Genomic DNA, 56,549 nt, shown 5'->3' on the forward strand with positions numbered 1-56,549 from the left:
TTTTTACTCTTACATAAATTCTGCCAATTTGAAACACTTTTGATTTCAAGACATTGTTTTAAATTTTAAATGGAGTAAAAATAAATGGAAAGAATATTGTTTTTAAAAGGTTCAGCTTTAGGTTCTGTGGTGGCTTTTTTTAAGTTCAAATTTAAGTGCTGCTATGCTTAAGGATAAGGATTTTCTAGGTTTTAAAGTTGTTGATGCAAGCACACAAGATAAAGTTATAGCACCACAAGGTTATGAAGCAAGGGTTTTAATTTCTTGAGATGATCCACTTTTTAGCAAAGCAAAACCTTATGATAAAAATAAAATCATCGATATGAATGCGGTTAAAAATGCTCATTTGGTTTTTTGGAGATAATGATGATGGTATGAATTTTTTCCACTTTCAAAAAACAGAGGAATTTTAGCCGTTAATAATGAATATATAAATCCTGAAATCATATTTAATCATCATGGTAAAAATTAAGCAAAGAAGATATTTTTTTATATGAGCAAGCTAGTGTGGGTGTGAGTATCTTAGAAATCGAAAAAAAGATGATGATTGGACTGTTTTTAGACTCTAAGTATAACCACAGAATCGATGTAAACACTAAAATGCAAGTAAGTGAGCAGCTAAAAAAGAAGTTTTAAAAAATGAAAAATTTATTCATGGAACTTTTGCAAATTATGCAAATGGACAAATACCTTAGGGAGCTTATATCACCTGTGAAGAAAATTTTGACGATTTTTTGGAAGTTCAGATGAAAATCTAGAATTTAATGATGCCTTTAAGCGCTATGGATTTAACAAAACTAGTCTTTATGGATGGGAAAAATTTGATGAAAGATTCGATTGAGCTAAAAATATCGATGAAGCCAATCGTTTTGGTTGGATAGTGGAAATCAATCCTTTTGATGCAAAAAGCACACCTGTTAAAAGAACTTCTTTAGGGCGTTTTAAACATGAAAATGCAGAAATTATCGTAGAAAAAGATGGTTCTGTTATAGTTTATATGGGTGATGATGAGATGAATGAATTTATTTATAAATTTGTTAGCAAACATAAATACAAAAAAGGTGCTGATACAAGTAAAATTTTAGATGAAGGCACTTTGTATGTAGGACAGTTTAACGGCAATGTGGGAGATTTTAAAGGACAGAGAAAATGGATAGCCTTAGAATATGGCAAAAACGACCTAGATGAAAAAAATGGTTTTAAGTCTCAAGCTCAAGTACTCATCAATACGCGTCTTGCCGCAAGCATTGTAGGTGCAACTCCCATGGATAGATGTGAATGGATAGCAAGCCATAGACAAAGTGGTTCTAAAGAGGTATTTGCAACACTAACGAACAACAAAAATCGCCAAAAACCTAATGCAGCAAATCCAAGAACTAAAAATGTTTATGGACAAATTTTAAAATGGATGCCAAGAAATTCTCATAAAGACGATGATTTTACTTGGGAAATTTTTGCTCTTGCTGGAAATCCTGATAACCAACAAGGCTTATATAAAGGCTCAAATAATATTACAAGTGAAAATAAATTTAATTCTCCTGATGGACTTAAATTTGATAGAGATGGAAGACTTTGGATACAAATAGATGGATCTTATTCTAATAAAGATGAATACGAAGGCATGGGAAATCAGACGCTTTTTAACAGGACCTATTGCTTGTGAATTAACAGGGATTGCTTTTAGTGAGGATTATACTACAATGTTTGTAGGCATACAACATCCAGGAGAAGGTTTAAAAGGTAGTACTTTTCCTTATGGAAAAACGCCAAGATCGAGTGTAATGATGATAAGAAAACTTGATGGTGGAGTGATAGGAAGCTAAATAAAAATAAAGTTGCTTTTAGCAACTTTATAAAATCTTAATGCAAGCTTTCTATATAAGCCATAGCACTTAATGCAGCTACAGCTCCATCACCTGCAGCACAAATCACTTGCTTAGGTGCATCTTTTCTAAGATCTCCTGCGGCAAAAAGTCCAGCAACACTAGTTTGCATTTTAAGATCAACACTTACTTGCCCACCTTCTTCCATATTGCATAAAAACTTACCATCGTCTTGTTTTAAAATTTCATTTCTTACATTAAGACCAACAAAAGTAAAAATTCCTGGAACATTTAAATCTCTAATACTACCATCTTTTAATTTTACTTTTATACCAGTAACACCCATTTTATCACCATATACTTCATCTACACTTGCACTAGTAATGAGTTCTATTTTTTCATTTTTCTTAACTTTTTCTACTGTAGATGGAGCTGCTCTAAACTCATCTCTGCGGTGGATAAGATAAACCTTAGAACAAATATTTGCTAGATACAAAGCTTCTTCTAAAGCCGTATCTCCACCACCTAAAACTGCAACTTCTTTATTTTTATAAAAAAATCCATCACAAGTTGCACAAGTGCTTACACCTTTTCCAAAAAATTCATCTTCGCCTTTAAAACCTGCTCTTTTTGGAGCTGAACCTGTACAAACTATCACAGCTTTAGTAAGTTCTGTTTTACCACCTTCTAATTTGATGGTAAAACTTCCATCACTATTTTTTAAAATTTGTTCTACTCCAACCATTTCATGTTTTAAACCAAAGCGCATACATTGTTCATTCCAAGGAGCCATAAAAGAAATTCCATCCATAACTTGGGCTACACCTGGATAATTTTCTATTTCAGAACTTGAGGTAATTTGTCCGCCAGGCATACCTTTTTCAAACATTACTACATTCTTAAGACCACCTCTAGTTGCATAAAGTCCGGCACTAAGTCCAGCAGGACCTCCACCTATGATTGCTACATCTAACATTTACATTTCCTTTATATTGAATTTTATTATTAATAATGATATAAAAATTATTCTTAATAGTAGTTAATAAAAATTATTATTTAGTATAAATTTGAAATTTTTAAGAAGAAGGCTAGTTATACTAGCCTTTAGTTTATAGTAAAGAGTTTAGTTTATCACTAATTGCTTGTTTAGATTGTGCACCAACGAGTTGATCTACAACTTCACCATTTTTAAAGAAAATAAGCGTAGGAATAGAGCGAACACCAAATTCAGCTGCTAAATCACCTTGTTCATCTGTGTTTACTTTGCAAATTTTAGCTTTACCATCAAAGTCATTTGCAAGTTCATCAATAACTGGAGCAAGCATTCTACAAGGTCCGCACCATGGAGCCCAAAAATCAACTAAAGCTACACCTTCTTTTGCTTGAGCAAAATTATCACTTGTTAATTCAATATATTTTCCCATAATTTTTCCTTTCTTTAATTTTTGTCTAATTGTATTTTATTTTTTTAAATATCAGCTTAAAAACTTATATTTTCGCAAAATTGTATCATATCATTTTTAATGCAAATCAGATCAATCTGAAAATCCGATGAAATTCCATTTTTAAGATGATAAAATTCTATAGTTTTTAAAATTTTTTCAAGTTTTTTTCTATCCAAACGCTCGGAAACTTCATAATTATTTTGAGTAAATTTAACCTCTATAAAATGTAAAATTTCATCTTTTTGGGCTATTATATCAATTTCCCCAAATTTAGAATGGAAATTTCTTTTTAAAATTTCAAAGCCTTGTTTTTTTAAAAATTTACAAGCCTTATCTTCACCTAAAATTCCATCTAAATAAGCTTTTACACCCATTATTCTATACGCATCATAAAAGGCTTGGTTTTTATAAAATCTTGTTTGCGTAAAATTTCAAGCAAATTTTGTATGCTTTTTTCATAAGTTAAATGCGTAGTAAAAAATAAAGTACTGTAATTTTCATCATTTTTTTTAGGTTTTTGTAAAAAACTATCGATAGAAATATTATTTTCACTCATCAATTGTGTGATTTTAGATAAAATCCCTATTTTATCTTCAACTTTCACCCTTAAATAATATTTTGTATAAATTTCATCTTTGCTTAAAAGCTCGTATTCTAAAGTATTCACAAAACCAAGCATTGGTGCTTTTACCTGATCTCTTGCTATATCCATAAGATCTGAAATCACAGCACTTGCAGTAGCCTCTCCTCCTGCTCCTGCCCCATAATACAAACTTTCACCCAATAAATCTCCATTAATACTTATAGCATTCATCACTCCATCGACTTTTGCAAGCATTTTTTCTTTATCTATCATAGTAGGATGCACTCTTAATTCTACTTTATCTTCACGCACCTTGGCTATACCTAAAAGTTTTATGGTAAATTCAAACTCATTAGCAAAATACATGTCTTCAGGCGCAATTTCGCTAATACCCTCGATCAAAATATCTTCAGGTTTAGCTTTAAGATTATAAGCGATACTTGATAAAACAAGCAGTTTATGAGCTGCATCTTGTCCTTCTATGTCAAAAGTTGGATCAGCTTCTGCATAGCCTAAATTTTGAGCTATTTGTAAGGCTTGTTTAAAACTCATATTTTTTTGACTCATAGAACTTAAAATATAATTACTTGTACCATTTAAAATCCCTTTTATAGCCAAAATATTATTTGCACTTAAACCTTCTTTTAAAACCTTTATAATAGGAATTCCTCCAGCCACACTTGCTTCATAACCAAAGGCTAAATTTTTAGCCAAATTTTCAAGTTCATAACGATGATAAGCAAGCATAGCTTTATTTGCAGTAACAACGGCTTTTTTCTTTTTTAAAATTTCACTCACTATTTTAAAAGCTTCATCCACTCCACCCATTAACTCCACAAAAACATCTACATCAGCATTTAAAATTTCTTCAACGCTATGAGTAATTGGAATTAAAGCGTTTTTTTTAGGACTTCTAGCAAGAGCGATCACAGGAGTTATGCTTTGCCCACATCTCGCACGAATAAGTTTATTGTTTTCTAAAAGAAATTTAACCACTGCACTTCCAACAGTGCCATAACCAAGAATTGCTACTTTCATAACTTACTCTTTTAAATATTTTTTGATATTGCGTGCAGCTTGGCGTATGCGATTTTCATTTTCAATTAAAGCAATTCTTACATACTCATCACCTGCTTCGCTAAAACCTACCCCAGGACTTACTGCAACACTAGCACGCTGTAAAAGTTGCTTTGAAAATTCTAAACTTTTTAAATGTCTTTTGCTTTCAGGGAGTTTTGCCCAAACAAACATACTTGCTCTTGGTTTTTGAAGTTTCCAGCCTGCATTTTCAAAAGCTTCAAGTAAAATGTGCATTCTTTTATCATAAGTTGCACGGATTTCATCCACGCAAGTTTGATCTCCATCTAAAGCTATGGTAGCTGCTACTTGAATAGGTGTATACATACCATAATCAAACCAAGATTTTATTTTTTTAAGCGCGCTGACTAAGCGTTTATTTCCCGCTACAAAACCCACACGCCAGCCTGCCATATTATAAGATTTTGAAAGAGTGTAAGTTTCTACCGCTACATCTTTTGCACCTTCAATTTGCAAAATAGAAGGAGTTTTATAGTCATCATAAGTTAAATCTGCATAAGCAATATCTGAAATAATATAAAATCTTTCTTTTTTTGCCATTGTTATTAATCTTTCATAAAAACTTTTCTCACAAGTTACTGTTGTTGGATTATGCGGGAAATTAACAACGACATATTTTGGACGCGGGATGCTTTCATTTAAAGTTTTATGTAAATTTTCAAAAAATTGATTTTCATCAAGCTCAAATTTTTCATTATAAGCTAAAGGCATTTTTGCTACATTGCCTCCTGCTATAATAAAAGCTTGAGTATGTATAGGATAAGCAGGAGTTGGCACAATAGCAACATCTCCAGGATTTATAATCGCTCTTGCAAGATTTACAAAACCCTCTTTTGAACCCATGGTAGCTACAACTTCATTTTCAGGATCTAAATTGACATTATATTTTCTTTTATACCAATTACAAATTGCTAAGCGAAGTTTATAAATCCCCATGGATGTAGAATATCCCGAGGTTTTATCTTTGTTAGCGCTTTCACAAAGTTTATCTATAATGTGTTGTGGAGTTTTACCATCGGGATTTCCCATTGAAAAGTCGATGATATCCTCTCCAGCACGTCTTGCTGCCATTTTTATCGCATTTACTTCTGCGAAAACATAATTTGGAAGTCTTTCTATGGTATTAAAACGGATTTCATCAAACATTTCTTAATCCTTTATTTTTTAAGTGTGATTTTTAAACCCCTGCGTATATTATCTAAACTATACATATCGCTTACAATAGCATATATAGCACCATTTGGAATAAGTTCTGAAAAATGATTATTTTTATTTTCGCTTTTTACTGCTTTAATTAGATTTAGATTTTTATCTAAAAAGAAGATTTTAGGAAACCAATTGTCTAAATCATTTGCATCAATAATCAAATTTGTAGCATTTTTTAAATCAAGCACATAGTCTTTAAGGGGTTTTTCTAATGATTTTGGAGTATTTAAATTAACATTTGTATTGGTTTTTAATACAGCATTGGAAAAATTTAAATCATATTCATAGTCATATGCCCCAATACGTTTAATATTATTTATATAGACAGAATTTTCTTTTAAGAGATTGTAAAGCGTTCCAGGATCTAAAACATATTGGGATTCTACTTGTATGGTATAGTCAATATTTCCTTCTCTTAAAATCAAATCTGTAGGGATAAAATATATATATCCAGCATCTGTTAAAACATCGGATAAAATTTTAAAAAACATAACTTCATCAGCTTTTGCTTTAAAATTTAGTCTTAGACTTTGAGGATTTGATAGTGTTAAGGCAATTAAAGAATTGGTTTTTAATATTTGAGATATTTTTGCAATATCACAATTTCCATTATTATCTATGTAAGAATTATTTGAAAATAATAATTCTAGTTGAGAATTTTTACTAGGATTGTTTACTAAATTTTTTGCCAAATCAAGACTTGAGATTGCAAAAGATATATTAACATAAAGAGTAAGAATAATAATTTTTTTTACCATTCTTTACCTTTATTTAATTTTGCAAATTCAGCAGCTGAAATACTTGTAATTTTTCCATCTTTAATCAAGAAACGTTTTGAAATTCCTGCAGGAAATTTTTGTTCTTTATTTTCTTGATCAAACATTGTTAAAGCTGCAGCTCCTGTTAAAATTAACTGATCTTTATCTAAAGAAATATTAAAATCTTTTTCTTTAACAAAGCTTGTTTTTTTAAGGCTTTTTAAATCTATCAAACCTATCCAAATCTTGGTAGAGGTTTTAAAATGTGCTTCTTTTAAAGAATCAGTTTTTGGTGTATTTATGTCTTCTTGGATTTGGGTATTTTTTTCTTCATCGAGTAAGGTTGTGTTATTTTCACTGATATTATTTTCTATGCTTATGTTTTTATCATTTTCTTGTAACGAGATGTTTTGGCTTGGTAAAACGCTCTCTGTTTGATTTGTTTCTTGTGCTTTATTGTTGTCTATAACAACAACATTATTTCCACCTAAAGATTTTAAATTTTCTTGTGCTTGTCCTATGATATCTATAACTGTTGTGCTAGTATTATTTTGTTCATCTTTGAAAAAAGTTTTAAGTGTATCAAAATAATAAATTCCACTTCCTATAATCACTAAAACAATAAGAACAATCAAAAAAGGCCAAGCATTAGAGGATTTTTGACTATAAGCATCTAGTTTTGGGGTTATCATTTTTGATTTTGTTTGTGGAGTAGGATTGTTTTCGTTAAGATAAGCTTCATACTCTTCATTAAAATCACTAAAGTCGAGTTCGTATTCTCTGCTTAAAATTTTAACAAAACCTTTAACATTAAAACGACTTAAAACAGCAAAATTCTTTTCTGCTAAAGCTTCAAGAAAATCAAGTTCAATTTGCGTTTTTGCTGCAACTTCTTTTAAATTTAATTCTTGTATTTTTTTCCAATTAAGCATTTAACATCCTATCACAAAGTATTGCAAAAGCAGCGCTGACATTAAGACTATCAAAATTATTTTTCATCGCAATGCCCACACATTCATCGCATTTTTTTACAATTTTAGAGCTTAAACCAAAACCCTCACTACCCAAAACTAAAACTTTTTTACCATTGCTTATTTTTACACTGTGAATTTCTTTTCCCGAGCCATCGCTCGCATAAAAATAAAAACCCACTTGTTTTAGTTCATTTATTACACTTAAAGCATCGTTGCTTATCACAATAGGTAAATCAAGAGCCGCTCCGCTGCTTGTGCGAATTACTCCTTCCATGGCTAATTTTTCACCAATAAAAATTAAAGCCCCAACCCCTAAAGCATAAGCTGTACGCGTGATAGCCCCTATATTTCCTACATCGCTAATTCCATAAAGCATAACAATAAAATCATTTTTTTTAATCTCATTTAAATTCGCAAAAGAACTTTCTTTAATATCTAGCAAAAAACCTTGATGATTTCCACCTTTCGCATAAGCTTGAGCAGTTTTAAAATCAAGTTTTTTGATTTTAAAACCTGATTTTGCGATTTTGGAAAAAGTAGTTTTATCACATTCTTTTGCTAAATAAAGCTCATTGATATAGTCTTTATGATATTCTAAAATATAAAAAAATATTTGCTTCCCATAAACTATCATATTAAAATTTTACCTAATCTTGACTTAAAAGCAGTTTTTGATAAATTTCTTTTGCATTTTTTCCATTGAACTTTGATAATAATTTTGCTTTTGCTTTTAAAGGCAGCTCTAAATCCATAATATCTTTTTCACAAAGAGTATTTTGCAAAAAATTTTGTTCTTTTGATTGCAGTACTACAACCCATTCGCCGTTTAAATTAGACTTTTTTAAAATTTCAAAAAGCTCTTTGGCATTGCCTTTAAATTTATTTTCAAATTTTTTACTGATTTCTTTAATCAAAAAAATTTCTCTTTGGCTGTCTAGAATCATAATTTGTTCTATCAAAGATAAAATACGCTTGGGGGATTCGTAAATAATACTTGGATAAGGAAAGTTTAAAATTTTTTCTATATCTTTTTGTCTTTCTTTGCCTTTATTTGCTAAAAAACCAATAAAGATAAATTCTTTTTGACAAAATGCTGAGCTTGCAAGAGCAACTAAGGCTGCATTTGCACCTGGTAAAATTTCATAGGTGATATTATTTTCTTGTGCAAATTCTACCAAAGCCTTTCCAGGGTCGCTAATCCCTGGCATTCCTGCATCGCTTAAATAAGCTACATTTTTTTCAAATATCTTTAAATCAATACTTGCTAAAACTTCTTTTTCATTATGGGAGTGTAAGGCTATAAATTTAGAAATATGTATATCAGTGTGAAATTTGGTATTTAATAACGAAATCAAAGACTTACTTACTCTTGTATCTTCGCAAAACACAAGATCGCAAGTCTTTAAAAGTTCTAAGGCTCTAAAAGAAATATCGCTTAAATTTCCTATGGGAGTAGGAATAAAATAAAGCATAATTATTGCATTGCGTATTTTTTCTTAAATTTCTCTACACGACCTGCAGCATCTACAATTTTTTCACTACCTGTAAAAAAAGGATGGCAATTTGAACAAATATCTACTCTTAATTCTGCTTTGTTTGACTTTGTTGTAAAAGTATTTCCACAAGCACAACTTACTTTGCATTCTATATATTCTGGGTGAATTTCTTTTTTCATTAGTTTTCCTTAAAAATTAAAACAATAAGCCGTGATTATAAATTATTTAACATAAAAAAGAGATTAATTTAAGAAAAGTTAAAGCAAAATTTTTGAAGCTATAGCTATAATAGCTGTTTGACTTTTTAGAATATTAGAGCTTTTAAGAGAGATTTTCCGGTTAAACAATAATCTCTCATCATTGTTAAATCCACCTTCAGGACCTATAAAATATAATTCTTTTTCATCGAAATGACTTTGTTGTTCTCCTTGAAAATCAACCATAATTGCATTTGGAAATTTTTGAACAAATTCTTGAGTGCTTTGGTGGATAATTAAATCCATTTTAGTATTTCTACCGCATTGTTCACAAGAAGAAATAATGATTTTTTCAAATCTTTCTAAATCGATTTTAAAATTTCTTTGTGAAAAATTTGTAAAAACCAAATGTAACTTTTTTACTCCAAGTTCATTTAAGAAAGGTAGAGTTTTTTCTAAAATTTTAATATCTATAATGGCTAAGGCTAAGTTTAATTCACTTTGTTTTATATTTTGTGATTTTTTGTTTAAAAATTTTAAAGTGCAAGAATTTCTTGTTAAATTTGTGATTGTATAGTTGTAAAGAAAATTATCTTGTAAATTTCTAAGATTTAGCTCCGAATTTTCCTTTACTCTTCTTACTTTTAAATGGTTAAAGTTTTCACCTTGAAGTTGTATAAACTCTTCTCCAGCTTGCTTGTTATACAAAAATTGCATTTTATAGATATCTTTCTATTAAAAAAGGCAAAAACAATAAAAAAATTTCAAAAGGTAAAATCAAACAACTAATCCATCTAAAAGTGGCATATTTTCTAAATCTTCTTGCTTTTTTAAAACAAACAAAGTGAAAAATTGCTAAGGCAAAAATTAAGATCCAAGAAAAAATCATTACCCAGATATTGACATTCATTTGAAATTGTTTCATTGCTGATAACAAACAACCTGTAAAAATAATCAAAGCTAAAAATAAATAATAAATTGGTAAAAATAATCGTATTCTGCGAATAAAAATGAATTCGGTTTTAAAATTTCCTTGTGTTAGTATAAGATAAAAAAGCATTAAAAAACCGCTCGCATAAAGACTATAAAGATGTAAAGCTAAAAAGAATTCGTAACTTTGATCCATTATTTTCCTTTGTTTATAAAATCAGCTAAATTTTGAATTTGTTCATCACTTAAAAAACTATGGTTTTTATCTTTTATCGTTTTTATTTTTTGTATAAAAATTTTATTGCTCAAGGTTTTAATGGCCGTGCTGTTTTTAGGTTTTAATTCCCCTTTTTCTCCATGACAAGTGGCGCATTTTTGTTTATATAAAGAGTTGATAATACTAGGATTGACTTCATGTTCATCATTTGAACTTTGTGCTTCATCATCTACAGGTAAAGGCAGGTTGGAGTCACTTAATTCTGTTTTTTCATCGTTTTGTTCTATTTGGACTACTTCTTGATCTGTATTTTGAGTCTTGGAAATATTTTTTTCATCATTAGAACAGGCAGATAAAACTAATAAAAAAAAACTTAAGGCAATTAAAATTTTAGCTTTTTGCATTAAATCTCCTTTGGATTTATAAAAATTTCTTCATTTTTTAATTTGTTATAAAAATCTATATCATTCCATTCTACTTTAATGCCATTGGAAAATTCTATGTCTTGAAGTGAAATTTTTGGCATTAGCTCACTATAGGCATCTTCTCTAAAACCTTGTGCATAGCCTGTTCTTGTTTCATGAACAATGATGCTTTGTAAAGTCACTCCTTGTTCTCCATTTACCATTTTTGTTTGTTTTAATAAAGCATCTATAAGTATGAAAAATACACGACAAAAATTTTCAGCACTTACATTAACAGGCAGGCAAATCCAACGACTTGAATATTTTTTCATTTCTTCTAAATATTTTGCGTCATCATATTTAAAAAGAGTGATAGCATGATCAAAACTATCAATAATTTGGCGTATATAGGTTTTTAAAAGTCCAAAATCATAGACCATTCCAGCATTATCTAAATATTTGCTTTCAAGTAAAACTTCAACTTTGTAAGAATGTCCATGAATGCTACTTTTGCAACGCTTAGAAGAACAAAATCTAACAATGTGTGCGTTTTCAAATTCAAATAATTTTCTTATAATCATACACCCTCTTTATCGTTCCAAAGACGAATATGAATTCTATCAGAATAATTATAACCATTCTTAATACAAAATTCAGCAATTTTTTGAGCATTTTTTTTAAGATTTTGCTCATTTTCACCCATAGGCATACAAAAAATTTGATTTGGAGCTTCTTTTAGAATTTCATTGATTTCTAAAAATGAATTATCAAGGGTATTGGCATTTAAAACAAATTTATAAAAACTATCTTTTGCGTAATTTTTAAATGCTTTTAAAGCTTTAAAATTTAATCGTTTATCTTTTTTTATCCCGCTATTTTGGAGTTTAACGCTTAAAGCAAAAATACATTCTTTGTAAAAAGGATATCTATCAAAATCAATTTCTATGCTTCCATTGCTTTCAAAGTGTATTTCGAATTTATTTTTTAATAACATTTGGATAAATTCTATAAATTCAGGATTTTCATAATGGATTAATGGCTCTCCACCTGTGATAACAACTATAGGATTAAAACCTTGTTTTAATTTTATCACTCTTTTTAAAAGTTCATTAGCATTTAAAGTTTCATAACTTTCTTTAAAATCTTTTGTGAAAACAGCTCTTATCGTGTCACATCCGATGAGAGTTTTATTGTTTTTTGATATTTTTACATTAAAACCTAAACAGTTGAAATTACAACCAGCAAAACGCATAAAAATAGCTAATTTTCCATTATATTTGCCTTCTCCTTGAATGCTTAAGAAACTTTCAACAAGTTGCAAAATTAACCTCCAGTTTGATAAAAAGCACGAGATGAGGTTTCATTATCAACAACACTCCATTTATTTTTTTCTGGTTTATTTCTTAATACTTCTTGTAATATTTCTACAGCGGCTTTAATATCACCTTTTCGAACCGCTTCTTTTATGCTTAATGCTTCATCAAAATAAAGGCAAGGTATTAACAAGCCTTCAGCACTTAAGCGTATGCGATTGCAAGAATCGCAAAATTCATGGCTATGAGGATCTATAATTCCAAATTCATAATCATCTGCCTTGTAAATACTCACAGGTGCTTTTTCATCTTTTTTTATAAGTTGAATTTGATATTTTTGACTCAAAATTTGTATAATTTCATCTCTTTTTAATCCTTGTAATTTACCATAAGCATGAGTATTTTCCATAAATTCTATAAAGCGAATTTGAGCTTTTTTTGATTTTGCAAATTCCAAAAGAGATATCAGTTCATCATCGTTTAAATTTTTAAGAGCTACAGTATTAAGTTTTACTTTCAAATCTAGATTTAAAGCTTCATCAATTCCAGATAAAACACTATCTAATACATCTTTTTGCGCAAGAGTTTTTGCTTTTTTGTGATCTAGGGTATCAAGTGAAATATTAAGTCGTTTAAGTCCAGCATTTTTTAGGTCTTTAGCAAAGTCTTTTAGTAAAAATCCATTTGTAGTTATAGCAAGGTCAATATCGCTTTTATAATCGCTAATCATTTTTATAAAAATACTTAAATCTTTTCTTAATAAAGGTTCTCCACCTGTTATACGGATTTTTTCAATTCCTTCGTCTATAGCTGCTTTAACAAATAAAAAAAGTTCTTCGAAGCTTAATAAATTTTCTTTTGGCTGATAATCGAAAGGAATTTTTGGCATACAATAAAGGCAGCGAAAGTTACATCTTTGTGTAACTGAAATTCTAAGATAATTTATCTTTCTACCGAATTGATCTATAAGCATTTATTTTCCATTCTATTTTATTAATTTCTTAAATTTTAAGACAAGTTCTACATTTCCAATGCCAATGCGTAAATCTTTAGCGATTTGTTCTATGCTTTTTCCTTCTTTGAAAAGATTTTCTATTTTTTGTTCTTCTGTATCGTAATTTGGAGTAAGTTTAGCCATGCTTTGTGCTTTTTGTTCCAAATTTAAAAGACGATTTTGTTGTTCATTTTGAAAATCTTCTATGATATGTTCCATAGTTTTTAGTGTTCTTAAAACAGGAGTGATTTTTGAACTGATTTGTTTATCAAGTTCAATCATAATTTCTTCTTTTAAAAGAGAGGTTTTATAGTCTTCATCCTCTTCGCTATCATCTTTAACTCCTAATTCTTTACGAAAATAATGAAGTTCTTTGGTAATATCTTCTATCACATTTTGAAGTTTTGCTATTTTTGCATTATTTTCTCTTTCTTTGATATTCATATAGGCTAGCATTGCAATTAAAAGCACAATTATAAAAACTAAATAAAGTACATCATCACTCATTCTTGGCCTTTCTTATTTCTTATCATATTTCTTTGAATTTCAACAACAAAAGCATCAAAAGCCATTTTGTCTTCAGGCTTAATTTTGATAATTTTTGCCAATGTTTGACTTTGAGCTTTGATAAAAATAGCTATTTTTTGATTATTTAAATCAAATCTTAAATAATATTCTTTATCTTCTTCTAAAATAGTATCCAAAAAATTTAGATATTCAAAATTTAAAGATTCTATTACCCCTTTTTGCTTAAGTGGTATAAGTTCTTTATTTTTATCTAAAGAATTTTCAAGCCTTAAAATATCTTCTTTTAGACTTAAAAGAAGATCAAAAATAATTTTTTCACCCTCATCAAAATCAATGCGTAAAGCAAGTTTTTTCCATTTTAAAATTTGAGAAATTGCTCCAAGTTTTAGGTATTCTCCAAGAAAACGGTTATTTTCTATTTCACAACATTCTAAATGAGCTTCAAATCCTGCTTTAAAAAGTGTTAATTCCATAATAAATCAATCCAAATAAAAATAAAAAAGATAATACTTAAATAACCATTTAGAGTAAAAAATGCTCTATCAATATGAGCAAAATTCTTGTGAACAATTTTATGTTCCAAGGCTAAAATAATACCGCTTATAATTACCCCAATAAGTGCTATTTTTCCAAGTGCTATACCCCAAACTTCCCATACAAAAAGAAGCCAAAATAATACCGCTAAAATATGACAAAAAGCTGATATAAATAAAGTAGCCTTTGAGCCAAATTTAGCAGGAATAGAGTGAAGTCCTACTTTTTTATCATACTCCATATCTTGCAAAGAATAAAGCAGATCAAACCCAGCTGTCCAAAAAGTTACACCTAAACATAAAATAACGCTATAAATGTGAATTTCACCCATAATTATAACACTTCCTGCAATAGGCGCAAGTCCTAAACAAAATCCTAAAACTAAATGCGCTAAAGAACTAAAGCGCTTAAAAGCTGAATAAATAGCCAATACAAAAAGCACAGGAAAAGACAAATAAAAGGCCAAGGTATTAATAAAATAAGAACATGATATAAAAATAAGTGCATTAATAATAATAAAAATCCATACACTTTTTCTACCTATTTTTCCACTGACATTAGGGCGATTTGCACAACGAGGATTATCCTTATCTATATCTTCATCCATTAAACGATTTGTAGCCATGGCAAAATTTCTTGCACTTACCACACAAATAATACCTAAAATCAATGCCTTAAAACCAAACCAAGCAGTGTCATTTGCAAGTTTTGATGCTACAATCATAGAGGAAAATAAAAAAGGCAAAGCAAAAATAGAATGTTTAAATACTACAAGTTCTAAAATATCTTTAAATTTTATCCAGAATGTGTTCATTTTTCTACTTTAAAATATTTTTTGCTATGATTTTACTAAAATTTTTATAAATTTTAGGATAAATATTAAAATGTTTTTTGAAATAGCATTAATAGGAACAACCGCGAGTGGAAAAACATACATAGCTAATACTTTAGCAAGAGAATTTGATGCTGTTGTTTTAAGTCTTGATAGTCTTTGTGTTTATAAAGAAATTAATATAGCAAGTGCCAAGCCTTCGCAAGATGATCTTGCGAGTATAAAATACTTTGGGGTAAATTTATTGAGTGTGAATGAACATTTTAATGTTGAGCTATTCATAAGAGAATATCAAAAAGCAAAAGAATTTGCTTTAGCTAGAAATTTACCTCTAATTATAGTAGGTGGAACTGGATTTTATTTAAAAACTATGATAGATGGTTTGAGTGAAAAAACCTTAGAGTCAAAGAGTTCTTTAAATAATGATGAAATTTATGCTCTTTTATTAAATATTGATCCAAACTATAAAATAGAAAAAAATGATACTTATAGATTAAAAAAATGGCTGGGTATTTATGAGCAAACAAGAGAAATTCCTAGTGAATTTTTAAAAAGAACACAAAAAACTGGGGTGCTTAAAGATATAGAAATTTATGAGCTTGAGTGGGATAAAGAAATTTTAAAAAAACGTATTCAAACTAGAACAAAAGAAATGCTTGATAATGGACTTTTAGATGAAGCAAAAATTCTTTTTTCTAAATTTGATCATAAGCTTAAAGCATTAAATTCTATAGGTTTGAAAGAGTGTAAAGAATATTTAGATGGAGAAATTTCCTTTAAAGAGCTTGAAAATTTAATCTCGATACATACTACGCAACTTGCCAAAAGACAAAGAACTTTTAATAAAAAATTTCAAAGTAAAGCCTTGGAATTTGATAAAGCTTTAGCTACTTTAAGAATGAAATTTTCAATCGAAAAATAAATGTTCTACTAGAATTTTTACTCCTAATATAATTAAAACCAATCCGCCTAAAAGTTCAGCTTTATTTTTAAGATAAATTCCAAATTTATTTCCTATTTTTAGAGCAATGATACATAAAATGAAGGTAATAATACCTATTAAAAATATGGCTAATAATAAATTTACATTTAAAAATGCAAAACTCACACCAACTGCTAGTGCATCGATACTCGTAGCAATTGCTAAAGCTAGCATGGTTTTAAAGCCAAATTGGTTGGCATTACTATCGCAATTTTCATTTTCCAATGACTCTTTGATCATTTTTAATCCTATTAAAGAAAGTAAAATAAAAGCTATCCAATGATCAATACTCGCAATAAAAGATGCAAAAGTTATACCTATAAAATAACCAATAGTTGGCATCAAGGCTTGAAATCCACCAAAATAAATTCCAACAATAAGATAATGTTTTAAATGTAGTTTTTTAACACTAAAACCTTTGCATAGTGATACAGCAAAAGCATCCATTCCTAAAGCACAGGATAAAAAAATAAGACTATAAAAATCCATAATAAATCCTAAAATTTTATAAAAAATTGAAGATGAAATTATAATCAAACAAAGATAAAAATCACATAATTTTGATATATTTAATTAAATTTTAAGAAATAAATATATATAATTCAATTTCATTTTTATTTTTTACTCCTTAAAAGTGGCCCATTCGTCTAGCGGTTAGGACATCGCCCTTTCACGGCGGTAACACGAGTTCGAGTCTCGTATGGGTCACCACTTTTTAATTTTTCTTTTAAAATAACTATTTTTTCATTTTTCTATTAAAATTTAATAAATATTAATAATTTATTTTGTAGAATACGGATAGCTTTTGATATAAGTCTATTATAGACTTATATCAAGGCTGGGCATTATTGAGCTGGTGTTTGCTCTTTTGTTTTTTTGTGAGTTTTAGCTTCATGTTTTTTATCAGCTTTAGCTTTTGAATGATGAGCTTTTGTATGTGTTTGATTCACATCGCTTGGAGTATTAGCTGCAAAAACATTAGCTACGAGAGCACCTAGTAATGCTGAGATTAGTACAACTTTTTTCATATTTTCCTCCTTATGAATAATTTTTAGTTGCAAATTAATTGTAATTATTAAAAACCAACAAATAGATATTTTTTGTAAAAATATTTCAAAAAAATATAATTTTTTATATACATTTAAATTATTATTAAAATATATTATAAATATATCTTATTTTATTTAGATTAAATAAATAGAAATTTTACCCACTAAGCTTTTAAGATATTTTTACTCTTTTTAATATTATTATGGTAATATTTTCAATATCAAACTAAAAATAAAGGAGAAATTATGTTTGAATTAAGAAAATTACCTTATGATACCAATGCTTTTGGTGATTTTTTGAGTGCTGAAACTTTTAGCTATCATCATGGAAAACATCACAATACTTATGTTACAAATCTAAATAATCTTATTAAAGATACTGAATTTGCAGGTAAAGATCTTGTAAGTATTATCAAAACTTCAAATGGGGGCGTATTTAATAACGCAGCTCAAGTTTATAATCATGATTTTTATTTTGATTGCATTAAGCCAAGTACAGGCTGTGGTTGTGGCGGTTCATGTCAAAGTATAGATGCTAATTTACAAGCGGCACTAGAAAAAGAATTTGGATCTTTAGAAAATTTCAAAGCTGAATTCATCAAAGGTGCTACAGGAGTTTTTGGTTCAGGATGGTTTTGGTTAGTTTATAATACTAAAAATCAAAAACTAGAATTTGTAGGCACTTCAAACGCAGCTACACCGATTACTGAAGATAAAGTTCCTTTACTTGTTGTAGATGTTTGGGAACATGCTTATTATGTAGATCATCGTAATGCACGCCCTGCTTATTTAGAGAAATTCTATGCTCATATCAATTGGGAATTTGTTGCAAAAGCTTATGAATGGGCTTTAAAAGAAGGTATGGGATCAGTTAGTTTTTATGCAAATGAACTTCACCCTTTAAAATAATTTTAATCCTTTTTGTGTTAGAATGAATTTTGGCTTAATGTCAAAATTCTATACGAAAAGGAGCAAAAAATGGATAATTCCTTATCTGCATATACTCAAAAATATGACAAAGAAGGTTATGGACTTCAATATCCTGATGGTCATGTTATAAGATTTTACGAGAGAATCTTAAAATACAAACTAAGTAAAACAAGTGGAAAATTACTTGATTTTGGTTGTGGAAATGGAGTGCATTCTAAGTATTTTAAAAATATAACGGGGGGGGTATAGAGCCTTATGGTATTGATATAGTTCCTAGTTTAAAAAAGTTTTGGGAAAAAGATCCTTGCTTAGATTCTAAAAATTTTCACATCATATCTCCTAATTCTAGCTTTAAAAAACTCTTCAATACAAAAATGGATTTTATATTTGCAAATCAAAGCTTATATTATCTTACAAAGCAAGCTTTTAAAGAAGCTGTGCAAGAATTTTATGAATTATGCAATGAAGGAGCTATTATATTTGCAACTATGATGAGTGATAAAGGCTATAGTATGTATGAAAGAGGAGAACTTATGGATAATGGATTACGTGAAGTAAAAGGATGTCCAAGTGGTAGATTGAGCGGTTCTTCATATATACGCTTTACTAAAGACATAGAAGAATTAAAAGAAGATTTTAAGCCTTTTAAACCTTTATTTTGGGGAGATTATGAATTAATTAATCTGTATAATTTTGAAGGCAGTGTGGAGCACTTTATTTATATAGGACAAAAGTAAGTGCTAAAGCACTTACTCTCCTAAACTTGGAGTCATTTCGATAATCTTCCAAGGAAGTCCTTGAGAATTCAGCTCTTCCATAAAAGGCTTAGAGTCAAATTCTTCCATATTAAATACGCCTTTTCCTTGCCAAATTCCTTTAGCGACTAATTTCGTGCCTATCATAGCAGGAACACCTGTAGTATAGCTTACAGCTTGTGCGCCAGTTTCTTTGTAGCATTCTTCATGATTACAAACATTATAAATATAAACTTGCTTATCTTTTCCATCTTTTTTACCACGAATTACGCAACCTATATTGGTATAACCTTTAGTACGTGGCCCCAAACTCGCAGGATCGGGAAGCAAGGTTTTTAAAAATTCTATAGGAATGATTTCTTTTCCTTGGTGCATCACAGGTTTAATCCCTAGCATTCCAACATTTTCGAGACATTTCATGTGAGTTAAATAACTTTGTCCAAAGGTCATAAAAAAGCGTATTCTTTTTAAACCTTTGATATTTTTTACCAAGCTTTCAAGTTCTTCATGATAAAGCAAATAGCTATCTTTCACACCTACTTCTGGATAATCCCACTGTATTTTTATTTCCATCGGCTCTGTTTCTATCCACTTGCCATTTTCCCAATAACGCCCTTTAGCAGAAACCTCACGCAGATTGATTTCAGGGTTAAAATTCGTCGCAAAAGCATAGCCATGATCACCTGCATTGCAATCTAAAATATCTATATAAGAAATTTCATCAAATAAATTTTGCTGTGCATAAGCACAAAAAACATTAGTTACACCAGGATCAAATCCACTTCCTAAAAGTCCTAAAATTTCTGCTTGTTTAAACTCATCATTTCTTGCCCATTGCTCTTTGTATTCAAATTTAGCTAAATCAGGATGTTCATAATTTGCCGTATCTACATAATCAATCCTTGCTTTTATACAAGCATCCATTAAACTCAAATCTTGATAAGGCAAAGCAACATTGAGTAAAATTTGTGCTCCTGTTTTCTTGATAAGTTCTACAACCGCATTGCTATCATCAGCATCAATTTGCGCTGTTTCGATTTGAACCCCTAAACGCTCTTTGATAAAAGCAGCGATTTCATCACATTTGCTTTTTGTTCTACTAGCTAAAGTGATTTTGCTAAAAGTATCAGAATTCATTGCGCATTTTACAGTAGCCACACGACTTACTCCACCTGCGCCTATGATTAAAAGATTTTTCATGAAATTTGTCCTTAAAAGATTTTTAGGAATTTTAACTAAAAATTGATAATATCAAAATTTATTTTTTCTTCTAAGTTATAATTTGAGCTTAATAACATAAAAAATTCTATATTTTTATATCTTAACTTAATTCTATAAAAAGCCCCTAAAAATTCTTTTTGTAAAATTTTAGCCTCAAAGCGATTTCCTATTTTAAGCTCTGCATAACCAAAAATATAATTTTTTGAAGCTATCCAAGCAAAAAATTCATCTTCTAAATCAAGTTTTTCTTCTATGATATTTAAATCAGGTAAAATTTGCGCACTTTTAAAATCAGGCTTAAAATAAAGCTCTTTAGGATTTGCATGAGCTAAAATTTTTCCTTTTTCTAAAAAAGCGATTTGATCAGATATACAATAAGCATCTTCAATATCATGAGTTACCATAATAGCCGTAATGCCTTGATTTTCTATCATTTTTTTTAATTCTCTTCTTAAATCCTGTTTTAAATTTTGATCCAAATTAGAAAAAGGTTCATCTAAGAGCAAAAGCTTACATCCTCTTGCTATAGCTCTAGCAAAAGCCACTCTTTGCGCTTGCCCTCCTGAAATTTCATCGATTTTTTTATATCGTAAATCTTCAATTTCAAAAGTTTTAAGCAAATGATTTAAAATTTGATTTTTATCTTTTTTATCATAAAGTGCAAAAAGTATGTTTTTCTCAACATTTAAATGAGGAAATAAAGCATAATTTTGAAACATCAAAGCCACTTCACCTTTGCAAGAAAACAAATCATAAGAACTAGCTTGTTCAAGCTTAGCAACAATCCTTAAAAGTGTGCTTTTTCCACTTCCACTACCTCCTAAAATACTCAAAAATTCTCCTTCTTTGACATGAAGATTGATATTTTCTAAAGCTTGTATTTTTCCAAAATTTTTAGATAAATTTTTAATTTCTAACATCATCTTTCCTTGTGATTTTATCCATCCAAACAACAACCATTAAAGAAAGAAAAACGATAAACAAGGAAGGCAAAGCTGCATCATAAATTCTTTCATCACTTGCGAACCAGAAAGCTTTAACACTTAAAGTTTCAAAACCAAAAGGTGCTAAAATTCTACTTAAAGGAAGTTCTTTAATCGTATCAATAAAAACAATAATAAAAGCTAAAAATAAAAAATGTTTCATTAAAGGTGTGTGAATTTTAAAAAATAAAATAAAATAACTCGCTCTTAAATTTAAACTTGCCTCATCAATATTTAGATGAATTTTATTATATCCTCCCTCTAAAGAATAAATTGCACTCGCTAAAAAACGAATTATATAAGCAAAAACAAGAACAAGTAAAGAATTTCCCAATAAACTCATGTGAAAAAATTTATCCAAAAATACAAAAAGCACTATAATGCTAATCCCTAAAGCAGCAGCAGGTATAGAATAACCCAAAGAACTTATTTTTAAAATAAATAAATTAAAAAAATGATTCTTAACTATCCTAGAACTAAACATCAAAAAATAAGCTAAAAAAGTGGTAATTAAAGCAGTGATTAAAGCTAAGATTATAGTTTGAAAACTGATAATATAAAATTGCGATTCAAAAAGCTTATGATCTTTTAGTCCCCAATAAACTAGCCAAATAAAAGGTAAAATAAAACCTACAAAAGCAATCATAAAACAATAAATACAGGATAGAATTTGTTTAATAGGATTTAATTTTCTTTTTTTGATAAAAAGAGTTAAATTTTGATTAAAACTATAATGATGTTTATTTTTATAATAATAATCCACATACATAATCAAAAATACAAAAAGCATTAAAATACCCGATAAAACACTAGAAGAATAAGAATCATTCAAATCATACCAGAGTTTAAAAATTCCAGCCGAAAAAGTATCCACTCCCAAATAAGCACTTGCACCATAATCACTCAAAGTTTCCATTAAAACCAATAAAGCTCCAGAAAAAATGGCAGGTCTTGCACTCAAAAGTGCCACGCGTGTAAAAAATCTAAATTCAGAATATTTCATGATTTTAGCTACTTCATAAGCCTCTTTAGCTTCACTTTTAAAAGCTGTTTTAGCAAATAAATAAATATAAGGATATAAAGAAATAGCCAAAACAAAAATAACACCATAATGATTGAAAAAATCTATCCTAAAGCCAAAATTTTCGTGAAAAAATCCTTGAAAATCCATAATTCCCACATAAACAAAGGCTAAAATATAAGCAGGTATGGCTAAGGGTAAAATGAGTAATTTTTGTAAAATTTTACAGAAATAAAAATCATAATTTGCGATCAAATAAGCAGAACTCACACCCAAAATCAAGCTTACACACAATACTCCCACGCTAATTATAAAAGTATCTTTGATGAATTTTAAAAATAAATAATCAAAAAAATGACTCAAATTTTCTTTAATAGATGAAAATTGGGTTAAATTACTTGTATTAAAATTTTGAAATAAAATATAAAAAAGTTCAGCAAAAATACCAAAAATAGGTAAAGCAAGAAAAAGGGCAAGTAAAATTGCCCCGAGTTTATAGTATTTTAGGGTTTTATACATTATCTAAAACCGACTTCATCGTAAATTTTAACCGCTTCTTTAATATTTTCTGCTATCTTACTCACAGGGATTTGATCTTCTTTGAAAGTTCCAAAATCTTTTACCGTTTGGCTTAATTCTACATCATTTCTTATAGGAAATTCATAATTACTATCAGTAAGAATTTTTTGAATTTCAGGACTTAACATAAATTCCATAAATTTTTTAGCCGCATCTTGATTTTTACTTGATTTTGTCATAGCAATACCGCTAATGTTAATATGCGTTCCTCTATTGTCTTGATTAGGAAAAATAATACCCAAAGAATTCCCCACTTCTACATCTTTTGGATTTTTAGAATTCTTTAAAAGCCCTATATAATAAGTATTCATAACTGCAAATTTAGCTTCACCTGCAAATACTTGTCTGGCTTGATCTCTATCTCCACCCTTTGGATTTGTCGCAAGATTATCAAGCACACCTTTAGCCCATGCTTTAGCCTCTTTATTTCCATCATTAGCTATAATAGATGCTAAAAGAGTTTTGCTATAAGGAGCTGTAGCACTTCTCATAACAATTTCTCCTTTAAATTCAGCTCTTGCTAAATCTTCATAATTTTTCATTTTGCTAATATCGATATTTGCGTTTTTGTTGTAAGCAATAATTCTTGCTCTTTTTGTGATCGCAAACCATTCTTTATCCTTATCTCTTAAATGAGCAGGTATAAATTCTTCTAAATATTTTGATGAAACAGGAGATAAAAGTCCTAAATTTTTAGCTTCTGTAAGATTTGAAATATCAGCTGTGATGAAAATATCAGCAGGGGAATTACTTCCTTCAAGAGAAAGCCTTTTAATAAGTTCTGAAGCTTTAGCTTGAGTATGATTGACCTTAATACCTGTTTTTTCTTCGAATTTTTTGATGATTTCAAAATCAGCATCATAATGTCTTGCTGAGTAAATATTAAGCTCACTAGCACCTAAAAATGAAACAGCTGTTAAAAACATAAAGAAGATTTTTTTCATATTTTATCCCTTATTGAGAATTATACTCGGTTTTATTAAGATCTTTAAAATCGGTATGAGAATGTTCAGAGCAAGCAAAAGCAAAGCCAACGCATAATAAAAATAAAATTATTTTTTTCATAGACATTAATTCCTTTTTTAGATATTTTGATAAGAAATATTAATATTAAAAAGTAAATATGACGTAATATTTATATTTTTATATTTCTTTAAAGAATAAAGAGGTTTATTTTTGACACATATATTGATAAATTTATGATTTTTAATAAACTCTTGATTAAATAAAGTTGATTAAAATTTTTCTTTTAAAAGGTGGTAGCATGTTTTCTTCATTTTTTGCAAGTAAAAAATGGGCTTTATGGGCTTATTTAGGACTTTTTTTACTCTTATTTTTTCTTTTTATTCAAACAAGTCTTAATGTTGCTATAAATTCATGGTATAGTGATTTTTATAATGTCTTGCAAAAACCTAAAATAGAAATTTTAGATTCAAATTTAACACAAAAAATAGACACTAGTTTCGAAAATAATGCCACTTTAATCCAAGAGGCTAATCAAAGAGCTGAGCAAAATTTCCAAAAAGCTAATTTTATCAATAAAGGCGCATTGTATTATTATCAAAATTTATTAGAATATTTTTTCAACTCTAGGGCTATGATTGAAAAGCCAAATTATTCAGCAAATGATTTTTATGCTTTGATTTTAGTTTTTTTGGCTATTGCTATTCCTTATGTTTTAATCGCTACGATTAATATCTATTTTGCTAGCGTCTATGCTTTTAAGTGGCGTGAGGCTATGACTTTTTCTTATTTGAAATTTTGGAAAAATAAAGATGACAATATAGAAGGAAGTTCGCAAAGAATTCAAGAAGATACTTATAATTTTTCCAAAATCGTAGAGAGTTTAGGACTTAGTTTTATAAAAGCTTTGATGACCCTTGTAGCATTTATTCCGATTTTATGGAGTTTAAGTGATGTTGTGAGTAAAGCTTTATTTGCAAATTTAAGCGAAAATTCTTCTTTTTATTTTTTAAAAAACATTGATGGTTTGCTTGTTTATATTGCACTTTTGATTTCTTTAGGAGGCTTGGTTGTGTCATGGTTTGTAGGTATTAAGCTTCCTGGACTTGAATATAACAATCAAAAAGCTGAAGCAGCTTTTAGAAAAGAGCTTGTTTATGCTGAGGATAATCGCAAAGAATACGCTAAAAATGAGACTATGATAGAGCTTTTTACAGGGCTTAAATTTAACTATAAAAGACTTTTTTTACATTATGGATATTTTAATATTTGGCTCATTTTATTTGAGCAAATGATAGTTATAGTGCCATTTTTAATCATGGCACCAGGGCTTTTTGCTGGAGCTATAGGACTTGGTATTGTAATGCAGATTAACAATGCTTTTGATCAAGTACGAAGCTCTTTTAGTGTTTTTATCACAAACTGGACAACTATCACTCAACTTAGGAGCATATATAAGCGTTTAAAAGAATTTGAGAAAAATATTTCTTATAAGTCTTAGTTTTTTCTTATAAAATACAAGAAAAAATTCAAATATTAAATTTACTTTTAATTGTGTATAATAAGGTTTAATAATATTTTATTTCTTAAGGAGCTTCATTGGACCCCAGTCAGGTTTTGGATTTAAACCAAACTTCTACAGCATCTTTTGATGCAGGATATTCTATACTTATGGTTATTGTTGCACTTGCTCTAGTGTTTTTAAATGGTTTTTTTGTTTTGTCTGAATTTAGTATTGTTAAAGTACGTCGTTCCAAGCTTGAAGAAATGGTAAAAGAAAAAAAAGCTGGTGCCAAGAAAGCTTTGGAGGTTACTTCAAGACTCGATACTTATCTTAGTGCTTGTCAATTAGGAATCACTTTAAGTTCTCTAGCTCTTGGTTGGATAGGTGAACCTGCTATTGCAAAAATGCTAGAAATTCCGCTTATTAATCTTGGTTTTAGCACTGTTATTATCCATACTATAGCTTTTATTATTGCTTTTAGTATTATTACTCTTTTACATGTGGTTTTAGGAGAACTTGTGCCAAAAAGTATAGCTATTGCAGTTGCAGATAAAGCGGTTTTATTTATAGCTAGACCTCTTCATTGGTTTTGGATACTCTTTTTGCCTTGTATTAAAATTTTCGATTTTTTAGCAGCTATAAGTTTGAAACTTTTTGGAATAAAACCTGCTAAAGAAAGCGAGCTAACTCATAGCGAAGAAGAAATTAAAATCATAGCAAGTGAGAGTCAAAAAGGTGGAGTTTTAGATGAATTTGAAACAGAGATCATACGCAATGCTGTTGATTTTTCAGATACTGTTGCTAAAGAGATTATGACTCCTAGAAAAGATATGATTTGTCTAAATAAACAAAAAAGTTACGAAGAAAATATGCAAATCATTTGTGAATATAAACATACTCGCTTTCCTTATATTGACGGTTCTAAAGATACTATTTTAGGGATGATACACATACGAGATATAATACAAAATGAATTAAACCATAAAAGTCAAAATTTAGATACTTTTGTTAAACCTTTGATTTTGGTTCCTGAAAATATCAGCATTTCAAAAGTACTTGTAATGATGAATAAAGAACGCTCTCATACTGCATTAGTAGTTGATGAGTATGGTGGAACTGCTGGAATTTTAACCATGGAAGATATCATGGAAGAAATTATTGGTGAAATTAAAAGCGAGCATGAAGAAGACAGCTATAAAAAACTTGCTGAAAATATCTATGAATTTCAAGGACGATGCGATATAGAAACTGTTGAAGAAATGCTTGTAATAAACTATGATGAGGATTTAGAACAAGTTACTATAGGTGGATATGTATTTAATCTTTTAGGACGCTTACCTATGGTAGGAGATCGCATTGAAGATGAACTTTGTTACTATGAAGTTAAAAAAATGAATGGGAATTCTATAGAGCGTGTTAAGGTGGTTAAAAAAACCAATAAAGATGAAGAATAAGTCTCTTTAGGCTTATTTCTTTTTGTAAATTTGGTTTTTAATTTCTATACACTCAAAACCTTTTTTATCTAGTGTAACTACGCGTAAATATCCACCATCATCTATTTTACCCTCGCATAAAAATACCCTTTTGGCTATTTTCATAGGAAGTTTTTCTTTATTTCTGTGTCCAAAGATTTGATAAAGATTGTCCGAGGTGAAATTACAAAATTGATTTGCCACTTTTTGACTGTCTTCATATCCACCTACACCATAAATAAAATCATGGCTTGGTATAAAGCTTATTTTTTCAGGTTTGGAGGGTATAAAATTTACTCCTCCATGTGAACAAAATATGAATTTATTTTGGAATTTGTAGTATAAACATTCTTTTAGATGAGGATAGAGTTTTCTAGCATCTCTTGGAGTAAGTTTTTCTTTTCTAAAATCCTTTAAAGTATTTTCATTAAATTCTTTGGAATTTGACAATTCTCCATTAGCCCATTTTATAAGATGTCTTTCGTGATTTCCTTCTAATAAGCATACATTTTCTTTTTCGCAAATTTTTAAAAGAAATTTTATTACTTTGCCATTTTCTATACCTCTGTTGATATAATCTCCCAAAAATATATAAAATTCATCTTCTTTGATTGTTTTAATGTATTCTTTTAAAACACTATAACAACCTTGTAAATCTCCTATATGATGAATTTTTTTATATTTACTTAAATTTGGCATTTGGTAAAGACATTTTTTCCAGTCATTTGAGTCTAAAATTGGATATTTTTTTGGATTTTTTTTGAGTAAATCTTGAGTTTTTTCCAAAAGAGCATAAGGGATGATATATCCATTTTTTTTAGCTTCTAAAAGATTTTTTTCTTGACATTGTTTTAAAGAGCTATCAAAAACAATAACATACATTTTATAGCGATATTGTTTAGCTAAGTCTTTGTAAATTTTTAATGTTTCATTGTAAGCGTTTATGATGCAAAACTCACCTTTTTGCATACGCATTTCTAGAAGTTTGAGTAAAATTTTACTCAAATCTTCATCATTTTTAACATTTAAAATTTTATATTCACTGACTATATTTTTAACGCTTCCTGATAAAAGACGCAAAGCATTTAAATCAAGTGTATAATTTTGAAGTTTATTATTTTTGATAAATTCTTCTTGTCCTGCGTAATAATTCCCTCTTAAAACAAGTAAGATTCGCACATTCTTTGCCTAGATTTTCTTTAAAAATTCAGTCTTTAAAACAATAACGCCAAATTTATCTACTCTAGCCTCAATTTCACCTTCTTTAGAAGTGAGCTTAATATTTTTTATAGTAGTTCCACGTTTTAAAGTTGTACTTGCACCTTTAACCTTAAGATCTTTTATTACACTCACGCTATCACCTGCGTTAAGTTCTGTTCCATTAGCGTCTTTAGCCATTTTTTTCCTTTCTTTGATCTAAAATATTTAAAATTTGCACCACTAAAGCAAAAGCCATAGCAGTATAAATATATGCCTTATCAATATGAATATCAAAACTTTCAGCAACTAAAACTACGCCTATTAACACCAAAAAAGCTAAGGCTAAAATTTTAATGCTTGGATATTTTTCAACAAAATCTGCTATAGGTTTAGAAGCAAAAAGCATCACAGCTACTGCGATAATAACAGCGATAATCATGATGGTTACATCTTGAGCAATTCCTACTGCGGTAATAACACTATCAAGTGAAAATACTATATCAATCACAGCAATTTCAGCTACAACTATCCAAAGTTTATTGCTTGCTTTAAAATGACTTTGACTTTCTTCTTGATGAGAAATTTGCTCTTTAATTTCTTTAATAGACTTTACAATCAAGAAAAGCCCACCTAGTAAAAGAACTAGATCTCTTCCTGAAATTTCATTGCCCAATACACTAAACAAAGGTGTTACAAGTTTCATCACCCAAAAAAGAGATAAAAGAAGTAAAATTCTTGTAATCATTGCAAAAGCTAAACCTAAGATACGTCCTTTATCACGATGTTCAGGGGGTAGTTTGCTTACTAAAATAGCTAAAAAAATGATATTATCTATCCCTAGTACAATTTCAAGAGCACTTAAAGTAGCTAAAGTAATCCAAGCATCAATACTAAATATCCATTCAAACATAAATTTCCTTGAAAATTTTAAAATTTTTTAAAGCGATATTTTATAGTTTTAAAGCAAATACCTTTAATTCTTTAAGAAAAAATTTCAATCACACTTAAGGGTAAAATTTCATGTTCTAGGCTATGAATTTTTTCTTCAAATTCTTCAAAACTCAAATTTCTTTTTTCAAAAGCTTTTTGAGCTATAATCATTCCACCATCAAGTTCTTCACTGACCCAATGCACACTCACACCAGCCACTTTCATATCACTTTCATAACTTTCTTTAATCGCATGTGCTCCTTTAAAAAGGGGTAATAAAGAAGGATGAAGGTTAATTGCCTTAATATTTTTTGTAAAAACAGGACTTAAAATTCTCATAAAACCTGCTAATACAGTAAGATTTGCTCCACTTTCTTTGATTTTTTGTACCAAAATCGTATCAAATTCTTCACGAGTATTATAAGCCTTATGATCAACAATGACAGTATCAAGACCAAATTTTTTTGCCCTTTGTATACCAAAAGCATCTTTTTTATTGCAAAGGCAAAGTACTACTTCATAGGTATTTTCCCCTATGGTTTTTTTATGAAGTTTTTCTAAAATATTTTCTAAATTACTTCCATTTCCGCTAAAAAGTACAGCTAATTTTACAAGCATTTTAATCCTTTGATAAGTTTTAAAGCGTCAAAGCTATTTTTATTAAATTTATATTTTTTTGCAACAAGCCCATGAGCTAAAGTAGCATTTTTTGCTGCTTCTAAAGCACTAAAACCAAAACCTAAATGTGCAGCAATCATTCCACTTAAAACATCTCCACTCCCACCTTTAGCTAAGGCTTGATTTCCCAAATTTACAACAAATAATTTTTCTTTTTGCGCAATAATAGGATTTGCTCCTTTTAAAACAAGAACACAATCATAATTTTGCGAAAATTTTCTAGCATAGAAAAAGCGATTTTTTTGCAATGCTTCTATATCTAAATCCTCATCAAAGCACATTTTATAAAGTTTTATAAATTCTTTTGGATGAGGGGTTATAACAACATCTTTTCTGTTTAAATACCAAAGCAAAGCTTCACTTAAAAAGCAGTTTGCATCCAAGATCAAAGGAGTGTTTTGCAAAATTTCATCTTTTAGAAAATCCAAATTTTCAAGCCCCATACCTAAAGCAATAGCACTTGCATTATTTTCAATTTTTTCTTTTAACATCAAAAGAGGTGAGAAACTTTTTTGTGCTACTAAAGAAACAAGACCTGCTCCAAAATTTAAGGCTCCAAGTCCTGCTAAAGTTCCAGCGCTTGCATTGGCAACTATATAAATATGGCCAAAATTTCCTTTATTAGTGTTGATTTTTCTATCTATAGTTTTTAAATCTTTTTTTTCAAGCAAAAAAGCTTGAGAATTAGGGTAAAATTTCTTAGAGCTAATGCCTAAATTGGCTATTTTAATCCTTCCTACAAATTCCTTAGCAAAATCTTCAAGTAAAATTTCCTTTAAAGCTCCCATGCAAAGTGTAATATCAGCTTTAAAACAAGGATAAAATCCCAAATTTGTAGGCATATCACAAGCTATTTTTAAAGCCTTGCTTTGATTAACTTTTTGAATTATTAAACTTGTTTTTTCATCTAAACAACGATTTGAGCCTGTACCTAAAATACAATCAATAATAATATGAAATTTTTTAAAATTGGGTTCTTTTTTACAAAATTTAAAAGCATAATTTTGTAAAATTTGCTCTTGTTTTTTAAAAAGCGTATTTTCTTTAAATCCTATTTTATAAGCTTTAGCGTGTTTTAAATTTCTTAAAGCCACCAAGCCATCTGAAGCGTTGTTACCCCCGCCTAATAAAAAAAGTATTTTTACTTTTTTAATCTTGCGTTGAATGCAGATTTTTTTAGCTTCTTTTTTAATCAGCTTGGCTAAATTTAATCCCGCATTTTCCATTAAAATAAGCTCATCTAAGCCTTTATTTATAGTATTTTGTTCTAAAATGTTTATATTATCAATAATAGCTTTCATAATCTTTTTTCACCAAAAAATATATATTTTTTTCTCTTTCTTCTTCAAATTTTTTCATTTTAGGTAAAAATTTCTGGATCAAAGCACGAAAATTCTTAAAACCATAATTTTGCGGATGAAAATCCGAGTATTTGCGGTTCATATTAGTGCGTATTAGTGCGTATTCGGCACGCCCCTTTTCATCGATGAGCTGTTCGGTGATATTGATTAAAGCTCTTAAATAATCCTTGCTTAAAATATCTTCTTTATCTTTATCTAAATAAAAAAATTCACTAAAAGCATTTACATAGGATTTTATAGACTTTTCAAGCCCCATTCCTATAACTTGTTTTTTATTTTCTCTTAATTTTTGAATAAGTGAAGTATAATCACTATCGCTTGAAACAATAACAAAAATATCTATGTTTTTTTCATAAAATATAGACATGATTTCAGTGATTAAATACATATCGCTTGAGTTTTTATTGGCTGCAAAATTAAATTGTTGCATAGCGATTAAAGAATATTCAGCAATTTGCTCTCTCCAACCTTGTATATTTTTTTGAGTCCAGTCTCCATAAATGCGTTTAATGATAACCTCTCCGTAATCTGAAGCAATATCAAAAATACTTTTAGCATATTTTGCAGGGATATTTTCTGCATCTATAAAGATAGCTATACTTTTATTTTCCATTTTAACTCCTTGCTCTAAAGCTTAAAGCTTCTAAAATATGGGTTTTGTTAATATTAAAACTTTGTTCTAAATCCGCTATACTTCTTGAAACTTTTAAAATTTTATTGAGCGATCGCAAAGAAAGATTATAACGTGAAATTGCTAAATCTAGCGTATCTTTAGCATCTTTTTCCAATACACAAAAACGACTTAAATCTTCATCTTTTAATTTCCCATTAAATTCTTTTTGCCCTCGTTTTTTACCAAAAATAAAAGCTTGCAAAATTTTTTCACTCATTTCTTTAGAACTTATACTTGTTTTATCATCCTTACTAATCTCATCCATAGCTACATAAAGATCAATCCTATCCATAATAGGAGCTGAAATGTGATTTTTGTATTTTTTAATCTCATTTTCACTACAAACACAAGAAAGATTTTTAGAAAATAAATTTCCGCAAGGACAAGGATTTTGAGCAGCTATAAAGCTAAATTTTGTTTCATAAGTGATTTTGGAATTTACTCTTGAAATATGAATTTTATGATCCTCTAAAGGCTCTCTTAAACTCTCTATGATTTGCTTGTTAAAATGTGGAAATTCGTCAAAAAACAATACTCCACCATTTGCAAGTGCGACTTCTCCAATTCTAGCATTTTTTGTTCCTCCGCCAAAAATACTTGCTCTTGTAGAAGTATGATGAGGATGACGAAAAGCACGAATTTTAGTAAATTCACAATCTTTTGAATCTAAAGACATATAAGCATTTTGCATTAAAATTTCACTTAAACTTTGAGGAGGCATGATATAAACAAGGCGTTTAGCACACATACTTTTACCACTTCCTGGACTTCCTTCAAATAAGATATTATGCATACCTAAAGCAGCTATCATACAAGCTCTTTTAGCCTTTTCCTGCCCTTTGATGTCTTTAAAATCAAGTTTAAAATCCATATTTTGTAAAAAAATTTCATTTTCTATTTGCAAAGGGTTTGTAAATAAAGGATGATTGTGCGAGAAGTGAAAATTTTCATAATTTTTTTCTTTAAAAAACTCTATTGCTTCATTTAAATTTTCAAGTCCATAAACCTCCAAATTTGGTATCATGGAAGCTTTTTGCGCTATGCTTTTTGGAACAACGATTTTAGCTTTTTTAATTTTAGCAGAGAGAAACAAAAGTAAAGAAAAAAGCTCATTTGTGCTTTTAATACTTCCATCAAGTCCTAATTCTCCTACTACAAAAAAGTCATCTAATTCTTCATTTTGCAAAAGGATTAATAAAGCAATAGCCAAATCAAAATGCGATCCCTTTTTTGGGATGCCTGAAGGACTAAGATTGATAGTAATTTTTTTAGCAGGAAAAGCAAAATCACAACTTAAAAGCGTGGCTTTGATGCGTTCGATACTTTCCTTAATCGCTACACTTGCAAGTCCTACTATGCTTAAATTTGGCAAACCTCTTGTAAAAGTGGATTCTACCTCTATAATGTCTAAGCCTTCATGAAAGCTTATGCACTTTAGTTTTTTCATTTCTCTTTTTTATGATTTTTCTTCTTTTTCTTAAATTCTTTATCGAATTTTTGACGCTTAGCAAAAGAAATTTTTTCTATAAATAAATGTCCATTCAAATGATCATTTTCGTGTTGAATAGCCACAGCTAAAAAACCTTTTGCTTCAAGTTCTTTAAATTCTCCAAAGCGATCTTGATATTTAAGTAAGATATGATTATAGCGTTTTACTTCTTCGAAAAAATCTGGCACACTCAAACACCCTTCGGTACAAGTGATCATTTCTTCATCTAAAGGAATAATTTCAGGATTAATAATCTCTAGCAAATCTTCTTTTTTTTGTTCATCATTTTCATCAAAAATATTTACAAGTAAAACACGCAAAGGAATATCCACTTGAATAGCTGCTAAACCTACCCCATTACTTGCTATCATAGTTTCATACATATCATCAAGCAAGGTGTGAAGTTCTGTATCAAATTTATTTACAATTTCAGAGTTTAAAAAAAGTCTAGGATTAGGATAAGTGATAATTTTTCTAACCATTAAAAAACCTTTGTTTTAAATGATCTCCAAAGAAATCATTTAAAACTTTTTTCCAAAACCTTATCAATCAGTCCATATTCTTTAGCTTCTTGTGCTGACATGAAAAAATCTCTTTCTGTATCTTTTGCTATTTTTGTAACTTTTTGCTTAGTATTTTTTGCCAAAATATCATTAAGTATAGTTTTAAGTCTTAAAATTTCTTTAGCTTGAATTTCAATATCTGTGGCTTGACCTCTAGCTCCACCTAAAGGTTGATGAATCATAATGCGTGAATTAGGCAAAGCAAAACGTTTTCCTTCTGCGCCACAACTAAGCAAAAATGCTCCCATAGAAGCAGCTTGTCCTATGCAAATCGTACAAACATCAGGTTTGATATAGTTCATAGTATCATAAATACTAAAACCACTTGTAATGACACCGCCTGGAGAATTGATATAAAGATAAATATCTTTTGTAGGATCTTCAGCTTCTAAAAAAAGAAGTTGTGCTACGATAGAAGCAGCAAGTTCATCATGAATTTCGCCACTTAGCATAATAATTCTATCTTTTAAAAGGCGTGAATAAATGTCATAACTTCTTTCACCACGACTGGATTTTTCAATAACATAAGGAATAAACATTATTTATCTTCTTTCTCTTTTTTGCTCGCTTTTTCCGATTTTTCCGATTTTTCTGTTTTTGGCATAAAAATATCATTAAAAAGTTTTTCTTCAATTAAAGCCATTTTCACAGCAGGTAAAGCTCCTTGTTTTTTATAGTTTTCTAAATGCTCTTTTGGATTCATACCATAGCGATATGCTTCAAAATAAATCGCTTGAATCAATTCTTGATCATTTACTTCAATCTTACGCAATTTTGCAAGCTCATCAATAATAAAAGTAAGTTTTACACTTTTTTGCGCTTCTTCTTTAAAAGAATCACGTTTTTCTTGATATTTTTCTTTACTTGCTTTAAGCTCTTCAATTTCTTTTTCGCTAAAAGTATTAAAAGCTGCACGCATTTGCATATCAGTTTCTTGTTCTACTATGCCTTTAGGTAAATCAAAATTATATTTTTCAATCAAAGCATCTGCAAATTTACCTTTTAATTCATCATTTACAAGTTTAAAAAGCTTTTCGTTTTTGATTTGCTCTTTTAATTTTTCATCTAAAACTTCAACACTAGTTTTTTCTTCTCCTGGTAAAAGTTTTTTAAGCATTTCTTCATCAAGTTCTGGAATTTTAAGCTCTTGAATTTCATGTAGTTTTACTTTAAATACGGCATCTTTACCCGCTAAATGCGCTGCACCGTATTCTTTAGGGAAAGTTACTTTGATATCTTTTTCTTCACCTATTTTCATTCCTACCATACCATCTTCAAAACCTGGAATAAATTGCTTAGAACCAATTTCTAAAACATAATTTTCAGCTTTACCACCTTCAAAAGCTTTATCATCTACAAAACCTTCAAAATCAAATTTTGCAAAATCACCTTCTTTTAAAGCTCTTTTTGTTTTTATAGCTTCAGGAGTAGCAAAACGCTTTAAAAGTTCATCTTTTTTCTCATCAATTTCTTTTTTACCTACTTTTGGAGTTTGGTATTCAGGAATGAGTTTTTCATAACCCTCAAGTTTGATTTCAGGTTTAAAAGAAAGTATTAACTCAGCAATAATTTCTCCATCTTTACGATCAAATTTTTCAAAATATGGCTCACCTACAAGCTCTTTACTTTCTTTTTTAAGTTCTTGTAAAGCACTATTTACAGCAGATTTAAAAAGATTTTGTTCCGCGTCTTGAGTGAGTTCTCTTTCATATCTTTTAAGTACAGCACTTACAGGAACTTTTCCTGGTCTAAACCCATCCATTTTTACACTTTTAGAAGCTTTTTTTGCTAAATTTTCTACTTCACTTTTGATCATTCCTGAAGGAATTTTTACACTAGCAGTCGCATTAACAGAATCTAGTTGCTTTGCCTTTACTTCCATAGTTTTTTTCCTTATAAAATAAAATTTGCTTTCAATCATAGCAAATTTTTCCTTATTACTTGCATAAAATTTTAAAGTAATTTATGATAAAATTGCAATATTACATTATTATTAAAATAATAAAAATATTTTTGGAGAAAAATTTGCAAAAAAAATTTGAAGATTGTGTTAAAACTATGCTTGAAATTATAGGAGAAAATCCAAATCGTGAAGGACTGATTAAAACACCAAATCGTGTTTTTAAAGCTTATGAATTTCTTACTAGTGGTTATACGCAAAATGTCAAAGATATTTTAAATAATGCTTTATTTGAAAGCTCTAATAATGAAATGGTTTTGGTGCGTGATATAGAATTTTACAGTCTTTGCGAACATCATCTTTTACCTTTTTTTGGGCGTGCTCATGTAGCCTATATCCCTAATAAAAAAGTAGTAGGTTTAAGCAAAATTCCACGCCTTGTAGAAGTGTTTGCAAGAAGACTTCAAATTCAAGAACAACTTACCGAACAAATCGCACAAGCTTTAATGGAAAATGTCGATGCAAAAGGTGTGGGTGTAGTCATAGAAGCAAGACATATGTGTGTTGAAATGCGTGGAGTACAAAAAGCTAATTCCACCACTACAACTTCAGCTTTGCGTGGAATTTTCTTGAAAAATGAAAAAACTAGAGAGGAATTTTTTTCTCTCATAAACTCTGCTAAACAGGTAAGATTTTAATGAATCTTGAAAAACTACGTTCCAAACTTGGTAAAGAAAATTTAAGTGCTATTTTTGGAGAGATTACAAAAATTTCTGCTACAAGTATAGAAATTCGTGGGCTTAAAACAGGGGTTGGAGATATAGTGAAGTTAGTTTCCAATGAAAATGAAAATTTAAACACTCTAGCTATGGTCGTAGAAATCAAAGAACAATTTAGCTATTTAAGCCCATTTTCTTTTATAGAAGGTTTTAAGATAGGCGATCGTGCTTTCATAAGTGATGCAGGTATGCAAATAGGCGTTAGCGATGAACTTTTAGGCAGAGTAGTAGATCCTTTTATGCGTCCAAAAGATGGTAAAGGAGCTATAGAAGTAAGTAAATATATGCCTATAATGCGTGCACCTATTGATGCGATGAAAAGAGGGCTTATAGAAGAAGTTTTTCCCGTGGGTGTTAAAACCATAGACGCACTTTTAACTTGTGGTGTAGGGCAAAAACTTGGTATTTTTGCAGGAAGCGGGGTAGGAAAATCCACTCTTATGGGAATGATAGTTAAAAATTCCAAAGCTCCTATAAAGGTAGTGGCACTCATAGGAGAAAGGGGGCGTGAAATTCCTGAATTTATACAAAAAAATTTAGGCGGAAAGCTCGATGATACAGTGATTATTGTTGCTACAAGTGATGATAGTGCTTTGATGCGTAAATACGGTGCTTTTTGTGCAATGAGTGTGGCAGAATACTTTAAAGAACAAGGTAAAGATGTACTTTTTATCATGGATAGTGTAACGCGTTTTGCTATGGCGCAAAGAGAAATAGGACTAGCTCTTGGAGAACCTCCTACAACCAAAGGTTATCCACCAAGTGTTTTAAGTCTTTTGCCTCAACTCATGGAAAGAACGGGTAAAGAAGAAGGTAAAGGCACTATAACAGCCTTTTTTACCGTTTTGGTAGATGGAGATGATATGAGCGATCCAATTGCTGATCAAAGTCGTTCTATCTTAGATGGACACATTGTTTTAAGTCGTGAATTAACAGACTTTGGAATTTATCCTCCTATTAATATACAAAACTCTGCTTCAAGGGTGATGAGTGACATTATAAGTCCTGAACATAAACTTTGGGCAAGAAAATTTAAGCGTTTAAACTCGCTTTTAAAAGAAAATGAAGTATTGCTTCGCATCGGTGCCTATCAAAAAGGAAGTGATAAAGAACTTGATGAAGCTATTTCTAAAAAAGAATTTATGCAAAAATTCTTAGGGCAAAATCCTGAAGAAAGCTTCGAATTTAATCAAACTTTAGAGCTTTTAAGTCAAATTGATACACCAAATACTCCTTTGCCACCAACTCAAAATATAAATGTAGGAAGTGCAAGTGCAACCTTGCCTAATCCTAATTTAAAATAAAATTATTTAATAAAATAATCCCCATCAAAACTGATTAAAGAATATTTCCTTTCATTGCCTATGCTTTGGGTTAATTCTTCTATGCTTAAAAAACTTAGCGTATCAGCTTCTACATATTCACGCACTTCTTCAGTATTTTTATTTGCGCTGATAAGTTCTTCAAAAGTTGGAGTATCTATACCGTAAGTATCAGGAAATTTGATCTCAGGACAAGCTATGGCAAGATGGATTTTGCTCGCTCCTGCAGCACGAAGTAAAGAAATTATTTTTTTAGAAGTAGTGCCACGCACCAAGCTATCATCAATGACTACAATTTCTTTGCCTTCTAAAACTTTACGCATAGGGTTAAGCTTTAGTTTTACTTTTAAATTTCTAAGCTCTTGAGTTGGCTCTATAAAGGTTCTTCCTACATAATGATTTCTTACTATTGCCATTTCAAGAGGGATTTGTAAATATTGCGCAAAACCTATAGCTGCACTTACTCCACTATCTGGCACAGGCACGACAAAGTCTGCTTTATAAACAAATTTTTTAGCTAAAGCTTCGCCCATTTTTTTACGCACTTCATACACACTTTTGCCTTCTACTATGCTATCAGGTCTAGCAAAATAAATGTATTCAAAAGCACAAATTCTAGGAGTTTGAGAAAAAAGTTCTATACTTTCAAATTTATCATTTCCTTGAGTAAAAATAAGCATTTCCCCTGGTTTAACATCACGAATAAATTCAGCCTCTATAAGATCAAAAGCACAAGTTTCACTAGCAACTATATAGCCTCCATCTTTTAAACGTCCTAAAGATAAAGGACGTACTCCATGAGGATCTCTTACAACATAAAGTTTATCTTTGCTTGCTAAAACAAAACAATAAGCCCCTATACATTCTTTTAAACTCTCAATAAATCTATCTTTTAAGCTTTCTTGCTTACTTCTTGCGATAAGATGGACAACATTTTCTGTATCCATATTGGTTTGAAAAATAGCCCCATCTTGAATAAGTCTTGATCTTACTTCTTCTTTATTAACTAAATTTCCATTATGCGCTAAAGCAATATCACCTAAAACCGAAGTAGCTGCTATGGGCTGAGCGTCATTTAAACTTGAATTTCCTGCTGTAGAATAGCGATTATGCCCTATAGCGATTTCACCTTCTAAAGTTTTTAGATTATCAGGATTAAAAATTTGACTCACTTCACCTTTAGCTTTAATAGTCTTAATATTTTTACCATTACTCACACTAATACCACTTGCCTCTTGCCCACGGTGTTGCATAGCAAAAAGTGCATAATACGCATAAGTGCTAGCATTTTTTGAATTGATAACTCCTACAACTGCACACATTTTAAATTCCTAAAAAATCATTGATTGAATACATTTTTGCTTCTTGCTTACTAAGCCAAATAGCGATTTTAATCGCACCTTTAGCAAAAGTCGCCCTTGAAGTAGCGGTATGATTAAGTTCTAAAAATTCCCCATCTTCATAAAAACCTACTGTATGACGTCCTACTATATCGCCACCCCTTAAACTCATCACGGCAATCTCATCTTTGCTTCTTTCACCTATAATGCCATCTCTTCCACTTACTCTTACTTTTTCAAGTTCTAAATTTCTAGCTTTTGCTACACTTTGGGCTAAAGTCATAGCCGTACCACTTGGTGCATCTTTTTTATGGCGATGATGCATTTCTAAAATTTCTATATCAAAATTTCTTAGCATTTGACTGGCTTTACTAGCAAGATAGTTTAAAACTGCAACACCTAAAGACATATTGGTCGCATAAAAAATCGGCATCACTTCACTAGCACTTTGCATCAAATGTAAAATTTTCTCATCAAGTCCTGTTGTACCTATTACCAAAGGTTTAGGCATAGTTCTTGCATAATTTAAAAGCTCATGAGTTCCACTTGGGGAAGAAAAATCAATAATCACATCGCTTTTTTCAAAAAGCTCTTCTAAATTTCCACCCTTATTATAAAGTATCGAAATTTGTGCTTGCGTTTCGCTTTTTAAACATTCTTCAATCTGTTTTCCCATGCGTCCTTTAGCGCCATAAATTCCTATTTTAATCATCTTTTTCCTTGAAAATAAAATATTGATTTTAGCATTTATTTTGTAAATTTTAAATAATAAAATTAAGCTTTATAATTTTTTAATTTATATAAATTATCTAACAATTTTGCTTCTTCTCCTAAGCCCTTGCTATGATAAAATTTTAAATTTTTACTAAGATATTTTTGCTCTACCCAGCCACCAAAATCATGTGGATAAAGATAGTTTTGTTTTTCTTGATGATTGTTGTTAAGATAATTAGGTATTTCTAAAGCTTCATTATTTTTTACATAGTTTAAAGCTTCATTGATAGCTTTGTAGCTTGCATTAGATTTGATTGTGCTTGCTAAATAAACTACGCATTGGGCTAGGATAATTCTTGCTTCAGGATAACCTATATTTTTAACAGCCTCTAGAGTCGAAACCGCTAAATTTAAAGCATTTGGATCGGCATTTCCGACATCTTCACTTGAAAAAATCACCAAACGCCTAGCGATAAAATCCGCACTTTCTCCTGCATCAATAAGTCTTGCAAGATAATAAATAGCTGCATCAACGTCACTTCCGCGTAAACTTTTTATCATTGCACTTGCTAAAATATAATGTGTATCTTTTGAGCTAACACCTTCACTATTTATGGTGTTGCGAAGTTTTTTAAGATTTTCAAGACTGATATGTTTTTCATCTAAAACCAAGACAAATTCAAGCAAATTTAGCATAGCTCTTGCATCAGCACTTTTAAGTAGAAAATCTTTAGCTTCTTTATCAATACTAAATTTCATTTTTTCTTGTACACGCAAAAGTAAAGTTTCAAGTTCCTTTACCCCTAAAGATTTAAATTCGAAAAGCATGGAACGACTTCTTATGCCAGAACTTAAAACAAAATAGGGATTTTCAGTGCTTGCGCCGATTAAAATTAAACGGTAATTTTCCATAGGAATTAAAAGCATTTCTTGTTGGGTTTTGCTAAGGCGGTGAATTTCATCAATAAAAATTAAAGGCTTATAAAGACTATTTTTATAATTATCTAAAATTTTTCTTAGTTCTTCGAGTTTAAAATTTCCTCCATCAAATTCATAAAAATCTAAGCCAAATTCTTTGGCTACAACTCTAGCAAAAGTTGTTTTTCCAGAACCTGCTGTTCCAAAAAAAATACTATGAGGAAGTTTTTGTAAAGCAGTAAATTTTTTGAAAATTTCTATAAGCTCATATTGTCCTAAAATATCATCAAAATTTTCAGGGCGAAAGGTTAAAGCTAGGCTCATTAATTTAAATCCATATTTGAAAATTCACTACCATTAATTTTTAGCTGAGGATTGGCTAAGCTATCATAAGATAAATTTAGAAAAAAGTTATTATTTTCTTTTAAAAAATATTGATTTAAACCTCCATAATCCTTTGTCCAAGGAAAAATTTCATCTGGCTCATCTAAACTGATAACTTGTAATTTTGCTTGATAAGAGTTGTTAATATTTAAATTGCCTTGTAGACTGATATTTTGTTTATTTTTTTCAAGAATTAAATTTTGTATTTTTAGATCAAGATTTTTTTGAATAAAATGAGAGATATTGAAATTTGAGTTAAGAAATTTATTTATGGTTATGTTAAATTTTGTTTTGTCAAAATTCAAATTCTGACCCAATAAAGATTTAAGATCAATATCAATTTCATTAGATTTTCCTTGTATGTTTAAGTTTATTGTTGAATTTTCTTCATTAAAATTTACTTGGTTTTTGCTATAAAAAGAATTGATTTTATTGTTATCTAGCACAAGATAATCAAAGTTGATTTGTTGTTGGCTATCGCTAAATAAATTTAACTCATAAAATTGTACAGGATTGTTAAAAAATTGTTCGTAATTTAAATTTTGCAATACAAATTTAGTATAAAATTGAGAAAAATCAATCATATCAAAATGTATTTTAATGTTTTTAATTTCTAAATTTTTATTCATTAAAGCTTCAATATATCCGCCGTTTATGATGGTATCTCCGCCTTCATTGCTTAAATTTATATCTTTAATATTTAGAAATATTTTAGAGTTGTTATCGTGTAATTTGAGAGTAAAAGTTCCTAATTTATTGTTTTTTAACACTTCATCTAAAAAATCAAAAGGATTTGTAAAATTTCCTTTTATAATTTTATTTAAGAAAAAATAATTATTAAATTTAAGGTTGATTTTGGTTGAAAGCTGTGTATGAGAGTGATTTAAAGTAAAACTTCCTTTAGAAGTTAAAAAACCTTTTTTGAAGTAAATATCTGTAATTGTATAATCAGGATTGCTGTTTTTAATAAATTTATTAAATAAAAGTTCGTTGGTGTATTCTATATAAAATATATGAATAATAAAACCTAATATAAAACAAAAAACAATAAAAATCCATTTTTTCATTATTTGCCTTAGATGAAAATATAAGTGTTATTTTATAAATTGCTTGTTAAAAAAGAGTTTAAATTTTTATTTAAGAGTGATGAAGTAGTTTAGTAAAGAATGATTTTTATAAATCCCTTGTTAAGGGATTTATATTAATAAGCTTTTTTATAACATTGAATTTCAATTTTTCTAGCTACTGGAATAGCCTGAGTATTTGGTGTAGCAGGTGTTCCATAAGAAATTTTACTTTCTAAAAAATTTCCAACCTGTAAATCTTTAAAAGTTCCATCTTTATCTGTTCCAAAAATACCACAATCATCCATTTCTATTTCGGTATTTGGTAGAACTTTTATAGCCATTTGTCCGCCATAAATAGAGTCAATAAGCAAGGTTTTATTGTTATCATAAATTTGTGCAATAGTACCTTCAAGTTTTAGACTATCTGCAAAAAGCATTGAGCTAGCTAAAAGTGCTGATGTAAATAAAATACTTTTTTTCATAATTATTTCTCCTTGTAATGTAAAGTGATAACATTATAAACTTTTTAAGTGAAGTGAATGTGAAGTTAAAATTTTGACTTTTTAGTTTTGATAATATTATGCAACTTATTATATTTTGACTATCGTTACTTCTAGTTGTAAATTTAAAAGAGTGAATACTTTATCAAAAATAATTAAAAATTATTTTTTATTCTTGTTTAAAATAGTTACATTAGAAAATATATTTTTTCCAAAAAGCTATAAATTTAAACACATATAAGTTGGACTTAAAATATCCATTTTATTATTGAATAAAAATGATACAAAAGGATAGGATATGGAATTTTTTTTAGCTTTATTGGGTTTTTTCTCATTAGGATTGATAGTTTGGCTTTTGCTAAAAGATTATACTACTCCGGCATTAGCTTTTATAAGTGTAAGTATTAGCGTAGCTTGTATTTTACTTATTCTTGAACAGCTTGGTTTTGGCGTGGGTGCAGCTTTAGGGGTTAAAGGAGGTGTTTTTGATATTAAAACATTGGTTGCTTTTATTAAAGATGGAGTCAAAAGCGTAACGGATACGGCAGCTTTGTTTGTTTTTTCTATACTCTTTTTTAGTGTTTTAAATGCAAGTGGTTTTTTTACTAAAATTTTAAATGCGTTTTTATCAAAAATGAAAGCTAATGTATATCAAGTTTGCATTCTTACTGTTTTTATTACTGCTGCTGTGCATTTAGATGGTTCAGGTGCTTCTACTTTTCTTATTGTAATACCTGCATTATTACCTATTTATGAGCGTCTAGGTATAAGAAAGACTTCAATGTTATTGATTATTACTTCGGCTATGGGGGTTATGAATGTTATTCCTTGGGGTGGTCCTACTTTAAGAGCGGCTACTAATATAGGAATGGATGCAAATTTGCTTTGGCACCATATTATACCTATTCAGATTGTAGGTTTGGTATTATCCCTTCTTTTGGCAATTTGGATTGCTAAGATAGAAATAAAAAGAGGTGCAGGCGCAGGTAACTTGTCGGGAATAAATTTAAATATAGAAAAAAGCGAACACCATAATGAAAAATGGTTTTGGTTAAATTTACTTGTAGCTATTGGGGTTATTGGGCTTTTAATTAGTGGTATTTTTCCTAGTTATATTTGCTTTATGATAGGACTTGCAATAATTTTACCGCTTAATTATCCTAATTTAAAAATAGCTAAAAAAGTTTTAGATCGTGCAAGTGCTGGTGCAATGCTTATGTATATTACTTTAATTGGTGCTGGGATATTAATAGGCGTATTTGATAAAAGTGGTATTATGGAGAAAATGGGTGTTTTGATTTTAAATTTTGTTCCAGATTATTTAGGCGCTTATATTCCTTTGATGGTAGGGATATTAGCTGTTCCAATGGCAATTATTTTTTGTACAGATTCTTATTTTTATGGAGTGATGCCTATAGTTTTGAGTGTAACTAAGGCTTTTGGCGCTGAACCTTTGACTATAGCTATTATCATGGTGATAGCAAGAAATTGTGCGACATTTATTTCTCCTGTTGTGCCTGCAACTTTGCTAGGTTGCGGTTTAGCAGAGGTTAATATTAAAGATCATATCAAAAGAAGCTTTTTTTATATATGGGGTATAAGTATTATTTGCTTGATTTTTGCTGAGGTAGCTGGGATAATATAATTAAAATAAAAAAACTTTTGATTTTTCAATGATTGGTTCATTGTTTTATGATATTTTTGAGTCAAAAATTTATAAAAATATAAGCGTTTTTTTGTATTATTTTATTTTGCTTTAGAGAAAAATTATAAATTTAAACTTATAAGAATATTTTTTAACGTTGAAAGTAAATTTTAAAACGGAGAAATGATGTACAAAAAACAAAATTTACCAGAACTTACCTTAAGGGGTTTGATTTTGGGAAGTATTTTAACTATTATTTTTACAGCTTCAAATGTATATTTGGGGTTAAAAGTGGGACTTACTTTTTCATCATCAATTCCAGCTGTGGTCATCTCCATGGCGGTTTTGAGTCTTTTTAAGACTTCAAATATTTTAGAAAATAATATGGTTCAAACTCAAGCTTCAGCAGCAGGAACTTTATCATCAGTTATTTTTGTTATCCCAGGACTTTTTATGTGTGGGTATTGGAGTGAATTTCCACTTTGGCAAACTTTTATGATATGTCTTTGTGGTGGTGGACTTGGAGTGCTTTTTACTATACCATTAAGAAGGGCTATGGTAGTTGAAAGCAAACTTGCTTATCCTGAAGGTAGGGCCGCAGCTGAAATTTTAAAAGTAGCCAATAAAGATCAGAGTAATAAAAAAGGAAAACAAGGTATTAAAGAAATAGCATTAGGCTCTTTTATAGCTGCTATTTTTAGTTTATTAAGCAATGGTTTTAAACTCGCTGCAAGTGAGAGTAATTTTGCTTTCATTTGGAATAAAATGGCTTTTGGTTTTTCTATGGGATATTCTTTGGCACTTTTAGGAGCAGGTTATTTAGTCGGTTTAGCAGGTGCTATAGCTCTTTTTGTAGGTATGTTTTTAGCTTGGGGTATTTTTACTCCCTATCTTTCAAATTTTGAATTCGATAGTGCAAAAAATGCCGTAGATTTAGCTTCTAGTGTATGGAGTTCTAAAGTAAGGCTTATAGGAACAGGAGCTATTGCTATAGCAGCGCTTTGGACTTTAATAGAACTTTTAAAACCCGTTATTGAAGGTATTAAAGAAATTGTTAAAAATGTTAAAATTACTAATCAAGAAAAAAATGAAAGAACAAATATAGACCTTTCTTTAAAAAGTATTTTTATACTTTTTGTTTTAATGGTTGTGGGTTTATTTATTACTTTTTATAGTTTTGTTGAAGATGCTAACTTAAGTATTTATTATCAAATGCTATTTTCATTTGTTGGAACTTTAGTTTCTGTTTTAATAGGTTTTTTTGTTGCAGCAGCTTGCGGATATATGGCAGGACTTGTAGGATCTTCTTCTAGTCCTATTTCTGGAATCGGACTTATTGGTGTTATTATTTCTTCTATTGTTTTTTTGGTTTTAGGTGTGGAACTTTTTCAAGATCCTATGCTTTCTAAATTTGCAGTAGCGTTAGCTATTTTTACTACTAGTGTTATTTTGGCTACAGCTGCTATTTCGAATGACAATTTACAAGATTTAAAGACAGGGCATTTAGTCGGAGCTACTCCTTGGAAGCAACAAGTTGCTTTACTTGTAGGCTGTGTTTTTGGTGCTTTGGCTATAGTTCCTGTTTTAAATTTGCTTTATCAAGCCTATGGTTTTGTTGGGGCAATGCCAAGAGAAGGTATGGATGCTTCATCGGCTTTAGCAGCACCGCAAGCAAATTTAATGAGTACTATCGCTCAAGGAATTTTTCATCACAATATAGAGTGGGGTTATATGGCTTTTGGTGTATTTGTAGGAATTTTAATGATTATTATAGATAAAATTTTAAGAAGAACACAGAAAATGTCTTTGCCGCCTTTAGCCGTTGGAATAGGTATTTACCTTCCGCCTGCTGTAAATATACCTTTAGTTATAGGCGGAATTTTAAAATATATTGTAATGCAATACTTGACTAAAAAATATGCAAAAAATTCTCATAAAGAAGAAAAACTTGCGAGTTGTGAGCAAAGAGGCACGCTTTTTGCTTCAGGGCTTATAGTGGGTGAAAGTATTTTTGGGGTAATTATCGCAGGAATTACTGTATTTTCAGTAAGTATGGGTGGTAGTGAAAATCCTTTAGCTTTAAATTTAGCAAATTTTCATGATAGCGAGCTTTTCGCGCTTATCTTTTTTGTTGGCGTTGTATTATATTTTATTAAGCGTATTGTTAAAAAAGATGCTTAATTTTTGGGGTTAAAACCCCATTTAATCCATTCTGATATAATTTTTCTTTTGCAATTATCATTCAAGGATTAAAATGGAAAATTTATATGCTTTAATACTTGGAATTATAGAAGGTCTGACTGAGTTTTTACCTGTTTCTTCAACAGGACATATGATTTTAGGTACGACTATTTTAGGTATTGATATAGATGAGTTTTGGAAAAATTTTTTGATTATCATCCAGCTTGGTTCTATTTTGGCGGTAATTTTTGTATTTTGGCGTAAATTGTTTCAAGGGCTTGATATTTGGTTAAAACTTGCAGTGGGATTTTTTCCTACTGGAGTTATAGGGCTTTTTGTGGCAAAATACTTAAATGCTTTATTTAATGGTTGGGTTGTGGTTGGAATGCTCATTTTTGGTGGTGTTGTGCTTATTTTTATAGAACTTGCGCACAAAAATAAACAATATCGTATCAATTCCTTAGAAGAAATAAGTTTTAAACAAGCTTTTTGTATAGGTATTTTTCAATCTTTAGCCATGATTCCTGGCGCTTCAAGAAGTGGAGCAAGTATTATTGGTGGGCTTTTGTTAGGATTTAATAGAAAAGTGGCTGCTGAATTTAGTTTTTTACTTGCTATTCCAACGATGATTATTGCTACAGCTTATAGTATTTATAAAGAGCCTGAATTGCTGAGTAACACAAATTCTTTAATTCCTTTAAGTATAGGTTTTATCACTGCTTTTGTCGTTGCGGTTTTAGTTATAAAATTTTTCTTAAAATTTATTTCTAAATTTAATTTTATCCCTTTTGGAATTTATCGCATTATTTTGGGGCTTATTTTCTTTTATGTGTATTATAGTGGGATTTTAAATGCTGGAAGTGAATTTAAGCTATAAATAAATATTAAATTTATTCTAAGATTTTTTTAAAAATAAGCTGAATTTCAAAAATAATTAAGTCTTAGAAAGTTAAAATTAGAACTTTATAAACACTCACAGGGTAAGTGAGCGACAAAGGGTTAAAAATATGGAAAAAGAAGTTATTGCGTATTTGGACAATGAGATAATAATTGACTCTCAAAGCGTGAAAAATACAAATTTAAAAGAAATTTATTTTGATAATTCTAAAGAAAGTTTAGAAGTGATACGCCATTCTTGTGCGCATTTAATGGCGCAGGCGATTAAGAGCTTGTATCCTGAAGCTAAATTTTTCGTTGGTCCTGTTATAGAAGATGGATTTTATTATGATTTTCGTGTAGAAAGTAAGATCGGCGAAGAAGATTTAGTAAAAATTGAAAAAAAGATGAAAGAACTTGCTGAAGCAAAGATTGAAATTTCAAAATATGAAATCACAAAAAGCGAAGCTTTGGCTAAATTTCAAAATGATGATTTAAAACAAGAAGTTTTATTGCGTATTCCTGATGGAGCTGTAAGTATTTATAAGCAAGGTGAATTTGAAGATTTGTGTCGTGGTCCTCATGTACCAAATACGAAATTTTTACGCTTTTTTAAACTCACTCGTGTTGCAGGAGCGTATTTGGGTGGTGATGAAAAAAGAGAAATGCTTACTCGAATTTATGGGACTGCTTTTGCAGATAAGGAAAGTTTGAAAGAGTATTTAACCATTATCGAAGAAGCTAAAAAACGCGATCATAGAAAGCTTGGAACAGAGCTTAAACTTTTTACTTTTGATGATGAGATTGGAGGAGGTCTTCCTATCTGGTTAAGCAATGGCGCAAGGCTTAGATCTAAACTTGAACATATGCTTTATAAAATTCATCGTTTGCGTGGTTATGAACCTGTGCGTGGGCCTGAACTTTTAAAAGCAGATGCATGGAAAATCAGTGGACATTATGCAAACTATAAAGAAAATATGTATTTTACACAAATTGATGAACAAGAATATGGCATTAAGCCTATGAACTGTGTGGGACATATTAAAATTTATCAAAGTGATGTAAGAAGTTATCGTGATTTGCCTTTGAAATTTTTTGAATACGGCGTGGTACATCGTCATGAAAAAAGTGGCGTTTTGCATGGACTTTTTAGAGTGAGAGAATTCACTCAAGATGATGCACATATTTTTTGTATGCCAAGTCAGATTAAAGAGCAGGTTTTAGAAATTTTAGCTTTTGTGGATAATTTGATGAAATTATTTGATTTTAGCTATGAAATGGAAATTTCAACTAAACCTGAAAAAGCCATAGGTGATGATGAAATTTGGGAAATAGCGACTAAGGCTTTAAAAGAAGCTTTAGATGAACAAGGTTTAAAATACGGTATTGATGAAGGTGGCGGGGCTTTTTATGGGCCAAAGATTGATATTAAAATCACCGATGCTTTAAAAAGAAAGTGGCAATGTGGAACCATACAAGTAGATTTTAACCTGCCAAGTCGTTTTAAACTCGAATATACTGATAGTGATAATGAAAAAAAACAACCTGTAATGTTGCATCGTGCGATTTTAGGTTCTTTTGAAAGATTTATAGGAATTTTAACCGAGCATTGTGCGGGTGAGTTTCCATTTTTTATCGCACCAACCGCAGTGGGTATAGTGCCAATAGGCGAAGCACATATTGCTTACGCAAAAGAAATTCAAAAAGAATTATTAGAGCTTAATATCGATAGCGAGGTGTATGAAAAAAATGAGAGCTTAAGTAAAAAAATTCGTATCGCTGAAAAGCAAAAATTACCTATGATTTTAGTTTTAGGCGATGATGAGGTGGCAAAGCGTAGCGTTGCTTTAAGAGATAGAAGAGCTAAAGAACAAAAAAATCTTAGCTTGGACGAATTTATTAAATTAGTTAAGGAGAAAATGAGTGAGGTACACTTTTGAGTAAAGAAAAAGAAGTATTGCTCAATGAAGAAATAAGAGCGGATGAAATCAGATGTGTTGGCGATGATGGCAAAGTTTATGGTATTATCAGTAGTGATGAAGCTTTAGAAATTGCAAATCGTTTAGGACTTGATCTTGTAATGATAGCTGCAGATGCTAAGCCACCTGTTTGCAAGATCATGGACTATGGTAAATTCCGTTATCAACAAGAGAAAAAACAAAAAGAAGCAAAGAAAAAACAAAAAGTGATTGATATAAAAGAAATCAAACTTTCTGTAAAAATTGCTCAAAATGATATTAATTACAAGGTAAAACATGCTTTAGAATTTTTAGAACAAGGTAAGCATGTGAGATTTCGTGTGTTCTTAAAAGGACGTGAAATGGCAACTCCTGAAGCAGGTGTAGTTTTGCTTGAAAAAATTTGGACTATGATAGAAAATGAAGCTAATCGTGACAAAGAGCCAAATTTTGAAGGTCGTTATGTAAATATGCTTGTAACTCCAAAAAAAGCTTAATCCACTTTTGTGGATAAGGCTTTTAAAGGTTTTAAATTTTGAAAGAAAATCCTTCTTTTTTAAAAGAGCAAATTATAACTTATCTTGGAAATAAAAGAGCACTTTTAAGTTTTTTAAATAAGGGCTTTAAGGTAGCTAAAAAAGAACTTGGTAAAGATAAATTTAGTTTTTGTGATATGTTTAGTGGCTCAGGTATTGTAAGTCGCTTTGCAAAGGCATACTCGAGTTATATTTTAGCTAATGATTTAGAAGATTATTCAAAACTTATCAATAAGTGTTATCTTGCTAATAAAGACAAAGATTTACTCCAAAATCTAAAAAAGTGTTATAAAAATTTAACCCAAAATTTAGATTTTCAAAAAGGTTTTATCAGTGAGCTTTATGCTCCAAAAGATGATGATGATATTAAAAAAAATGAAAGGGTTTTTTATACTTTTAAAAATGCTTTATATCTTGATACTATGAGACAAAGAATTGAAAATGAAATTCCAAAAGAATTAAAGCATTTTTTTATAGCCCCTTTAATTTATGAAGCTAGTGTGCATTCAAATACTAGTGGAGTTTTTAAAGGTTTTTATAAGGGTAAGGATGGTATCGGAAAATTTGGTGGCGAAGGACAAAATGCACTTAAACGCATTAAAGGAGAAATAGAGCTTAAAATGCCTATTTTTTCAAATTTTTCTTGCGAATTTGAAGTGATGCAAAAGGATGCAAGCATGCTTGCAAAAGAACTTGATTTTTTTGATGTGGTTTATCTTGATCCTCCTTACAATCAACATCCTTATAGCTCTAATTACTTTATGTTAAATTTAATCGCAAATTATAAAAAACCTGAAGAAATTTCCAAAATCAGTGGCATTCCAAAAGATTGGAATCGTAGTACTTTTAATAAGTCAAAATTTGCCCAAGACGCTTTATTTGAACTTATTAATGATTTAAAAGCAAGAGTGATTTTACTTTCTTATAATTGCGAAGGTTTTATAAAAAAAGAAATTTTTTTAAAGCGTTTAAGTACTCTTGGAAAATGTCGTATTTTAGAACAAAAATATAATACTTTTAGAGCTTCTCGCAATCTTAAAAATCGTAATATTCATCTTCATGAACAACTTTATATTTTAGTTAAAAATTAAATTCTTGTTGCTAAAATTATTTTTTATTTTGCATGATTAAATTAATTTTATTTTTTCAGATGTTTTGATTTTCGAGCAATAAAGATAAGGTTAAAGAGAATAATAGTTAAAATTTTTAACTTTTTTTGTTTATAATATTTGCTTTTACATTTAAAGGATAAAGATGAAAATAAAAGTTGGGATTTTAGGAGCGAGTGGTTATGCAGGTAATGAGCTTGTACGCATTTTGCTTAATCATCCCAAAGTTGAAATTTCTTATTTAGGTTCGAGTTCTAGCGTGGGACAAAATTATCAAGATCTTTATCCTAATACCCCTTTAAATTTATGTTTTGAAAATAAAAATTTAGATGAACTTGAACTTGATCTTTTGTTTTTGGCTACTCCGCATGAATTTAGCGCTAAGCTTTTAAATGAGAATTTGTTAAAAAAGATGAAAATCATTGATTTAAGTGCAGATTTTCGTCTTAAAAATCCTAAAGATTATGAGCTTTGGTATAAATTCACTCATCCTAATCAAGAGCTTTTGCAAAATGCAGTTTATGGACTTTGCGAGCTTTATAAAGAAGAGATAAAAAAAGCAAGTTTGGTGGCAAATCCAGGTTGCTATACCACTTGTTCTATCTTAAGTCTTTATCCGCTTTTTAAAGAAAAAATCATCGATTTTAACTCAGTTATCATTGATGCAAAAAGTGGAGTAAGCGGAGCAGGAAGAAGTGCAAAGATGGAAAATCTTTTTTGCGAAGTTAATGAAAATATCAAAGCTTATGGTTTGGCTTCGCACCGCCATACTCCCGAAATTGAAGAGCATTTAAGCTATGCGGCCAAAGAGAAAATCACTCTACAATTTACCCCTCATCTTGTACCTATGCAAAGAGGAATTTTAATCAGTGCTTATGCAAATTTAAAAGAGAATTTGCAAGAACAAGATATACGCGATATTTATACAAAATACTATCAAAACAATAAATTCATAAGGCTTTTACCGCCGCAGTCGTTTCCGCAGACTCGGTGGGTTAAATCAAGCAATTTTGCGGATATAAATTTTAGTATAGATCAACGCACAAGGCGTGTTATTGTGCTTGGTGCTATTGATAATTTAATTAAAGGCGCAGCAGGACAAGCTGTTCAAAATATGAATTTAATGTTTGATTTTGATGAAGATGAAGGACTTAAATTCTTTGCAAATTTGTAAAGGATAAAAATGATAATACGAGCTATGCAAAAAAGTGATTATGAAGTCGTTTATAAGCTTTGGTGCGAGATAAAAGGCTTTGGGATAAGAAGCATTGATGATAGCAAAGAAAATATAGAAAATTTTTTAGATAGAAACCCAAATCTTAGCGTTGTAGCAGTGATTGATGAAGAAATTGTAGGAAGTATACTTTGCGGGCATGATGGACGCACAGGGGGATTTTATCATGTATGTGTGCATAAAGATCATAGAAAAAAGGGTATAGCACACGAGATGACAAAATTTTGTCTCGAGGCTTTAAAAGCTCAAAAGATCAATAAAATCGCCTTAATCGCTTTTAAAAACAATGATTTAGGCAATGAGTTTTGGAAACATTATGGTTTTACTTTAAGAGAGGATGCGAATTATTACGATCTTTCTTTAAATGAGTATAATCAAACCAGCTTTAATGTTTAAGGAATGATCATGCAAAAATATTTAGAAAAAGCCAATGTCTTAATCGAAGCTTTACCTTATATACGCAAATTTAATTCTAAGATTATACTTATAAAATACGGTGGATCAGCTATGGAAGATGAAGAGCTAAAGCATTGTGTGATGCAAGATATAGCTCTTTTAAAACTTGTGGGTTTAAAGCCTATCATTGTACATGGCGGGGGAAAAGATATTTCTGCTATGTGTGAAAAATTAGGCGTAAAGAGTGAGTTTAAAAACGGTCTTAGAGTTAGTGATAAAGCCACTACTGAAGTAGCAAGCATGGTTTTAAATCATATCAATAAAAATTTAGTTCATAGTTTGCAAAATTTAGGAGTTAAAGCCATAGGGCTTTGTGGTAAAGATGGTGCACTTTTAGAATGTGTGAAAAAAGATGTAAATTTAGCTTTTGTTGGCACGATACAAAAGGTAAATTCGAAAATTTTAGAAGAGCTTTTAGAAAAAGATTTTTTACCTATCATTGCTCCTATTGGCATGGATGAGGATTTTAATACTTATAATATTAACGCTGATGACGCAGCTTGTGCGATTGCTAAGGCTTTAAGGGCTGAAAAACTTGCTTTTTTAACCGATACTGCAGGGCTTTATGAGGATTTTAATGATAAAAATTCTTTGATTTCTAAAATCAGTCTTGAACAAGCTAAAATTTTAGCTCCTAAAATAGAAGGCGGTATGCATGTAAAATTAAAATCTTGCATTGATGCTTGTGAAAATGGAGTTAAAAAGGTGCATATTTTAGATGGGCGCGTGAAGCATTCTTTGTTGCTTGAGTTTTTTACTGATGAAGGTATAGGCACTTTGGTGGGTTAAAGAATGAAAATGGATTATAAAGAACAAAGTCATATTATCCCTACTTATAAGCGTTTTGATATAGTTTTAGAAAAAGGGCAGGGGGTTTATCTTTTTGATGATAAGGCTAAAAAATATCTTGATTTTTCAAGTGGTATAGGCGTTTGTGCTTTAGGATATAATCATGCTAAATTTAATGCTAAAATCAAAGCTCAAGTGGATAAGCTTTTACATACTAGCAATTTATATTATAATGAAAACATAGCCGCTGCAGCTAAAAATTTAGCCAAAGCTAGTGCTTTAGAGCGTGTTTTTTTTACAAATTCTGGCACAGAAAGTATAGAAGGAGCGATGAAAACAGCTAGAAAATACGCCTTTAACAAAGGTATTAAGGGCGGACAATTTATCGCTTTTAAGCATTCTTTTCATGGGCGTACTTTAGGGGCTTTATCGCTTACTGCTAATGAAAAATATCAAAAGCCTTTTAAACCTTTAATTTCAGGGGTTAAATTTGCAAAATATAATGATATTTTAAGCGTTGAAAAACTAGTAAATGAAAAAACTTGCGCCATTATCTTAGAAAGCGTGCAAGGAGAAGGTGGGATAAATCCTGCAAATAAAGATTTTTACAAAGCCTTAAGAAAGCTTTGCGATGAAAAAGATATATTATTAATCGCTGATGAAATTCAATGTGGCATGGGTAGAAGTGGAAAATTTTTTGCCTATGAGCACGCACAAATTTTGCCTGATATTATGACTTCAGCTAAGGCCTTAGGTTGTGGGCTTAGTGTGGGTGCTTTTGTAATAAATCAAAAAGTAGCAAGCAATTCTTTAGAAGCAGGCGATCATGGTAGCACTTATGGGGGAAATCCTTTGGTTTGCGCAGGAGTGAATGCAGTTTTTGAAATTTTTAAAGAAGAAAAAATTTTAGAAAATGTCAATAAACTCACGCCTTATTTAGAGCAAAGTTTAGATGAGTTGATAAAAGAATTTGATTTTTGTAAAAAACGCAAAGGCTTAGGGTTTATGCAAGGGCTTAGTCTTGATAAAAGTGTAAAAGTGTCCAAGGTCATTCAAAAATGCCAAGAAAATGCACTTTTGCTGATAAGTTGCGGGGAGAATGATTTGAGATTTTTACCTCCTTTGATTTTGCAAAAAGAACATATTGATGAAATGAGTGAAAAGTTAAGAAAGGCTCTAAAGAGTTTTTAATAAATTTTGTAAAAAAAGTTTATTCTTTTCCATCTACTATAGGCACAAATAAACATTCTTCTAAAATTTCTTTTTGTAAATTTGTGCCATTTTTTCTAAGGCGTGTGATGAATTGTTTGCCATTGTGTAAAATAGGAGCGACTAAAATCCCGCCATCGCTTAATTGATCGAGTAAAATTTCAGGAATTTGTGTCGCATAAGCAGAAAATAAAATTCTATCATAAGGAGCATAATTTTTCCAGCCATTTTGTCCATCATCAAATTTTACATTGATATTAAAAAGTTCTAATTCTCTGAAAGTTTGAGCGGCTTTTTTGGCTAAATTTTCTATGCGTTCTATGGTAAAAACACGCCTTATGACTTTGCTTAAAATCGCAGCTTGATAGCCGCTTCCACAACCTATCTCTAAAATACTATCAGCATTTTTAAAATCTAAAGCCATAGTCATTTTAGCTACAGTTAAAGGTGAACTAATCCATTGAGAATTTGCCAAAGGCAAAGCATCAAGGCGATAAGCATGGGCTTTTAAAGGAGAAAAAATTTCACGCGGAATTTGACAAAAAGCATTAAAAAGCTCTTCATTGATAAAAACTTTTTGTGCAATTTCTTCAGCCATATTTTGACATCTTTTTTGTTCAAATGCGTTCATTACTTCTCCTATAAATTTAAATAAAAATTGTAACTAAAAAAGTTGAAATAGAGTTAAACTTAGCTATACTTAAATAAAAAGGAAAAAAATGCTTATAAAATTTAAAAATCATAGTCCCAAACTAGGTCAAAATGTTTTTGTTGCAGAGGGAGCTAAAATCATAGGAGAAATAGAAATAGGAGATGAAAGTAGCATTTGGTTTAATTGTGTTTTAAGAGCTGATGTTAATTTTATAAAAATTGGCAAAAGAACCAATATTCAAGATCTTAGCACGGTGCATGTTTGGCATAGGGAATTTGACGAAAAAGGAAAGTTAAAAGATGCTGTTTTCCTACAATAATAGGAGATGATGTAACCATAGGACATAATTGCGTTATCCATGCTTGTGTGATAAAAAATCGTGTTTTAATCGGAATGAATGCTGTTGTCATGGATAATGCTTTTATAGAAGAAGATAGCATAGTGGGTGCTGGAAGCGTTGTAACAAAGGGTAAAAAATTTCCGCCACGCTCTTTGATACTTGGAAATCCTGCAAAATTTGTGCGTGAATTAAACGATGAAGAAATAAGCTTTCTAAAACAATCCGCTTTAAATTATGTGGATTTTAAAAACGAGTTTTTAAAAGATCTTCAGTGATATTTTGAAGTTTAGGCGAGAGTTTTACTTCAAATTTCACAAAACGATCAAGATCTAAAAAACTCTCATCGAGTTTTGAGATTTGCTCTTTTGTATAATCTTGAATAGTATTTAAAGATGACTTTTTAAGAAGTCTTTTTTCTTTGTAGACTAATTCTAAAAGTTCTTTGCGTTCTAAATTTTCATCTTGATTTGGGTTTTCGTCAAAAACATAAAGCTCATCAAAAAGGATTTTTTGCGTGTTTTTATCATAAACTCTAAAAAGTTTTTTAAAATGAGGTAGGGTTGATTTTTCGTTATTTTCACTGATTTTTATTTTAGGTTTTATACCTTGATCTTCTAAGGCTGCGAGTTTATAAACACAACTAAAAATAGGATCGCTTGAAGCAGTGATCAATCTTTCGCCTACACCAAAGATATCAATAGGTGCGTTTTGTTCTTTGAGTTTTTTAATGCTCCATTCATCAAGGGCGTTAGAAACTATGATTTTACATTTTTGAAGTCCTGCTTGATCAAGTTCTTGTCTGATTTTCAAACTCAACTCAAATAAATTTCCAGAATCTATTCTCACACCGCCTTCTTGGATACCAAATTCTTTAAAAACTTTAATTGCATTTTTAAGTCCGCTATTTAGACAATCATAAGTATCAATCAAAAAAACAGGATTTTTTGGATAAATT

The 56,549-nt window shown here is 29.9% G+C and carries 61 protein-coding genes, 1 tRNA gene and 2 pseudogenes (1 of these 64 running past the window's edge); 21 read left to right on the forward strand and 43 right to left on the reverse strand.

Going from position 1 to position 56,549, the window contains the following annotated elements:
* The first annotated feature begins 84 nt into the window (after window positions 1-84).
* A pseudogene (locus AJN70_RS02770) lies at window positions 85-1,823 on the forward strand (PhoX family protein).
* A 37-nt stretch (window positions 1,824-1,860) separates the two neighbouring features.
* Here the strand turns inward: AJN70_RS02770 and trxB are convergent.
* The 19 genes from trxB to mqnP all read right to left on the reverse strand — a co-directional run bounded on the left by trxB (window position 1,861) and on the right by mqnP (window position 15,314).
* A complete protein-coding gene (trxB, locus tag AJN70_RS02775; protein WP_070233491.1) occupies window positions 1,861-2,799 on the reverse strand; it encodes a thioredoxin-disulfide reductase in 939 nt (312 codons plus the stop codon).
* A gap of 133 nt (window positions 2,800-2,932) precedes the next feature.
* Window positions 2,933-3,247 carry a thioredoxin gene (trxA, locus tag AJN70_RS02780; RefSeq protein WP_002778629.1) on the reverse strand — a complete coding sequence of 105 codons (315 nt, stop codon included), beginning with the start codon at window positions 3,245-3,247 and terminating at the stop codon, window positions 2,933-2,935.
* A gap of 56 nt (window positions 3,248-3,303) precedes the next feature.
* Window positions 3,304-3,642: a YraN family protein gene (locus AJN70_RS02785; protein ID WP_002860970.1), complete on the reverse strand. Its 339-nt coding sequence runs from the start codon at window positions 3,640-3,642 to the stop codon at window positions 3,304-3,306.
* Complete coding sequence (locus AJN70_RS02790; RefSeq protein WP_044779792.1) at window positions 3,642-4,889, reverse strand: homoserine dehydrogenase; 1,248 nt, start codon at window positions 4,887-4,889, stop codon at window positions 3,642-3,644. Before AJN70_RS02790 ends, AJN70_RS02785 begins: the two co-directional genes overlap by 1 nt.
* A 3-nt stretch (window positions 4,890-4,892) precedes the next feature.
* Window positions 4,893-6,095 carry an LL-diaminopimelate aminotransferase gene (locus AJN70_RS02795; protein WP_070295474.1) on the reverse strand — a complete coding sequence of 401 codons (1,203 nt, stop codon included), beginning with the start codon at window positions 6,093-6,095 and terminating at the stop codon, window positions 4,893-4,895.
* Window positions 6,096-6,106: 11 nt separating this feature from the next.
* Window positions 6,107-6,913, reverse strand: a complete 807-nt coding sequence (locus AJN70_RS02800; protein WP_044778707.1) for a hypothetical protein — start codon at window positions 6,911-6,913, stop codon at window positions 6,107-6,109.
* Window positions 6,907-7,845: a membrane protein gene (locus AJN70_RS02805; protein ID WP_044778708.1), complete on the reverse strand. Its 939-nt coding sequence runs from the start codon at window positions 7,843-7,845 to the stop codon at window positions 6,907-6,909. The genes AJN70_RS02800 and AJN70_RS02805 overlap by 7 nt, the downstream gene beginning before the upstream one ends.
* A complete protein-coding gene (gene rlmB, locus AJN70_RS02810; protein ID WP_070210175.1) occupies window positions 7,838-8,521 on the reverse strand; it encodes a 23S rRNA (guanosine(2251)-2'-O)-methyltransferase RlmB in 684 nt (227 codons plus the stop codon). Before rlmB ends, AJN70_RS02805 begins: the two co-directional genes overlap by 8 nt.
* Before the next feature lie 13 nt (window positions 8,522-8,534).
* Window positions 8,535-9,359: a 16S rRNA (cytidine(1402)-2'-O)-methyltransferase gene (gene rsmI, locus AJN70_RS02815; protein WP_070233487.1), complete on the reverse strand. Its 825-nt coding sequence runs from the start codon at window positions 9,357-9,359 to the stop codon at window positions 8,535-8,537.
* Window positions 9,360-9,361: 2 nt separating this feature from the next.
* Window positions 9,362-9,562, reverse strand: coding sequence for a 50S ribosomal protein L31 (gene rpmE / locus AJN70_RS02820; RefSeq protein WP_002860655.1), 201 nt, complete (start codon window positions 9,560-9,562; stop codon window positions 9,362-9,364).
* A gap of 78 nt (window positions 9,563-9,640) precedes the next feature.
* Complete coding sequence (locus AJN70_RS02825) at window positions 9,641-10,297, reverse strand: 16S rRNA (uracil(1498)-N(3))-methyltransferase (protein ID WP_002851903.1); 657 nt, start codon at window positions 10,295-10,297, stop codon at window positions 9,641-9,643.
* A 1-nt stretch (window position 10,298) separates the two neighbouring features.
* Window positions 10,299-10,706: a membrane protein gene (locus tag AJN70_RS02830; RefSeq protein ID WP_002851635.1), complete on the reverse strand. Its 408-nt coding sequence runs from the start codon at window positions 10,704-10,706 to the stop codon at window positions 10,299-10,301.
* Window positions 10,706-11,131 carry a c-type cytochrome gene (locus AJN70_RS02835; RefSeq protein ID WP_002851842.1) on the reverse strand — a complete coding sequence of 142 codons (426 nt, stop codon included), beginning with the start codon at window positions 11,129-11,131 and terminating at the stop codon, window positions 10,706-10,708. Before AJN70_RS02835 ends, AJN70_RS02830 begins: the two co-directional genes overlap by 1 nt.
* The gene (locus AJN70_RS02840; protein WP_002851757.1) at window positions 11,131-11,712 is read right to left on the reverse strand and encodes a 6-pyruvoyl trahydropterin synthase family protein; all 582 of its coding nucleotides are present in this window, start codon (window positions 11,710-11,712) and stop codon (window positions 11,131-11,133) included. Before AJN70_RS02840 ends, AJN70_RS02835 begins: the two co-directional genes overlap by 1 nt.
* Window positions 11,709-12,452, reverse strand: coding sequence for a 7-carboxy-7-deazaguanine synthase QueE (locus tag AJN70_RS02845; protein WP_070295475.1), 744 nt, complete (start codon window positions 12,450-12,452; stop codon window positions 11,709-11,711). Before AJN70_RS02845 ends, AJN70_RS02840 begins: the two co-directional genes overlap by 4 nt.
* 2 nt (window positions 12,453-12,454) lie before the next feature.
* A complete protein-coding gene (gene moaA / locus AJN70_RS02850; RefSeq protein WP_002868437.1) occupies window positions 12,455-13,417 on the reverse strand; it encodes a GTP 3',8-cyclase MoaA in 963 nt (320 codons plus the stop codon).
* A 12-nt stretch (window positions 13,418-13,429) separates the two neighbouring features.
* Window positions 13,430-13,945, reverse strand: coding sequence for a DUF6115 domain-containing protein (locus tag AJN70_RS02855; protein WP_002882149.1), 516 nt, complete (start codon window positions 13,943-13,945; stop codon window positions 13,430-13,432).
* Complete coding sequence (locus tag AJN70_RS02860; RefSeq protein WP_002854663.1) at window positions 13,942-14,439, reverse strand: hypothetical protein; 498 nt, start codon at window positions 14,437-14,439, stop codon at window positions 13,942-13,944. The genes AJN70_RS02855 and AJN70_RS02860 overlap by 4 nt, the downstream gene beginning before the upstream one ends.
* Window positions 14,430-15,314, reverse strand: coding sequence for a menaquinone biosynthesis prenyltransferase MqnP (gene mqnP, locus AJN70_RS02865; protein WP_070210599.1), 885 nt, complete (start codon window positions 15,312-15,314; stop codon window positions 14,430-14,432). Before mqnP ends, AJN70_RS02860 begins: the two co-directional genes overlap by 10 nt.
* Before the next feature lie 70 nt (window positions 15,315-15,384).
* Here mqnP and miaA point away from each other — a divergent pair, with 70 nt between their 5' ends.
* Entirely contained in the window at window positions 15,385-16,254 is an 870-nt protein-coding gene (miaA, locus tag AJN70_RS02870; RefSeq protein WP_070210600.1) for a tRNA (adenosine(37)-N6)-dimethylallyltransferase MiaA, read from the forward strand.
* On the opposite strand, the gene AJN70_RS02875 is transcribed toward miaA, so the two are convergent.
* Window positions 16,240-16,803 (reverse strand): manganese efflux pump MntP family protein, encoded by a 564-nt coding sequence (locus tag AJN70_RS02875; protein ID WP_070210601.1) that lies wholly within the window; start codon window positions 16,801-16,803, stop codon window positions 16,240-16,242. The genes miaA and AJN70_RS02875 overlap by 15 nt on opposite strands.
* Before the next feature lie 147 nt (window positions 16,804-16,950).
* Between AJN70_RS02875 and AJN70_RS02880 the strand changes: the two genes are divergently transcribed.
* Window positions 16,951-17,025: transfer RNA gene (locus tag AJN70_RS02880), tRNA-Glu, on the forward strand.
* Window positions 17,026-17,159: 134 nt separating this feature from the next.
* On the opposite strand, the gene AJN70_RS02885 is transcribed toward AJN70_RS02880, so the two are convergent.
* On the reverse strand, window positions 17,160-17,342 hold the full coding sequence (locus AJN70_RS02885) for a hypothetical protein (RefSeq protein ID WP_070210602.1): 183 nt from the start codon (window positions 17,340-17,342) through the stop codon (window positions 17,160-17,162).
* A gap of 267 nt (window positions 17,343-17,609) precedes the next feature.
* On the opposite strand from AJN70_RS02885, the gene sodB reads away from it, so the two are divergent.
* The 3 genes from sodB (at window position 17,610) to AJN70_RS09840 (ending at window position 19,030) form a co-directional block, all read left to right on the forward strand.
* Window positions 17,610-18,272 (forward strand): superoxide dismutase [Fe], encoded by a 663-nt coding sequence (gene sodB / locus AJN70_RS02890; RefSeq protein WP_070295476.1) that lies wholly within the window; start codon window positions 17,610-17,612, stop codon window positions 18,270-18,272.
* A 69-nt stretch (window positions 18,273-18,341) separates the two neighbouring features.
* Window positions 18,342-18,542, forward strand: a complete 201-nt coding sequence (locus AJN70_RS09835) for a hypothetical protein (RefSeq protein WP_052782227.1) — start codon at window positions 18,342-18,344, stop codon at window positions 18,540-18,542.
* A gap of 125 nt (window positions 18,543-18,667) precedes the next feature.
* A complete protein-coding gene (locus AJN70_RS09840) occupies window positions 18,668-19,030 on the forward strand; it encodes a hypothetical protein (RefSeq protein ID WP_002870694.1) in 363 nt (120 codons plus the stop codon).
* A 12-nt stretch (window positions 19,031-19,042) separates the two neighbouring features.
* On the opposite strand, the gene AJN70_RS02905 is transcribed toward AJN70_RS09840, so the two are convergent.
* Genes AJN70_RS02905 through AJN70_RS02925 form a run of 5 tightly spaced genes read right to left on the reverse strand, consistent with a single transcriptional unit; the run spans window position 19,043 to window position 23,923 of the window.
* Window positions 19,043-20,248: a saccharopine dehydrogenase family protein gene (locus tag AJN70_RS02905; protein WP_070210603.1), complete on the reverse strand. Its 1,206-nt coding sequence runs from the start codon at window positions 20,246-20,248 to the stop codon at window positions 19,043-19,045.
* 35 nt (window positions 20,249-20,283) lie between these two features.
* Entirely contained in the window at window positions 20,284-21,192 is a 909-nt protein-coding gene (locus tag AJN70_RS02910) for an ABC transporter ATP-binding protein (protein ID WP_083262309.1), read from the reverse strand.
* Window positions 21,176-22,792, reverse strand: a complete 1,617-nt coding sequence (locus tag AJN70_RS02915; protein ID WP_070295478.1) for an ABC transporter permease — start codon at window positions 22,790-22,792, stop codon at window positions 21,176-21,178. The genes AJN70_RS02910 and AJN70_RS02915 overlap by 17 nt, the downstream gene beginning before the upstream one ends.
* Window positions 22,792-23,796: a Fe(3+) ABC transporter substrate-binding protein gene (locus AJN70_RS02920; RefSeq protein WP_070295479.1), complete on the reverse strand. Its 1,005-nt coding sequence runs from the start codon at window positions 23,794-23,796 to the stop codon at window positions 22,792-22,794. Before AJN70_RS02920 ends, AJN70_RS02915 begins: the two co-directional genes overlap by 1 nt.
* A 10-nt stretch (window positions 23,797-23,806) precedes the next feature.
* Window positions 23,807-23,923 carry a hypothetical protein gene (locus AJN70_RS02925; RefSeq protein ID WP_011812694.1) on the reverse strand — a complete coding sequence of 39 codons (117 nt, stop codon included), beginning with the start codon at window positions 23,921-23,923 and terminating at the stop codon, window positions 23,807-23,809.
* Between the two features lie 193 nt (window positions 23,924-24,116).
* Here AJN70_RS02925 and AJN70_RS02930 point away from each other — a divergent pair, with 193 nt between their 5' ends.
* Complete coding sequence (locus AJN70_RS02930) at window positions 24,117-25,316, forward strand: putative transporter (RefSeq protein ID WP_044779780.1); 1,200 nt, start codon at window positions 24,117-24,119, stop codon at window positions 25,314-25,316.
* Window positions 25,317-25,414: 98 nt separating this feature from the next.
* Window positions 25,415-26,773 (forward strand): hemolysin family protein, encoded by a 1,359-nt coding sequence (locus AJN70_RS02935; protein ID WP_070295480.1) that lies wholly within the window; start codon window positions 25,415-25,417, stop codon window positions 26,771-26,773.
* 12 nt (window positions 26,774-26,785) lie between these two features.
* On the opposite strand, the gene AJN70_RS02940 is transcribed toward AJN70_RS02935, so the two are convergent.
* From AJN70_RS02940 to tig, 10 genes are all read right to left on the reverse strand, one after another.
* Complete coding sequence (locus AJN70_RS02940; protein WP_070233484.1) at window positions 26,786-27,970, reverse strand: metallophosphoesterase; 1,185 nt, start codon at window positions 27,968-27,970, stop codon at window positions 26,786-26,788.
* 9 nt (window positions 27,971-27,979) lie between these two features.
* Entirely contained in the window at window positions 27,980-28,189 is a 210-nt protein-coding gene (locus tag AJN70_RS02945) for an alkylphosphonate utilization protein (RefSeq protein WP_002857271.1), read from the reverse strand.
* Window positions 28,182-28,901 (reverse strand): TerC family protein, encoded by a 720-nt coding sequence (locus AJN70_RS02950; RefSeq protein WP_002851673.1) that lies wholly within the window; start codon window positions 28,899-28,901, stop codon window positions 28,182-28,184. The genes AJN70_RS02945 and AJN70_RS02950 overlap by 8 nt, the downstream gene beginning before the upstream one ends.
* A gap of 71 nt (window positions 28,902-28,972) precedes the next feature.
* The gene (purN, locus tag AJN70_RS02955) at window positions 28,973-29,539 is read right to left on the reverse strand and encodes a phosphoribosylglycinamide formyltransferase (protein ID WP_002866343.1); all 567 of its coding nucleotides are present in this window, start codon (window positions 29,537-29,539) and stop codon (window positions 28,973-28,975) included.
* Window positions 29,530-30,900 (reverse strand): bifunctional ADP-dependent NAD(P)H-hydrate dehydratase/NAD(P)H-hydrate epimerase, encoded by a 1,371-nt coding sequence (locus tag AJN70_RS02960; protein WP_070233483.1) that lies wholly within the window; start codon window positions 30,898-30,900, stop codon window positions 29,530-29,532. The genes purN and AJN70_RS02960 overlap by 10 nt, the downstream gene beginning before the upstream one ends.
* Window positions 30,884-31,573: an NYN domain-containing protein gene (locus tag AJN70_RS02965; RefSeq protein ID WP_070233482.1), complete on the reverse strand. Its 690-nt coding sequence runs from the start codon at window positions 31,571-31,573 to the stop codon at window positions 30,884-30,886. The genes AJN70_RS02960 and AJN70_RS02965 overlap by 17 nt, the downstream gene beginning before the upstream one ends.
* Window position 31,574: 1 nt before the next feature.
* The gene (locus tag AJN70_RS02970) at window positions 31,575-33,080 is read right to left on the reverse strand and encodes a YifB family Mg chelatase-like AAA ATPase (protein WP_070295481.1); all 1,506 of its coding nucleotides are present in this window, start codon (window positions 33,078-33,080) and stop codon (window positions 31,575-31,577) included.
* The gene (gene def, locus AJN70_RS02975; RefSeq protein WP_002851936.1) at window positions 33,077-33,604 is read right to left on the reverse strand and encodes a peptide deformylase; all 528 of its coding nucleotides are present in this window, start codon (window positions 33,602-33,604) and stop codon (window positions 33,077-33,079) included. Before def ends, AJN70_RS02970 begins: the two co-directional genes overlap by 4 nt.
* 35 nt (window positions 33,605-33,639) lie before the next feature.
* On the reverse strand, window positions 33,640-34,224 hold the full coding sequence (clpP, locus tag AJN70_RS02980; RefSeq protein ID WP_002861003.1) for an ATP-dependent Clp endopeptidase proteolytic subunit ClpP: 585 nt from the start codon (window positions 34,222-34,224) through the stop codon (window positions 33,640-33,642).
* Window positions 34,224-35,567, reverse strand: coding sequence for a trigger factor (tig, locus tag AJN70_RS02985; RefSeq protein ID WP_070287058.1), 1,344 nt, complete (start codon window positions 35,565-35,567; stop codon window positions 34,224-34,226). Before tig ends, clpP begins: the two co-directional genes overlap by 1 nt.
* A gap of 143 nt (window positions 35,568-35,710) precedes the next feature.
* Between tig and folE the strand changes: the two genes are divergently transcribed.
* Window positions 35,711-36,283, forward strand: coding sequence for a GTP cyclohydrolase I FolE (gene folE / locus AJN70_RS02990; RefSeq protein ID WP_002880936.1), 573 nt, complete (start codon window positions 35,711-35,713; stop codon window positions 36,281-36,283).
* Window positions 36,283-37,668: a flagellar protein export ATPase FliI gene (gene fliI, locus AJN70_RS02995; RefSeq protein WP_002854283.1), complete on the forward strand. Its 1,386-nt coding sequence runs from the start codon at window positions 36,283-36,285 to the stop codon at window positions 37,666-37,668. The genes folE and fliI overlap by 1 nt, the downstream gene beginning before the upstream one ends.
* Before the next feature lie 2 nt (window positions 37,669-37,670).
* On the opposite strand, the gene purF is transcribed toward fliI, so the two are convergent.
* The 5 genes from purF to AJN70_RS03020 all read right to left on the reverse strand — a co-directional run bounded on the left by purF (window position 37,671) and on the right by AJN70_RS03020 (window position 42,591).
* Window positions 37,671-39,008, reverse strand: coding sequence for an amidophosphoribosyltransferase (purF, locus tag AJN70_RS03000; RefSeq protein ID WP_070274895.1), 1,338 nt, complete (start codon window positions 39,006-39,008; stop codon window positions 37,671-37,673).
* Between the two features lies 1 nt (window position 39,009).
* Complete coding sequence (gene dapB / locus AJN70_RS03005) at window positions 39,010-39,738, reverse strand: 4-hydroxy-tetrahydrodipicolinate reductase (RefSeq protein ID WP_002861007.1); 729 nt, start codon at window positions 39,736-39,738, stop codon at window positions 39,010-39,012.
* Window positions 39,739-39,800: 62 nt separating this feature from the next.
* A complete protein-coding gene (locus tag AJN70_RS03010; RefSeq protein ID WP_002861008.1) occupies window positions 39,801-40,982 on the reverse strand; it encodes a replication-associated recombination protein A in 1,182 nt (393 codons plus the stop codon).
* Window positions 40,982-42,109 carry a hypothetical protein gene (locus AJN70_RS03015; protein WP_070295482.1) on the reverse strand — a complete coding sequence of 376 codons (1,128 nt, stop codon included), beginning with the start codon at window positions 42,107-42,109 and terminating at the stop codon, window positions 40,982-40,984. Before AJN70_RS03015 ends, AJN70_RS03010 begins: the two co-directional genes overlap by 1 nt.
* A gap of 134 nt (window positions 42,110-42,243) precedes the next feature.
* Window positions 42,244-42,591, reverse strand: coding sequence for a hypothetical protein (locus AJN70_RS03020; RefSeq protein ID WP_002861010.1), 348 nt, complete (start codon window positions 42,589-42,591; stop codon window positions 42,244-42,246).
* A gap of 316 nt (window positions 42,592-42,907) precedes the next feature.
* On the opposite strand from AJN70_RS03020, the gene AJN70_RS03025 reads away from it, so the two are divergent.
* From AJN70_RS03025 to AJN70_RS03070, 10 genes are all read left to right on the forward strand, one after another.
* Complete coding sequence (locus AJN70_RS03025; RefSeq protein WP_002880928.1) at window positions 42,908-44,254, forward strand: CitMHS family transporter; 1,347 nt, start codon at window positions 42,908-42,910, stop codon at window positions 44,252-44,254.
* Window positions 44,255-44,437: 183 nt separating this feature from the next.
* Window positions 44,438-46,435 carry an OPT family oligopeptide transporter gene (locus AJN70_RS03030; RefSeq protein ID WP_079264657.1) on the forward strand — a complete coding sequence of 666 codons (1,998 nt, stop codon included), beginning with the start codon at window positions 44,438-44,440 and terminating at the stop codon, window positions 46,433-46,435.
* Window positions 46,436-46,508: 73 nt separating this feature from the next.
* A complete protein-coding gene (locus AJN70_RS03035; protein ID WP_070276454.1) occupies window positions 46,509-47,312 on the forward strand; it encodes an undecaprenyl-diphosphate phosphatase in 804 nt (267 codons plus the stop codon).
* A gap of 130 nt (window positions 47,313-47,442) precedes the next feature.
* On the forward strand, window positions 47,443-49,251 hold the full coding sequence (gene thrS / locus AJN70_RS03040; RefSeq protein WP_070276452.1) for a threonine--tRNA ligase: 1,809 nt from the start codon (window positions 47,443-47,445) through the stop codon (window positions 49,249-49,251).
* Window positions 49,248-49,766 carry a translation initiation factor IF-3 gene (gene infC / locus AJN70_RS03045; protein ID WP_002861015.1) on the forward strand — a complete coding sequence of 173 codons (519 nt, stop codon included), beginning with the start codon at window positions 49,248-49,250 and terminating at the stop codon, window positions 49,764-49,766. The genes thrS and infC overlap by 4 nt, the downstream gene beginning before the upstream one ends.
* Window positions 49,767-49,804: 38 nt before the next feature.
* Entirely contained in the window at window positions 49,805-50,896 is a 1,092-nt protein-coding gene (locus AJN70_RS03050) for a DNA adenine methylase (RefSeq protein WP_002870664.1), read from the forward strand.
* A gap of 163 nt (window positions 50,897-51,059) precedes the next feature.
* A complete protein-coding gene (argC, locus tag AJN70_RS03055; protein ID WP_002861017.1) occupies window positions 51,060-52,088 on the forward strand; it encodes an N-acetyl-gamma-glutamyl-phosphate reductase in 1,029 nt (342 codons plus the stop codon).
* 9 nt (window positions 52,089-52,097) lie between these two features.
* On the forward strand, window positions 52,098-52,544 hold the full coding sequence (locus AJN70_RS03060; protein ID WP_002861018.1) for a GNAT family N-acetyltransferase: 447 nt from the start codon (window positions 52,098-52,100) through the stop codon (window positions 52,542-52,544).
* 3 nt (window positions 52,545-52,547) lie between these two features.
* Window positions 52,548-53,393, forward strand: a complete 846-nt coding sequence (argB, locus tag AJN70_RS03065; protein ID WP_079396354.1) for an acetylglutamate kinase — start codon at window positions 52,548-52,550, stop codon at window positions 53,391-53,393.
* 3 nt (window positions 53,394-53,396) lie between these two features.
* Window positions 53,397-54,584 (forward strand): aspartate aminotransferase family protein, encoded by a 1,188-nt coding sequence (locus tag AJN70_RS03070; protein ID WP_079860136.1) that lies wholly within the window; start codon window positions 53,397-53,399, stop codon window positions 54,582-54,584.
* 19 nt (window positions 54,585-54,603) lie between these two features.
* Here the strand turns inward: AJN70_RS03070 and AJN70_RS03075 are convergent, their stop codons facing one another.
* A complete protein-coding gene (locus AJN70_RS03075; RefSeq protein WP_002861021.1) occupies window positions 54,604-55,233 on the reverse strand; it encodes a protein-L-isoaspartate(D-aspartate) O-methyltransferase in 630 nt (209 codons plus the stop codon).
* A gap of 88 nt (window positions 55,234-55,321) precedes the next feature.
* Between AJN70_RS03075 and AJN70_RS03080 the strand changes: the two are divergent.
* A pseudogene (locus AJN70_RS03080) lies at window positions 55,322-55,869 on the forward strand (gamma carbonic anhydrase family protein).
* On the opposite strand, the gene AJN70_RS03085 reads toward AJN70_RS03080, so the two are convergent.
* Window positions 55,838-56,549, reverse strand: partial view of a nicotinate phosphoribosyltransferase gene (locus AJN70_RS03085; RefSeq protein ID WP_074470018.1) — the 3' portion only. Its footprint extends 662 nt past the window's final position; the window shows 712 of its 1,374 coding nt (coding positions 663-1,374); the start codon falls outside the window, past its right edge; its stop codon occupies window positions 55,838-55,840. The pseudogene AJN70_RS03080 and the gene AJN70_RS03085 sit on opposite strands and share 32 nt — an antisense overlap.

The sequence above is a fragment of the Campylobacter sp. BCW_4341 genome (assembly GCF_001764255.1).
Classification (GTDB): domain Bacteria; phylum Campylobacterota; class Campylobacteria; order Campylobacterales; family Campylobacteraceae; genus Campylobacter_D; species Campylobacter_D jejuni.

What these genes read in the sequence shown, in the direction of transcription:
- trxB (WP_070233491.1), bottom strand. Translation starts at nt 2,799, where the DNA reads ATGTTAGATGTAGCAATCATAGGTGGAGGTCCTGCTGGACTTAGTGCC.
- trxA (WP_002778629.1), bottom strand. Translation starts at nt 3,247, where the DNA reads ATGGGAAAATATATTGAATTAACAAGTGATAATTTTGCTCAAGCAAAA.
- AJN70_RS02785 (WP_002860970.1), bottom strand. Translation starts at nt 3,642, where the DNA reads ATGGGTGTAAAAGCTTATTTAGATGGAATTTTAGGTGAAGATAAGGCT.
- AJN70_RS02790 (WP_044779792.1), bottom strand. Translation starts at nt 4,889, where the DNA reads ATGAAAGTAGCAATTCTTGGTTATGGCACTGTTGGAAGTGCAGTGGTT.
- AJN70_RS02795 (WP_070295474.1), bottom strand. Translation starts at nt 6,095, where the DNA reads ATGTTTGATGAAATCCGTTTTAATACCATAGAAAGACTTCCAAATTAT.
- AJN70_RS02800 (WP_044778707.1), bottom strand. Translation starts at nt 6,913, where the DNA reads ATGGTAAAAAAAATTATTATTCTTACTCTTTATGTTAATATATCTTTT.
- AJN70_RS02805 (WP_044778708.1), bottom strand. Translation starts at nt 7,845, where the DNA reads ATGCTTAATTGGAAAAAAATACAAGAATTAAATTTAAAAGAAGTTGCA.
- rlmB (WP_070210175.1), bottom strand. Translation starts at nt 8,521, where the DNA reads ATGATAGTTTATGGGAAGCAAATATTTTTTTATATTTTAGAATATCAT.
- rsmI (WP_070233487.1), bottom strand. Translation starts at nt 9,359, where the DNA reads ATGCTTTATTTTATTCCTACTCCCATAGGAAATTTAAGCGATATTTCT.
- rpmE (WP_002860655.1), bottom strand. Translation starts at nt 9,562, where the DNA reads ATGAAAAAAGAAATTCACCCAGAATATATAGAATGCAAAGTAAGTTGT.
- AJN70_RS02825 (WP_002851903.1), bottom strand. Translation starts at nt 10,297, where the DNA reads ATGCAATTTTTGTATAACAAGCAAGCTGGAGAAGAGTTTATACAACTT.
- AJN70_RS02830 (WP_002851635.1), bottom strand. Translation starts at nt 10,706, where the DNA reads ATGGATCAAAGTTACGAATTCTTTTTAGCTTTACATCTTTATAGTCTT.
- AJN70_RS02835 (WP_002851842.1), bottom strand. Translation starts at nt 11,131, where the DNA reads ATGCAAAAAGCTAAAATTTTAATTGCCTTAAGTTTTTTTTTATTAGTT.
- AJN70_RS02840 (WP_002851757.1), bottom strand. Translation starts at nt 11,712, where the DNA reads ATGATTATAAGAAAATTATTTGAATTTGAAAACGCACACATTGTTAGA.
- moaA (WP_002868437.1), bottom strand. Translation starts at nt 13,417, where the DNA reads ATGCTTATAGATCAATTCGGTAGAAAGATAAATTATCTTAGAATTTCA.
- AJN70_RS02855 (WP_002882149.1), bottom strand. Translation starts at nt 13,945, where the DNA reads ATGAGTGATGATGTACTTTATTTAGTTTTTATAATTGTGCTTTTAATT.
- AJN70_RS02860 (WP_002854663.1), bottom strand. Translation starts at nt 14,439, where the DNA reads ATGGAATTAACACTTTTTAAAGCAGGATTTGAAGCTCATTTAGAATGT.
- mqnP (WP_070210599.1), bottom strand. Translation starts at nt 15,314, where the DNA reads ATGAACACATTCTGGATAAAATTTAAAGATATTTTAGAACTTGTAGTA.
- miaA (WP_070210600.1), top strand. Translation starts at nt 15,385, where the DNA reads ATGTTTTTTGAAATAGCATTAATAGGAACAACCGCGAGTGGAAAAACA.
- AJN70_RS02875 (WP_070210601.1), bottom strand. Translation starts at nt 16,803, where the DNA reads ATGGATTTTTATAGTCTTATTTTTTTATCCTGTGCTTTAGGAATGGAT.
- AJN70_RS02885 (WP_070210602.1), bottom strand. Translation starts at nt 17,342, where the DNA reads ATGAAAAAAGTTGTACTAATCTCAGCATTACTAGGTGCTCTCGTAGCT.
- sodB (WP_070295476.1), top strand. Translation starts at nt 17,610, where the DNA reads ATGTTTGAATTAAGAAAATTACCTTATGATACCAATGCTTTTGGTGAT.
- AJN70_RS09835 (WP_052782227.1), top strand. Translation starts at nt 18,342, where the DNA reads ATGGATAATTCCTTATCTGCATATACTCAAAAATATGACAAAGAAGGT.
- AJN70_RS09840 (WP_002870694.1), top strand. Translation starts at nt 18,668, where the DNA reads ATGGATTTTATATTTGCAAATCAAAGCTTATATTATCTTACAAAGCAA.
- AJN70_RS02905 (WP_070210603.1), bottom strand. Translation starts at nt 20,248, where the DNA reads ATGAAAAATCTTTTAATCATAGGCGCAGGTGGAGTAAGTCGTGTGGCT.
- AJN70_RS02910 (WP_083262309.1), bottom strand. Translation starts at nt 21,192, where the DNA reads ATGATGTTAGAAATTAAAAATTTATCTAAAAATTTTGGAAAAATACAA.
- AJN70_RS02915 (WP_070295478.1), bottom strand. Translation starts at nt 22,792, where the DNA reads ATGTATAAAACCCTAAAATACTATAAACTCGGGGCAATTTTACTTGCC.
- AJN70_RS02920 (WP_070295479.1), bottom strand. Translation starts at nt 23,796, where the DNA reads ATGAAAAAAATCTTCTTTATGTTTTTAACAGCTGTTTCATTTTTAGGT.
- AJN70_RS02925 (WP_011812694.1), bottom strand. Translation starts at nt 23,923, where the DNA reads ATGTCTATGAAAAAAATAATTTTATTTTTATTATGCGTTGGCTTTGCT.
- AJN70_RS02930 (WP_044779780.1), top strand. Translation starts at nt 24,117, where the DNA reads ATGTTTTCTTCATTTTTTGCAAGTAAAAAATGGGCTTTATGGGCTTAT.
- AJN70_RS02945 (WP_002857271.1), bottom strand. Translation starts at nt 28,189, where the DNA reads ATGGCTAAAGACGCTAATGGAACAGAACTTAACGCAGGTGATAGCGTG.
- AJN70_RS02950 (WP_002851673.1), bottom strand. Translation starts at nt 28,901, where the DNA reads ATGTTTGAATGGATATTTAGTATTGATGCTTGGATTACTTTAGCTACT.
- purN (WP_002866343.1), bottom strand. Translation starts at nt 29,539, where the DNA reads ATGCTTGTAAAATTAGCTGTACTTTTTAGCGGAAATGGAAGTAATTTA.
- AJN70_RS02960 (WP_070233483.1), bottom strand. Translation starts at nt 30,900, where the DNA reads ATGAAAGCTATTATTGATAATATAAACATTTTAGAACAAAATACTATA.
- AJN70_RS02965 (WP_070233482.1), bottom strand. Translation starts at nt 31,573, where the DNA reads ATGGAAAATAAAAGTATAGCTATCTTTATAGATGCAGAAAATATCCCT.
- AJN70_RS02970 (WP_070295481.1), bottom strand. Translation starts at nt 33,080, where the DNA reads ATGAAAAAACTAAAGTGCATAAGCTTTCATGAAGGCTTAGACATTATA.
- def (WP_002851936.1), bottom strand. Translation starts at nt 33,604, where the DNA reads ATGGTTAGAAAAATTATCACTTATCCTAATCCTAGACTTTTTTTAAAC.
- clpP (WP_002861003.1), bottom strand. Translation starts at nt 34,224, where the DNA reads ATGTTTATTCCTTATGTTATTGAAAAATCCAGTCGTGGTGAAAGAAGT.
- tig (WP_070287058.1), bottom strand. Translation starts at nt 35,567, where the DNA reads ATGGAAGTAAAGGCAAAGCAACTAGATTCTGTTAATGCGACTGCTAGT.
- fliI (WP_002854283.1), top strand. Translation starts at nt 36,283, where the DNA reads ATGAATCTTGAAAAACTACGTTCCAAACTTGGTAAAGAAAATTTAAGT.
- purF (WP_070274895.1), bottom strand. Translation starts at nt 39,008, where the DNA reads ATGTGTGCAGTTGTAGGAGTTATCAATTCAAAAAATGCTAGCACTTAT.
- dapB (WP_002861007.1), bottom strand. Translation starts at nt 39,738, where the DNA reads ATGATTAAAATAGGAATTTATGGCGCTAAAGGACGCATGGGAAAACAG.
- AJN70_RS03010 (WP_002861008.1), bottom strand. Translation starts at nt 40,982, where the DNA reads ATGAGCCTAGCTTTAACCTTTCGCCCTGAAAATTTTGATGATATTTTA.
- AJN70_RS03015 (WP_070295482.1), bottom strand. Translation starts at nt 42,109, where the DNA reads ATGAAAAAATGGATTTTTATTGTTTTTTGTTTTATATTAGGTTTTATT.
- AJN70_RS03020 (WP_002861010.1), bottom strand. Translation starts at nt 42,591, where the DNA reads ATGAAAAAAAGTATTTTATTTACATCAGCACTTTTAGCTAGCTCAATG.
- AJN70_RS03025 (WP_002880928.1), top strand. Translation starts at nt 42,908, where the DNA reads ATGGAATTTTTTTTAGCTTTATTGGGTTTTTTCTCATTAGGATTGATA.
- AJN70_RS03030 (WP_079264657.1), top strand. Translation starts at nt 44,438, where the DNA reads ATGATGTACAAAAAACAAAATTTACCAGAACTTACCTTAAGGGGTTTG.
- AJN70_RS03035 (WP_070276454.1), top strand. Translation starts at nt 46,509, where the DNA reads ATGGAAAATTTATATGCTTTAATACTTGGAATTATAGAAGGTCTGACT.
- thrS (WP_070276452.1), top strand. Translation starts at nt 47,443, where the DNA reads ATGGAAAAAGAAGTTATTGCGTATTTGGACAATGAGATAATAATTGAC.
- argC (WP_002861017.1), top strand. Translation starts at nt 51,060, where the DNA reads ATGAAAATAAAAGTTGGGATTTTAGGAGCGAGTGGTTATGCAGGTAAT.
- AJN70_RS03060 (WP_002861018.1), top strand. Translation starts at nt 52,098, where the DNA reads ATGATAATACGAGCTATGCAAAAAAGTGATTATGAAGTCGTTTATAAG.
- argB (WP_079396354.1), top strand. Translation starts at nt 52,548, where the DNA reads ATGATCATGCAAAAATATTTAGAAAAAGCCAATGTCTTAATCGAAGCT.
- AJN70_RS03070 (WP_079860136.1), top strand. Translation starts at nt 53,397, where the DNA reads ATGAAAATGGATTATAAAGAACAAAGTCATATTATCCCTACTTATAAG.
- AJN70_RS03075 (WP_002861021.1), bottom strand. Translation starts at nt 55,233, where the DNA reads ATGAACGCATTTGAACAAAAAAGATGTCAAAATATGGCTGAAGAAATT.